The 57,671-nt window shown below is 45.1% G+C and carries 37 protein-coding genes and 1 pseudogene (1 of these 38 running past the window's edge); 27 read left to right on the top strand and 11 right to left on the bottom strand.

Features of this window, described 5'->3' with window-relative positions:
• The 7 genes from ABS362_RS17575 to ABS362_RS17545 all read left to right on the top strand — a co-directional run.
• Positions 1–490, top strand: partial view of a TolC family protein gene (locus tag ABS362_RS17575; protein ID WP_350414128.1) — the final stretch only. Its footprint begins 989 nt before the window's first position; the window shows 490 of its 1,479 coding nt (coding positions 990–1,479); its start codon lies off the left edge, out of view; the stop codon is at positions 488–490.
• A 26-nt stretch (positions 491–516) separates the two neighbouring features.
• The gene (locus ABS362_RS17570; RefSeq protein WP_350414126.1) at positions 517–1,215 is read left to right on the top strand and encodes an ABC transporter ATP-binding protein; all 699 of its coding nucleotides are present in this window, start codon (positions 517–519) and stop codon (positions 1,213–1,215) included.
• Positions 1,216–1,219: 4 nt separating this feature from the next.
• Positions 1,220–2,470 carry an ABC transporter permease gene (locus ABS362_RS17565; protein ID WP_350414124.1) on the top strand — a complete coding sequence of 417 codons (1,251 nt, stop codon included), beginning with the start codon at positions 1,220–1,222 and terminating at the stop codon, positions 2,468–2,470.
• Positions 2,467–3,663, top strand: coding sequence for an ABC transporter permease (locus tag ABS362_RS17560; protein WP_350414123.1), 1,197 nt, complete (start codon positions 2,467–2,469; stop codon positions 3,661–3,663). The genes ABS362_RS17565 and ABS362_RS17560 overlap by 4 nt, the downstream gene beginning before the upstream one ends.
• Positions 3,664–3,882: 219 nt before the next feature.
• Positions 3,883–5,262: a sigma-54-dependent transcriptional regulator gene (locus tag ABS362_RS17555; RefSeq protein ID WP_350414121.1), complete on the top strand. Its 1,380-nt coding sequence runs from the start codon at positions 3,883–3,885 to the stop codon at positions 5,260–5,262.
• Positions 5,246–6,553, top strand: coding sequence for a sensor histidine kinase (locus ABS362_RS17550; RefSeq protein WP_350414120.1), 1,308 nt, complete (start codon positions 5,246–5,248; stop codon positions 6,551–6,553). The genes ABS362_RS17555 and ABS362_RS17550 overlap by 17 nt, the downstream gene beginning before the upstream one ends.
• Positions 6,554–6,955: 402 nt before the next feature.
• Positions 6,956–7,240, top strand: a complete 285-nt coding sequence (locus ABS362_RS17545; RefSeq protein ID WP_350414119.1) for a hypothetical protein — start codon at positions 6,956–6,958, stop codon at positions 7,238–7,240.
• Positions 7,241–7,360: 120 nt separating this feature from the next.
• Here the strand turns inward: ABS362_RS17545 and ABS362_RS17540 are convergent.
• A pseudogene (locus tag ABS362_RS17540) lies at positions 7,361–8,716 on the bottom strand (M24 family metallopeptidase).
• A gap of 141 nt (positions 8,717–8,857) precedes the next feature.
• Complete coding sequence (locus ABS362_RS17535) at positions 8,858–9,859, bottom strand: endonuclease/exonuclease/phosphatase family protein (RefSeq protein ID WP_350414117.1); 1,002 nt, start codon at positions 9,857–9,859, stop codon at positions 8,858–8,860.
• Positions 9,860–10,455: 596 nt separating this feature from the next.
• Between ABS362_RS17535 and ABS362_RS17530 the strand changes: the two genes are divergently transcribed.
• On the top strand, positions 10,456–13,563 hold the full coding sequence (locus ABS362_RS17530) for a PAS domain-containing protein (RefSeq protein WP_350414115.1): 3,108 nt from the start codon (positions 10,456–10,458) through the stop codon (positions 13,561–13,563).
• Positions 13,564–13,712: 149 nt separating this feature from the next.
• Here ABS362_RS17530 and ABS362_RS17525 read toward each other — a convergent pair whose 3' ends face one another.
• Positions 13,713–15,065: a sensor histidine kinase gene (locus ABS362_RS17525; protein WP_350414114.1), complete on the bottom strand. Its 1,353-nt coding sequence runs from the start codon at positions 15,063–15,065 to the stop codon at positions 13,713–13,715.
• Entirely contained in the window at positions 15,055–16,410 is a 1,356-nt protein-coding gene (locus ABS362_RS17520) for a sigma-54-dependent transcriptional regulator (RefSeq protein WP_350414112.1), read from the bottom strand. Before ABS362_RS17520 ends, ABS362_RS17525 begins: the two co-directional genes overlap by 11 nt.
• Before the next feature lie 257 nt (positions 16,411–16,667).
• Between ABS362_RS17520 and ABS362_RS17515 the strand changes: the two genes are divergently transcribed.
• A complete protein-coding gene (locus tag ABS362_RS17515) occupies positions 16,668–19,094 on the top strand; it encodes an ABC transporter permease (protein ID WP_350414110.1) in 2,427 nt (808 codons plus the stop codon).
• Positions 19,095–19,176: 82 nt separating this feature from the next.
• Here the strand turns inward: ABS362_RS17515 and ABS362_RS17510 are convergent, their stop codons facing one another.
• Positions 19,177–20,577, bottom strand: a complete 1,401-nt coding sequence (locus ABS362_RS17510; protein WP_350414109.1) for an MATE family efflux transporter — start codon at positions 20,575–20,577, stop codon at positions 19,177–19,179.
• A 144-nt stretch (positions 20,578–20,721) separates the two neighbouring features.
• Between ABS362_RS17510 and ABS362_RS17505 the strand changes: the two genes are divergently transcribed.
• The 5 genes from ABS362_RS17505 to ABS362_RS17485 all read left to right on the top strand — a co-directional run bounded on the left by ABS362_RS17505 (position 20,722) and on the right by ABS362_RS17485 (position 25,926).
• Complete coding sequence (locus ABS362_RS17505; protein WP_350414108.1) at positions 20,722–21,267, top strand: RNA polymerase sigma factor; 546 nt, start codon at positions 20,722–20,724, stop codon at positions 21,265–21,267.
• Positions 21,264–21,878 carry a cupin domain-containing protein gene (locus ABS362_RS17500; RefSeq protein WP_350414106.1) on the top strand — a complete coding sequence of 205 codons (615 nt, stop codon included), beginning with the start codon at positions 21,264–21,266 and terminating at the stop codon, positions 21,876–21,878. The genes ABS362_RS17505 and ABS362_RS17500 overlap by 4 nt, the downstream gene beginning before the upstream one ends.
• A gap of 481 nt (positions 21,879–22,359) precedes the next feature.
• Positions 22,360–24,675, top strand: coding sequence for a GH92 family glycosyl hydrolase (locus ABS362_RS17495; protein ID WP_350414104.1), 2,316 nt, complete (start codon positions 22,360–22,362; stop codon positions 24,673–24,675).
• A 605-nt stretch (positions 24,676–25,280) separates the two neighbouring features.
• A complete protein-coding gene (locus tag ABS362_RS17490; RefSeq protein WP_350414103.1) occupies positions 25,281–25,508 on the top strand; it encodes a hypothetical protein in 228 nt (75 codons plus the stop codon).
• Positions 25,509–25,515: 7 nt separating this feature from the next.
• The gene (locus ABS362_RS17485) at positions 25,516–25,926 is read left to right on the top strand and encodes a hypothetical protein (RefSeq protein WP_350414101.1); all 411 of its coding nucleotides are present in this window, start codon (positions 25,516–25,518) and stop codon (positions 25,924–25,926) included.
• A gap of 129 nt (positions 25,927–26,055) precedes the next feature.
• On the opposite strand, the gene ABS362_RS17480 is transcribed toward ABS362_RS17485, so the two are convergent.
• Positions 26,056–29,526: a class I SAM-dependent DNA methyltransferase gene (locus tag ABS362_RS17480; protein ID WP_350414099.1), complete on the bottom strand. Its 3,471-nt coding sequence runs from the start codon at positions 29,524–29,526 to the stop codon at positions 26,056–26,058.
• 337 nt (positions 29,527–29,863) lie between these two features.
• On the opposite strand from ABS362_RS17480, the gene ABS362_RS17475 reads away from it, so the two are divergent.
• Positions 29,864–30,997, top strand: a complete 1,134-nt coding sequence (locus ABS362_RS17475) for a M48 family metalloprotease (protein ID WP_350414097.1) — start codon at positions 29,864–29,866, stop codon at positions 30,995–30,997.
• Positions 30,998–31,499: 502 nt separating this feature from the next.
• Here the strand turns inward: ABS362_RS17475 and ABS362_RS17470 are convergent.
• Together ABS362_RS17470 and ABS362_RS17465 are read right to left on the bottom strand one after the other, a co-directional pair.
• Entirely contained in the window at positions 31,500–32,198 is a 699-nt protein-coding gene (locus ABS362_RS17470; protein ID WP_350414095.1) for a DUF305 domain-containing protein, read from the bottom strand.
• 99 nt (positions 32,199–32,297) lie between these two features.
• Entirely contained in the window at positions 32,298–34,397 is a 2,100-nt protein-coding gene (locus ABS362_RS17465; protein WP_350414093.1) for a copper-translocating P-type ATPase, read from the bottom strand.
• 694 nt (positions 34,398–35,091) lie between these two features.
• Between ABS362_RS17465 and ABS362_RS17460 the strand changes: the two genes are divergently transcribed.
• On the top strand, positions 35,092–35,925 hold the full coding sequence (locus ABS362_RS17460) for a formate/nitrite transporter family protein (RefSeq protein WP_350414091.1): 834 nt from the start codon (positions 35,092–35,094) through the stop codon (positions 35,923–35,925).
• Between the two features lie 299 nt (positions 35,926–36,224).
• Here the strand turns inward: ABS362_RS17460 and ABS362_RS17455 are convergent, their stop codons facing one another.
• Positions 36,225–37,232, bottom strand: a complete 1,008-nt coding sequence (locus ABS362_RS17455) for a potassium channel family protein (RefSeq protein WP_350414090.1) — start codon at positions 37,230–37,232, stop codon at positions 36,225–36,227.
• Between the two features lie 466 nt (positions 37,233–37,698).
• Here ABS362_RS17455 and ABS362_RS17450 point away from each other — a divergent pair, with 466 nt between their 5' ends.
• The 4 genes from ABS362_RS17450 (at position 37,699) to ABS362_RS17435 (ending at position 44,175) form a co-directional block, all read left to right on the top strand.
• On the top strand, positions 37,699–38,064 hold the full coding sequence (locus ABS362_RS17450; RefSeq protein ID WP_350414088.1) for a hypothetical protein: 366 nt from the start codon (positions 37,699–37,701) through the stop codon (positions 38,062–38,064).
• Between the two features lie 346 nt (positions 38,065–38,410).
• Positions 38,411–39,499: an efflux RND transporter periplasmic adaptor subunit gene (locus tag ABS362_RS17445; RefSeq protein ID WP_350414086.1), complete on the top strand. Its 1,089-nt coding sequence runs from the start codon at positions 38,411–38,413 to the stop codon at positions 39,497–39,499.
• Positions 39,500–39,527: 28 nt separating this feature from the next.
• Positions 39,528–42,746 carry an efflux RND transporter permease subunit gene (locus tag ABS362_RS17440; protein WP_350414084.1) on the top strand — a complete coding sequence of 1,073 codons (3,219 nt, stop codon included), beginning with the start codon at positions 39,528–39,530 and terminating at the stop codon, positions 42,744–42,746.
• Positions 42,739–44,175 carry a TolC family protein gene (locus ABS362_RS17435; protein ID WP_350414083.1) on the top strand — a complete coding sequence of 479 codons (1,437 nt, stop codon included), beginning with the start codon at positions 42,739–42,741 and terminating at the stop codon, positions 44,173–44,175. The genes ABS362_RS17440 and ABS362_RS17435 overlap by 8 nt, the downstream gene beginning before the upstream one ends.
• 129 nt (positions 44,176–44,304) lie before the next feature.
• Here the strand turns inward: ABS362_RS17435 and ABS362_RS17430 are convergent, their stop codons facing one another.
• Positions 44,305–45,474 (bottom strand): glycosyltransferase family 61 protein, encoded by a 1,170-nt coding sequence (locus ABS362_RS17430; protein WP_350414081.1) that lies wholly within the window; start codon positions 45,472–45,474, stop codon positions 44,305–44,307.
• A 683-nt stretch (positions 45,475–46,157) separates the two neighbouring features.
• A complete protein-coding gene (locus tag ABS362_RS17425) occupies positions 46,158–46,838 on the bottom strand; it encodes a CPBP family glutamic-type intramembrane protease (RefSeq protein ID WP_350414080.1) in 681 nt (226 codons plus the stop codon).
• Between the two features lie 631 nt (positions 46,839–47,469).
• Between ABS362_RS17425 and ABS362_RS17420 the strand changes: the two genes are divergently transcribed.
• From ABS362_RS17420 to ABS362_RS17390, 7 genes are all read left to right on the top strand, one after another.
• Positions 47,470–47,874, top strand: coding sequence for a hypothetical protein (locus tag ABS362_RS17420; RefSeq protein WP_350414079.1), 405 nt, complete (start codon positions 47,470–47,472; stop codon positions 47,872–47,874).
• 58 nt (positions 47,875–47,932) lie between these two features.
• Positions 47,933–48,085: a hypothetical protein gene (locus ABS362_RS17415; protein ID WP_350414077.1), complete on the top strand. Its 153-nt coding sequence runs from the start codon at positions 47,933–47,935 to the stop codon at positions 48,083–48,085.
• A 737-nt stretch (positions 48,086–48,822) separates the two neighbouring features.
• Complete coding sequence (locus ABS362_RS17410; RefSeq protein WP_350414075.1) at positions 48,823–49,746, top strand: ABC transporter ATP-binding protein; 924 nt, start codon at positions 48,823–48,825, stop codon at positions 49,744–49,746.
• Positions 49,743–53,354 (top strand): ABC transporter permease/M1 family aminopeptidase, encoded by a 3,612-nt coding sequence (locus ABS362_RS17405; RefSeq protein WP_350414074.1) that lies wholly within the window; start codon positions 49,743–49,745, stop codon positions 53,352–53,354. The genes ABS362_RS17410 and ABS362_RS17405 overlap by 4 nt, the downstream gene beginning before the upstream one ends.
• Positions 53,355–53,977: 623 nt before the next feature.
• Entirely contained in the window at positions 53,978–54,328 is a 351-nt protein-coding gene (locus tag ABS362_RS17400) for a cyclic nucleotide-binding domain-containing protein (RefSeq protein WP_350414072.1), read from the top strand.
• Positions 54,329–54,583: 255 nt separating this feature from the next.
• Positions 54,584–54,979: a helix-turn-helix domain-containing protein gene (locus ABS362_RS17395; protein ID WP_350414070.1), complete on the top strand. Its 396-nt coding sequence runs from the start codon at positions 54,584–54,586 to the stop codon at positions 54,977–54,979.
• 815 nt (positions 54,980–55,794) lie between these two features.
• On the top strand, positions 55,795–57,671 hold a 1,877-nt coding region (locus tag ABS362_RS17390), incomplete at its 3' end, for a SprB repeat-containing protein (protein ID WP_350414068.1).

Here is a 57,671-nt window from a genome sequence, read left to right as displayed (position 1 = left end):
CGGTTTATCAAACAGTGCCAGTAACTTTACGGATGTTTATACTCGACCTGAGAACCTGCAACGCGCCCGCATAGGTTTTAACATGCCGCTTCTGGATTGGGGCCGTCAGCGCGCTAACTATAAGGTAGCAGACCTGAACCGCCAATTGGTACAGCATACTATAGCACAGGAGGAAGCTACTTTTGAGCAGGCCGTGCAGGCACAGGCAAACCAGTACAACACACTTTTACGCCGATTGGCCACTACGGCGACTGCCGATGAGATTGCCCGCGAACGCTATGAGATAACCAGGAACACTTTCATAGTTGGCCGCATCAGTATCACGGATCTGAACATAGCTTTAGCAGAAAAAGACCAGGCACGCCGGGCTTACATCACATCGCTCAGTCAATTCTGGGTAGCACACTATAGTTTAAGGCAACTCACCTTATTCGATTTTGAAAAGCAGCAACCTATTGTAGCAGTAATAAACACCAGGTATAAGAACTAACCAACAAAAGACATAAATTTAGAACTATGATCACGCTATCAGACATCGAAAAAGTTTACCAGACCAAAGCCATCGAGACAGTGGCTCTGCAGAACGTAAACCTGACAGTGCCTAAAGGGGAATTCCTTTCCATAATGGGGCCATCAGGTTGCGGCAAGTCTACATTGCTGAACATTATGGGCCTGCTGGACTTACCAAGCTCCGGCGTGGTAACTATAGACGGGCAGCCTATTAAAACTTACAAAGACAAAAAGCTGGCACACATCCGGAACGAGAAAATAGGTTTTGTTTTCCAGAGCTATCACCTGGTAAACGATTTGAGCGTGCTGGATAACGTAGAGCTGCCGTTGCTTTATCGCAATGGAGTATCAGGGGCGGAACGTAACAAACGAGCCAAGCTTGCCCTGGAGAAGGTTGGCCTGAGTGCCCGTACACAGCATTATCCGAACCAGCTATCGGGTGGGCAGCGCCAGCGCGTAGCTATTGCCCGCGCCCTTGTTGGTAACCCCGAAATTATACTTGCCGATGAGCCTACTGGTAACCTGGACTCTGTGATGGGCGAGGAAGTGATGAACATATTGCTGAACCTTAACCGCGAAGATGGCACCACCATCGTGATGGTAACCCACGACGAGAATATGGCTATGAAAACTGAGCGATTGGTTCGCTTCTTTGACGGGCAGCAGGTATCAGACTCAAAAGTATACGACTACGCTAAAGTATAAGACCATGCTCAAGAATTATCTTAAAATAGCCTGGAAGGTACTGCAACGACGCAAGTTCTTTACTTTCATCAGCCTTTTCGGTATCAGTTTTACACTGATGGTGCTCATGGTAGCTACTTCTTTTGCCGATTATATACTGGGACCTCACATGCCTGAAGTTAAAACAGATCGCATGCTTTACGTGAACCGATTGAAAGTAACCGGCGAAGGCTATACCATGAATACCAACCCGGGATTTTATTTCCTGGATAAGTATGTGCGCCCGCTTAAAACACCACAGGATATTACCATTTATTCTTCAGAGTTTGCTTACAATGCTTATGTAGATAACCGCAAACTGCCATTGGGTGTGCGCTTTACCGACGCCAGCCTCTGGAACGTGCTTGACTTCGTTTTTACAGAAGGTGGCCCGTTTAACAAAGCAGAAGTGGAAAGTATAGCCCGGGTTGCAGTTATTACCGAAGCCACTCGTGAGAACTATTTCGGGGAAGGTAAAAAAGCAGTTGGCCAATACATTGAAGTAGACAGAACCAAGTATAAAGTGGTAGGTGTGGTTAAAAACATAGCCGCTACCCGGACCAACACTTATGCCGATGTGTGGGTGCCCTATACAAACCTGAAAGAGGATTATCGCAAACCTGAGTTCGGAGGCAGTTTTGAAGCCATACTACTGGCCAGGTCCCCGGAAGACATGGCAGTTGTTAAAGCAGAGTTTTATAATGTTATTAAAGATGTCCCTATTCCGCCTACCAGTAACGGGGTACATTTCAAAAATCTGCAAGTGCATGCCGATACCCTTGTGGAATCGTTTGTGCGTGGAGTTGGGCGCGTAGACGGTGAAGTAAACCTGCTGCTGTTCTCTATGTTCGTTATACTTGGCGTGCTGTTCTTTATGCTGCTGCCAACTATAAACCTGGTTAACATTAACATCAGCCGCATCATGGAGCGCACCTCCGAAATTGGTGTTCGTAAAGCTTTCGGAGCATCTTCATCTACATTGGTTGTACAGTTTCTGGTAGAGAACATCATTCTGACGCTGATCGGTGGCCTGATAGGGTTGGTGGGTGCGCAGGGCGTTCTCATGCTCATAAACGACAGTGGCCTGATACCTTACTCTGACTTGAGTATAAACCCAACTATTTTCGTGTTCAGCCTGCTGATCTGTATTGTATTCGGAATACTGTCGGGTGTGTACCCGGCTTATAAAATGTCTAAACTGCCGGCAGTGGCAGCCCTGAAAGGAGGTATAGTATGATCCGTCATTTATTTAAGCTGATCTGGAACAGAAAGCGTAGCAATTTCCTGATGATCCTGGAAGTGTTCTTTTCATTCCTGGTTTTATTTGGGGTGTGCAGCCTGCTCATCAGTTTTTACATTAACTATAAAAAGCCGGTAGGCATAGCCTACGAAAACATCTGGGTGCTAAACGCACAGGCGCACGATATTCCTGAGCTGGAAAAACGCCAGCGCCTGGAGCAGATGGTGAAACGTCTGGATGCCCTTGATGAAGTAGAATATGTAGCCATAGGCAGCGAAAACGGGCCATATACCCGGAATACGTGGAATTCTGGCCTGCTTTATAACAATAAGGAAGTAATCGCTAACATGGTATATGTGCAGCACGATGCCTTTAAGGATGTGATGGGTCTGGAAATGGTAGAAGGACGCTGGTTTACAGAAAACGATGCAAGCTCCAACCAGGAACCTATCATACTGACACTAGATGCAAAAGAACAGCTTTTCGGTGATGAACCGGCCGTTGGCAAAAAAGTAACCATGGGCCATATGCCTGGCGATCCGATTATTGAAAAGAAAGTTGTTGGTGTGGTGGAAGCCTATAAGCCCGGGGGAGAACTTGAAAGTATGGGCGAGTCTTATTTTTTAAGAACCACCCTCGCCGATACAGCACAGCAATCGCACAGCATGATATACATCAGGGTGAAGCCGGGTACGTCACCAGTTTTTGAGCAAAGGATACTGGACCAGGTATCAGGGGCAGGACCCAGCTGGACACTGAATCTCCAAATGATGCCGGACCTGCGCACCTCTTACCTGAAACAGTCGCTTTCTCCGGTTATTACCCTGCTTATAGTTTGTGGTTTCTTAATACTGAATGTAGCACTAGGCTTGTTTGGCGTGTTGTGGCAAAGCATAAACAAGCGCTATTCCGAAATTGGATTGCGCCGCGCGTTAGGGGCTACGTCAGGTAATGTATATAAACAGTTCCTGGGCGAGATACTGGTTGTGGCAACATTCGGGCTTTTACTTGGGTGCTTTTTTGCGGTACAGTTTCCGTTACTGGGTGTGTTCGATTTTCCGGCTCAGATTTATACTACTGCCATTATTGTGTCAGTGCTGCTGATCTATGCCCTGGTTATACTTTGCGCCATTTACCCAAGCCGTCAGGCAGCCGCCATACACCCGGCTACAGCCCTGCATGAAGAGTAAAATATGGTTATTACCTGGTGTATTCATCCTTTTGCCCCTTTAAAGGGCGACTTTATAAGGTAACATAAAGGACCCTGAATTCTTTACGCATTGCTGATTTCCCCCTTTGGAGGGGGCAGGGGGATGACCAACTGTAACTATAGAACTATAGCCGAAACTATAACTGCTATAACTAATTTTAGAATTCGATATATTTATACTCCCTAACAACTGATTTCCATGATCCTGATTATTGATGACGATGTAGCTGTACGTGCCTCGCTAAGCCTTATGCTGAAACAGAATGGCTTTAAAACGCAGGAAGCAGCCTCTCCGAAAGAAGCGCTTCAATTGGCGGAGCTAAACCCGTTTCAGCTTGTGATCATGGATATGAACTTCTCCATTGAGACGACCGGACACGACGGGCTGGCGCTGTTAAGTGAGTTTAAAAAGCAGTACCCGAAGCTTCCTGTAATTCTAATAACAGGCTGGGGTTCTATTAGCCTGGCTGTGGAAGGCATGCGTTTAGGTGCAGCCGATTTTATTACCAAGCCCTGGAGCAACGAGTACCTGTTGCAGGCAGTGCAAACAGCACTGAGTTTATCAGAACAGAACCATACTTCAGATGAAGCCTTAACCCGCAAAAAGTTGGACCAGCAATATAACTTCGGAAGTATAGTTGGCCAGGATCCGGAACTGCTGAAAATACTTAAAAAGATAGGCCAGATCGCTGCTACAGATGCTTCTGTATTAATAGAAGGACAAAGCGGAACCGGCAAAGAGTTAATTGCTGAAGCTATACATCAAAACAGCCCTCGCAGAAATCAGCCCTTTGTAAAAGTTAACCTGGGTGGCATATCGGCCAGCTTGTTCGAAAGTGAGATGTTCGGTCACAAACGGGGTGCTTTTACCGATGCCAAGGGCGATAGGGTAGGACGATTCGAGATGGCAAACAAAGGCACTATTTTTCTGGATGAGATTGGTGAACTGGACATGAACAGCCAGGTAAAACTATTGCGCGTGCTACAAGACCGAACTTACGAAATACTTGGCGACAGCCGTTCCCGTAAACTCGATATTCGCGTAGTGTGCGCCACCAACCTCAACCTCGAAGAAATGGTAGCCGAAGGTAAATTCCGGGAAGACCTTTTTTACCGCATAAACCTGATCACTGTTAAACTGCCATCTTTGCGCGAACGTGCCGATGATATTCCGTTGCTGGTACAGTACTTCATGGGTAACCTGAAGAAAACATACAATCGGCCAAAGTTAAGTATAAGCAAAAATGCGTTGCAGTGGCTGAAAGATCAAGCTTTGCCGGGCAACATACGCGAGCTCAAAAACCTGGTGGAGCGTACCGTACTGGTAAGTGATAATGATTTACTGGAAGCAGACGATTTTCAGTCGCAGGCACAACGCAGTGCAGCCAAATCTGCTGATAAATCATTGCCAGCTGTTGGCGCCATGACCCTGGACGAAATGGAATCCAACATGATCAAGAAGTCGATGGACCATTACCATAATAACATCAGTAAAGTAGCCCGTGCCCTCGGCCTTAGCCGCGCTGCACTTTACCGCCGCCTCGAGAAGTTTAACATCCCGTATGAGCCTCAGGACTAAGTTTATACTTTTTGCTGTTGTCATCCATTTGTTGCTGGCGATCATGGCGTATTTCCTGCTAAAGGAGAATGTGTACCTTTTCCTGGGGATGGAAGTACTTATAATTGGCTCTATTTTTATTACATCCCAGCTTTATACCACCTTTTTTAAACCTCTCAGCCTAATAAGGGCTGGTATCCAATCCATAAAAGACAAGGACTTTTCTACCAAGTTTATGGGGGTGGGGCAGAAGGAACTGGACGAACTGATAAACGTGTACAACCGCATGATAGACCAGTTGCGGCACGAGCGGGTGGCACAGGCTGAGAAGCATTATTTTTTAGAGAAACTAATTCATGCATCGCCGGCTGGTATACTCTTACTTGGTTTTGATAACCAGGTAGAGCACGTAAATCCTGCTGCCGAACTGTATCTGCAGAAGCCGACAGGGAGCTTGATCGGGAAGCACATAAGCCAGTTGCCGAAAGTATGGGCAGAGCAGCTTACACAACTACAAACCGGAAGCTCCATTACCTTCCGGGTAAACGGTATTCGTACCTATCGCTGCCACCGCGCCCACTTTTTAGACCGCGGGTTTCAGCATTACTTTGTACTGATAGAAGAACTGACCGATGCTATACTTAAGAACGAGCGGCAGGCGTATGAAAAGGTGATCCGGATGATGTCGCATGAAGTGAATAACTCGGCGGGTGCGGTAAATTCTATTCTTGGCTCGCTGCAATATTACGCGCCACAACTTACCCTGGATCACCGCGAAGACTTTGACAATGCCCTGCAAGTGGCTATAGACCGAAATACGAACCTGAGCCGCTTTATGGCCAACTTTGCCAATGTAGTGCGCATTCCGCAGCCGAAGAAAGTAAAGACAGACCTGCACGAAATGTTGCGCAACATGAGTTTGTTAATGCAGCCAGAGTTTCAGCGTCGGAACATAGCCTGTAACCTGCAACTTTCCCCACAGCCACTAACAATACTTTTAGATCAACAGCAGTTGGAGCAGGTACTGCTTAATGTGCTCAAAAATGCGATGGAAGCGATAGGTGAAAACGGTGAGATAACTATAAATACACAACTTTCACCGGCTCAACTAACGATAACTGATACAGGATCAGGCATACCTGAAAGTGTACAGGCTTCGTTGTTCACGCCTTTTTTCAGTACCAAAGAATATGGTCAGGGTATAGGCTTAACTATGGTTAGGGAGATCTTAGTCAATCACGGATTTCCTTTCACGTTAGAGAGCGATCAGGAGATGGGAGTAACCAGGTTTTCCGTTAGTTTTCCAGGTTAATTACTGTTTTGATTGTTTCTTGTAGACCGACCTCCAATTAGTAAATATAAATCTAAAGTATTTCCACCGGAATTTGGCAAATGTAAGAAGGCGTATTAGAACAATTTGAAGAGTAGAAAAATGATATTCAAGCATTCTGATTTACAGTATCTCATGTTTTCTAGGCTAAATATTATCAGAAATCTCTTACTCCATTTAGTTTTATTAGGTGCCTGCATTGTACTTTTTAAGTCGATGACATACTCCAGCAAACTTATGATTACACAGAATATAACTGATTTCTCTCGCTCAATTTTGCTTGTTCAAGAGCAATAGGAATAGATTGGTAATTGTAAATGCCATAAAATTAACCATATAGGTTGCTGTAGACGTAAGTAACTATTGTAACAAAAATATGATGCTATGAAAAAATTTACACGTAAATACTTTTTAGGTTTTTGTATCATGCTGCTTTTTCCGCTACTGGTTAGCTGTTCAGTTATATCCGGAAGCGGCAGAATGTCTGATGACCCGGCTGTTGCAGCGCAGCAACGTGAAGTAGAACAATTAGAACGGGAAGTACAGGAGGCAGAACGCCTGACGGAAGAAGCTAGTCAGCGTGAAAAAGCTGCGAAAAACAGGTTAAAGGCTGCCGAGCATGAACTGAAAGCCCTGCAGGAAAGGGCAAAAAGAAGAAGTGAGTACTAATACTGCTTCCTTCCTTTGATTTAAATTTCTAAAACCGGTTTATTAAAGAAAGCATTTCAAAATAACAAGCAACCATAATCATTAAACAGTAGGCTCCCCTGATAATCATGACGGGTAAGGCTACTGCTTCATATAGGTTGTTTTACGTGGTATAAGCAGCAACTCTTTTTGCCGGCCGTCTATGTAACGGATCCCGTTTGGCGTGAGAACTGCCTGCTCTTCCAGCATCACCCTTATTTCTTTGTTGTTCCACTCCGGCAGGTTTACTTTAGCGTTAAGTTCTATGGCGTAGGCCGTGTTGTGGCGCAGTGGGTAATCGCCTGTGCCGGGAACGCCCTGTTGCATGTCCCACATACCAATGGCGGGACCGGCGCCGTGGCCGTGGTAGCCGATGGGGTGCGAGTAAATGCTTGCCACTATCTTCTCTTTTTTTGCCTGTGCCAGTGCCTCTTGCAGTACCTTGTTTCCGGTTTTGCCTTCTTTAAACTGGGCCGTAAGAATGTCTTGCAGGCGGTTGCCGGTAGCTAAGGCTTTTCGGAGATACTCAGGAGCTTCTGCCTCGCCGGGCTTTAGCACATAAGCCAGTTGCTGCACATCTGTGTTCAGGCCAAGGTAGGTAATGCCCAGGTCTACGTGCAACAGGTCGCCGTGCATTATTACCTCCACGTCGGGACGCTGTGAGAACGAACGCTGCGAATCGCCGGCTCCAGGGTTTGCCCGCTGTATGTCTACTGTCGGGTGGAACCAGGCATCCAGCTTCAGTTCAGCGATGCGCTCACGGTACCACCACATCACATCTTCAGTAGTAGTAACTCCGGGTTGAATCACACTTTCCGAAAATCCTTCGGCTATAATGCTATGCCCGATACGGCTGATCTGCTCGTATATTTCCAATTCACGGCCTGTTCTTGTCTGCAACCAGTCCACGGCCAGTCTCTCGGCCGATACCAATTTGTTTTTCTGCGCAGCAGGCAGGTAGTGCATCAGGCTATCATATTCTGCTTTGGTTAGACCGTCGGCATGGGCATAGGTAGTGGAATAGTTCAGGCCAATCTTTTTCGGGTTGTGCTCTGCTATCAGCTGTACCAGTCGCTTCCACTGGTTTGGCTCCTGTTCCGGTGCCCAGGCGCCTTTCATAAGGTTGCCGATATCGTAACGGGCAACAGCCAGTCTTTCCACGCCTTTACCCGCGCCTTTGTCATGAAACAGCATAATGGTGCGGCGGCGTGCGGCCAGCTAGGTTGCAGGAAGCATGGTTTTGGCTACAGGGTCTTCGTTATACTCCCGCGCCACAATTACCCACATATCAATGCCCTCACGGCGCATCAGGTCGGGGAGGAGTTTTTCCAGGCGCTCGTGCAGCAGGGCATCTTCCAGGGCAGCTCGTTCGCGCAGGGGCAGAATGTTAGGTATCTGTTGGGCAGCGGCATATTCAGAGGCTACAAGCAGCAGCAGAAGGATGATTATCTTGTTCATAAGTATAAATGGGGCGCCTGTAAGGGTGTTGTCTTAACAAAGATAGCAATCTATGGTACTTTTGCCAGCCGGAAAGGAGGTTAGCAATCAGAAGCAGGTATAAACCTATAATCCCTAAAGCCAACCCTTTACTTTGCCTGTTTATTCTGTGAGTGCCAGCTTTACATAGATCGGGAAATGATCTGACCCAAACTTCGGGAGTCTTTGGATGATTACCACCTTAAATTCATTGGAAACATAGATGTGGTCCAATGGCCACCGCATGATGAGAGAGGTGGCATCAAAGGAATTGTAGAGCCCGCGCCCGATGCGTATGTCACCAAGCTTACTTTCGGTGCCAAACAAGCGTGATGTTTTAGACCAGGCAACATCGTTGAAATCGCCTGCCACCACAGTAGGTAGTTGCCTTTGCTGCACCATTTTTCCCACTTTAAGCAGACTAACAGCTTTTTCTCCTATGTTGTCGGGGTACTTGCTGGGCTTTGGCGGCACCGGGTGCATGGCATGTAACACAAAGGAAACGTTGCCGGAAACCTTTACCTGCGTATGTATGGAAGGGACCTCCTTGTGGTTTAAGAATTTAACCTCCGTATCCCGCAACGGCAGTTTAGAGTACAGCGCTATGCCATAGGTGTTATCCATCGGATAAACCACCCTATGCGGATACATCTCCTGTAGAGCGGTGAGTTGTTGTGACCACCACTGGTTTATTTCCATTGCCAGCACAATGTCCGGGTCTGCGTTATGCACCATTTCCAGGAAATCGGCTACCTGCTCATTCTTCATCCATACATTCGCAACCAGCAGGCTAAAGGTCTGGCTGTTTTCGGCTTCAGCGGGCGTCAAGCTCTCTACTGTTTTGCCTGCTAATGTGGTATATGGAAATATAAAATGCGCTTGAAGTGCGATTGAACTGATCATCCCTGCTAGGAACAGGTAGGAGAGTGACTTCCACCGGTTGTTTAATACCGCAAAAATGATGAGCAAGACAATCAGGCTTATGAGCACCTGCACCCTAGGGAAATCCAGAACTTTCAGGTACCAGAACCGCACATTATAGATCAGGGAGAGAAGTGTTACAACTATAAGCAGAGTGCCTAAGCTCAAGGTAAGGTAGAAGGTAATATTCTTTGCGGTTTTCATAGTAGTATGTTGTACAGCAGCAGTTGCAGCTTGGTTATAAAATAGCCTTAAGAGTGCCAAACGATAGCGTAATGGCATGGTACTAAAGTGTAGGAGTTACGGTTTAAGTTCGTGTTGTGTATCCTGGAATGAGCGTTTTACCTGAACAGCAACAGTAGTTACTATACCCGAAGCTGGCCTTTGGCAAATCGTTTCAGGATGAGGCCCGCAGGTTAATGTCGAGCATCCTCTTTGGTAAAGAAACCTGCATTGTGACTGCAGAAAGCTGACTCCGGCATCTCTTGGAAAGAAATGGAAAAGTGACTTCACAAGTATGTTAATTTGAAGATTAGCACTAGCCCTTGGATGCGATAGCCATGTCGATGCAATAAGCAGCAATGATGCTCAAATTTTTTATGTCTAAAATAAGTAATTGATATGTGAAACTGATCTGTGACTAAGTTACGATTGTGTGATAAAAAAACATTCAGTGCAACATACCAACTTCATTGTGCAATTTTCAGAATATAACATTTACTATCATCTTTTCTTATTAAAGATATACCTGCTGTCTTCAAGGTAAATTTGTACATTAGTGTAATCTTTATCCTTATAACATGCTTCACGAAACACCTGATAACAATAACGAGTTGGCACTGGATTTCCAATTACTATTCGGAGCTATGATCGGGAATTTTGTGATTCTAAAACCAAACCCACCGCACTTTACCATTTTAGCTGTAAGCGACGACATGGTGCAGGTCACTGAAATGGAGAGAGAGGAAATAGTGAGCAGAAGCGTATTTGAAGTATTTCCTGGAAATCCTGATACCACTGAATCGATTGGATTTTCTGTTTTGAGAGAATCGCTGAACAAGGTGGTGGAAACGAAAGAGCTGGACGAGATGCCAGTGGTGCGCTACGACCTGATTAAAAAAGATGGTGGTTTTGAAGAGCGCTACTGGCAGGCTAAAAGCAGGCCGGTAATTGATGCAAAAGGTGATGTGCTGTATATTTTGCACAGTACAAACGATGTAACAGATCAGGTAAAAGCAAAAAAACAGGAAGTCAGCTTTAGAGATTTAGAAAAAAAATACAGCCTCTTTATGCAGGCGACAGTAGCTGTCTGTATCGTTTCAGGACCTGAAAATATTGTAGAGCTTGCCAACAAGGAATACCTTTCCCTGCTGAATAAAACTCCTGACATTATAAGTAAACCTATTTTCGAAATTATTCCTGAAGCCAAAGAGCAGGGATTTCCGGAGTTATTAGAACAGGTACGCATCTCTGGCAAAGCTTTCCATGCTACAGAGTACCCGCTAACGCTGGTAACAGATGGAAAGGAAGAAGTTCATTACCACAATTTCACGTATGGACCTTATTATGTAAACACTGGGGACGAACAGGCTAAAGGTGTTTTCTGTGTAAGTTATGATGTAACAGAGCAGGTGCTGTCCCGCAAAAAAGTAGAGGAAAGCGAGCTGCAGGTCCGTACGATAATCGAAAGTTCTCATCACCCGATAGGGGTGTATGTGGGCAAAGAAATGCGTATACAATTTGCCAACCAGGCGCTGAAAGATGGATTGGGAAAAGGGAACGATATAGTTGGCAAACTATACAAAGACGTATTGCCCGAACTAGAAAGCCAGGAAATTTTTGCGTTACTCGATCAGGTATATACCACCGGAATCCCATTCCAGGCGAAGAATCACCCGGTTGATTTGGTAATAGCCGGTAAATTGAAATCTCATTATTTTGATCTAAGCTTTACGCCCTTATATAATACAGCTGGCGAGGTATATGGCGTAGTTAATACCGGGGCCGATGTAACAGAACTATATCTGGCACATCAACATGTAGCAGAAAGCGAAGAACGTTATCGCACTCTTATTGAAGAAGCACCTATAGCCACAGCACTCTATTTAGGCCCGGAATTAAAAATAAGGTATGCCAACGAGATCATGCTCACGTATTGGGGCAAGGACGAAAGTGTAGTGGGCAAAACCCTTCGTGAAGCTTTACCGGAGTTAGAAAATCAGCCATTTCCGGATCTTTTAGAAAAGGTCTACCGAACAGGCGAAGCTTATATTGGCTTGAAAGAGAAAGCTGATCTTCTTATTAATGGGCGTTTACAATCTTTTTATTTTAATTATACTTATAAACCTCTGTTTAATGCCAGCGGTGAAGTATACGGGCTGCATCATACCGCTAGTGATGTGACCGATGAGGTTCTATTCCAGAACAGGTTAAAAGAAAGTGAAGCTCGTTTTAGGAATCTGGTTCGCGAAGCCTCTGTTGGTATAGTTGTGCTGAATGGTGAAGAATTGCGGATTGATGTCGTAAACGATGCCTATGCCCGTTTGCTTGGCAGTACAGTGGATGAGTTAAGTGGTAAAAAACTGTTTAGTCTTTTACCAGATGCGGAAACAGCATTCAAACCCTACCTTGATCAGGTGATGCGTACAGGGAAGCCGCTCTACTTATATGATCAGCCGTATTATGTTACCCCGAGCAACAAGAAAAATGAAGGCTTTCTGAACCTCGTTTATCAGCCTTACAAAGAAACGGATGGCCGCATTACCGGTATTATGGTGCTGTGCCACGATGTGACCGAACAGGTATTAGCAACCCGAAAATTTGAAGAAGGTATTCGGGACCTGCAAAATCTTGCCGATGCCATGCCTCAACTTGTCTGGATTGCAGCACCGGATGGAAGGGTTACCTATTATAATGAACGGGTATCCCACTATTCAGGTGCTACAAAACTTGAAGATGGAAGCTGGAATTGGGAAAGTCTGGTGATGCCTGTAGATGTTGATGAAACCGTTAAAGCCTGGGATAAAGCTGTACGAGAAGGTTCTGTATATGAGATAGAGCACCGCGTTAAAATGACAGATGGAACCTGGCGCTGGCACCTGAGCCGTGCATTTCCACAGCTCGACAGTAATGGCAAGGTACAGAAGTGGTTTGGTACAGCCACCGATGTGCACGAGAACAAGGAACAGCAGGAAGCCTTAAAAGCAAGTAACATCCACCTAAAGCGCGTTAACAACGACATGGATAATTTTATCTATACCGCTTCCCACGACTTAAAAGCTCCTATCTCAAACATAGAAGGGTTGCTGACTATACTTGCCGATGAATACAGTATTACTAACAGCAAAAGTGATGATGCTCAAATGCTGTTCGATATGATGAAGGCTTCAGTGGATCGTTTTAAGAGCACTATAGAGAGCCTGACGGATGTAGCGAAGCTTCAGCAAGAACACAGTACGGAAGTTGATCGGGTAAACTTAACGGATGTGATTAAGGAAGTGACGCTTGATCTTGCTCCTTTGATCAAAACTACTGGTGCAGTTTTAAGTATTGATGTTGCCGACGATACGTTTATCCGCTTTTCGAAAAAGAATTTACGTAGTGTAGTGTATAACCTGCTGTCTAATGCTATTAAATACAAGGCACATAACCTGGCACCACAAATAGACATCAGTTGTAAGCTGATTTCCCATTATTTTATAATTACGGTTGCAGATAATGGGCTAGGGATGGACGAAGTTAGCTTAGGTTCATTATTCACTATGTTCAGGCGTTTCCACGACCATGTGGAGGGCACAGGTGTCGGTTTATATATGGTAAAAAAGATAGTTGAGAATGCAGGAGGTAGTATTGCTGTTGAAAGTAAAGAAAATGTAGGTACTACTTTTAAAGTGACTATACCAGTTTAGTTACCACCATGCTGCATTGAATTAAAAAGGCCTATTAGAGAAATCTGATAGGCCTTTTTAACTATGGCATAGAAATATCGCAACAACTACATATTTTATCAGGTATTTGCTCCATCAACCTATTTCCTTCTCTCAATTTTTGAGAAGATTTACCCGAAACGCAATGAGAATACTGTTCCTTCTCCTAGTTCAGATTGTACCTGCAAAGTACCCCGGTGGAGCAAAATAATCTGCTTACATAAGCTTAGACCAATTCCGCTGCCCTGTTTTTTAGTACTGAAGAAAGGAATGAATATTTTTTCCTGCACCTCTTTCGACATGCCTGTTCCATTATCTATAATCTTGATCACGGTCTTATTTTCAGAATCGGTGTACGCAGTAAGTGTGATCTCCGGCTCAGGTTGATCTTTTACCGCTTCAATGGCATTTACCAGTAAATTAATCAATACCTGGTCAAGTAGATTGGTATCGGCCTGTATTGCGATTTGTGGCTCTTTAAGAACTATAGTTAGCTGGATGTTTTTCTGAACTAACGTTGGTTGCATAAGTTGTTTCAGGTTGCCAAAAAGCTCCTGCACATTCACCGTTTCCAGATTTAGTTTGGTGATCTTGCTAAGATTACGGTAGGTTTCAGCGAAGCGTAAAAGTCCCTGGCTTCTGCGTTTTATAGTTTCTATGCCTACTTCCAGGTCTTCCACATCAGCCGAAGAAATACCTTTTATAGTTGACTCATGTAAACGGTTCTTTAGCGTATCAGCAAGCGAAGAAATGGGCGCTACAGAATTCATGATCTCGTGCGTCATCACGTTTAGCAGCTTTTGCCATGCCTGAGATTCAGTTTCGTCCAGCGCTTCGTTCACATTCTGGAAAGCTACCAGCTTATAGTTGCTGCCTTCATTTTCGAACCCGGTTGCTGATAGCAATACTTTAAAGGATGCTTTCTCCAGATATGTAGTATGGGCAGTTGCGATTTTAGTATGGCCTGGCTGCAATTTCAGAACTTCTTCATACAGATCCTGGTCACGCTTGGCCAGGTAATGTATGGTTTGCATGTGGGGGAGATGCAGCAGTTTTTTCAGGGGGGCATTCATCAGCACGACTTCACCAGTTGCCACATCATAAGACAGAATACCAGTGTTTACCAATGCCATCACCTGTTGCAGGTTCTGAAACTGCGATTCTTTCTCTTTGCTTAGCGCTTTAAAAGTAGAGTTGATTTCGTTAAATCCTTTTCGTAAAACTTCAAGCTCTACTGGTGCCTGTTTCTCGTTAAAATATCTGTTAAAGTCGCGGTAATGTACAGACTCAACAAACTGGTTGAACTCTTCCTGTGCCTTTTTTAAGAAATGTATGAGCTCATAAACCTGGAAAACCAGAAGGGGTAACAGGAAAACAAGGAGTTCTGACAGGCTATTAACTACAACTATAGCCGGAGCGCTCAACGTGAGCAACAGCAGAACGACTCGTAGTATCAGCCGCCCTTCGAAGGTTTTAAATATCATACTTCCCTAATCGACGGTATAGTGCTGTGCGGGTAATACCTAATTCTTTTGCTGCTCTGGTTAGGTTGCCACTATGCTTTTCAAGTACCCGGTTTATAGTTGCTTTCTCCAATACTTCCAGGTTCGATTCCTGTTGTTGGTTTTCAGGAGCCGGAGATTCGAGTGGGGAGAACAGAATATCTTGGGCTTCGAGTACATGGTTGTCGGCCATAATTACCGCCCGCTCGATGGCATATTGTAGTTCGCGCACGTTTCCAGGGTACTGGTAATGCAGCAGCTTATCGGTAGCAGACTTTGAAAGCTCCGGAACTGGCTTCATGTACTTGGCAGCGTAAACACCCACAAAATGATTTGCTAGCAGGATGATATCATTACCACGTTTGCGAAGTGGCGGCACCATAATTTCCACTGTATTGATGCGGTAAACCAGGTCTTTCCGGAAGCGGGCCTCATTTGCAAGTTCCGCTAAGGGTACGTTTGTAGCGCAAAGCAGCCGCACATCAATATCAATTGGTTCGTTAGAGCCGAGTCTTATGATTTGCCTGTTCTGCAAAACACTAAGCAATTTTGCCTGCTGGTGCAGCGAGATGTTTCCGATCTCATCCAGGAAAATAGTACCTCCGTGTGCAGCTTCAAAACGGCCGGCCCGGTCTTCACGGGCGTCTGTAAAAGCACCTTTTTTGTGCCCGAACAACTCACTTTCGAACAGGGATTCCGTCAGGGCTCCAACATCTACTTTAATAAAAGGTTTGTCGGCACGAAGGGAGTTCTCGTGGATGGCTTTTGCAATGAGTTCTTTTCCTGTTCCATTCTCGCCAAGTATCAGGATATTAGCATCTGTTGGCGCAACTTTTCGGATCTTGAGCAGGATGTCCTGCATGGGCTCAGATTCTCCGAGCAGTTCCGGGCCGGAAATGGTTTTGCTTATAGTTAGTGCTGGCTTTTTTGATACATTATTTTTGCTGGCAAGGGCATCCGAAATTATAGTGAGCAGCTTCTCGTTATGCCAGGGTTTTACAACAAAATCAAAAGCACCTTCCTTTAGCGAGCGGATAGCAAGGTCAATGTCGCCGTACGCTGTGATCATGATAACAGCAGTCTGGGGTTTAAGTGCTTTTATCTTCTTCAGCCAATACAACCCTTCGTTTCCGGTATTCAGTGCACTCTTGAAGTTCATATCCAGCAGCACCACATCAAAAGAGTGCTGGGTTAACAGCGAAACAATTTGCTCCGGGTTCTTTTCCGTAACAATTTCCTTTACCTGAGGCCGTAGTAACAAGCGGACTGCTGTTAAAACATCGGTGTCATCATCAACTACAAGTATGGAAGCTTTTGTCAGGTGCATAATTATCTGGCTATAGTTATTAAAGAAACTATAATTATGCCATTAATACAACATGCTGATGCTGAATCAGTTTTGCGGGTTTGGCAAACTATAAGGTGTGCAAAATCGCACACTTAATGCGCGATTTTGCACACATATTCAGTATATGGTTGTGTAATTGATTGATTCACAGCAATATATTGTTTTGGCATTCGGTATGTAAAGCTAAGCAGGAGCATATATGCCAACTCTATAGATAACCTATAACCTGCAAAACTATGTACCGCAATTACTTTATCACAGCCTACCGAAATCTTTTCAGACACAAGGGTTTCACATTCATCAACATAGCTGGGTTAGCACTTGGCTTAACAGCCTGCCTGCTGATCGGTTTGTTTGTGTACGATGAAATGCAGTATGATAAGTTTTTGCCGGAAGGAGATAAGATATATCGTGTCTACAATGATATGTCAGCTAAAGAGGCAGGTTCGGCTATATCCAGCGTGCCGCCCATGTTTGGTACCACCCTGCAAGAGAGTTTTCCGGAAGTAGAAAAAGTAGTGCGCATACTTATGCTGCAGATGGATGCCAAAAACCTGGTTGAAGTCGGTGACAAAGCGATCTACGAGAAAGGACGCACCTTCTCAGATCCTACTTTTTTCGAAGTGTTTCAGCTTCCGTTTAAGTATGGCTCTCCTGAAAAAGCACTGGCTGATAAATCGTCTATCGTTATTTCTGATAAGTTTTCCGAAAGAGTGTTTGGTGACATAGATCCTGTTGGAAAAGAAGTTAAGGTTAATAAGATAAACTTTATCGTTAAAGGTGTTTTTGAGAGTAATCCGAAGTTTCATTTCCCGGTAAACTTTGTACTCCCGATGGATGCGGCAGAGCTGCCTGCTGATCGTATGAAAAGCTGGGGATGGCAGCAATTCTACACCTATGTAAAGCTAAGGGAAGGTGCAGACCCTGCACTGGTACAAGCGAAATTTACAGACATTGTACAAAAGCAGATCGATGATGATACTAACCAGCCGCATAGCGACCAACCTGTTTTACAACCACTGCACCAAGTGTACCTATACTCCTCCAACCTTCAGTTCGACCAGGCCTTTAAAGGAAACATAACCTACGTCAGGGCACTCAGCATCATCGCTGTTTTTATCCTGCTTATTGCGTGTTTTAATTTCGTGAACCTGGCTACTGCAAAGTCTATGCAGCGGGCAAAAGAAGTTGGTGTTAGGAAAGCCATTGGCGCCAGCCGCACGCAGTTAATGTTCCAGTTTCTCGCAGAAACTATAATTCTTACGCTCATCAGTGTCATTTTTGCGGCTGCGCTTACTTCTTTACTGCTGCCTTCCTTAAACCAGTTTACGGGCAAGGAAATGAGCTTTAATGTATTTTCGGATCCTGCTAACCTGTTGCTTTTACTCAGCCTAACTATAGTTGTGGGCATTCTGGCTGGTCTTTATCCTGCCCTGGTGCTATCTGGTTTTAAGCCTGTAAAAGTGCTGAAAGGGGCGGTAGTGGCTGATAGTAAAGTGGGCCGTATTCAGTGGTTGCGTCACGGGCTTATCGTAGTGCAGTTTGCCTTGTCTATTTTCCTGATCATAAGTGCAACTATAGTTTACAAACAGGTAGCGTACCTGCACAACAAAGATCTCGGTTTTAATAAGGAGCAAATCATGTTCTTCCAGATGCGTGGCGATAATATGTTTGCAAATTATAAGACCTTTAAAAATGAACTGGCAAAAGCTCCGGGTATAAAAGATGTATCTATAGGTTATGGTTTCCCGGGAGATGCTACTGCCGGAGACAGGATAATTGTGCCTAAGAACGGAGAGAAAGTTCATCACGGCGCTACTATGCTGATGGTAGATTTCGACTACATCGAAACGCTGGATGTTAAAGTAATTGCAGGAAGGACGTTCTCCGAAAAGTTTGCAACAGATGCCGATAAAGCCTTTATCATAAACGAAACTGCGGTAAAAGATCTGGGGTATGGCTCACCTGAAAAGGCGTTAGGGCAGCCGCTGCTATGGCCGGTTTGGAGCGATACAAATCCTGATTCCTTAAAAGAAGGGAAGATAATCGGTGTTGTGAAAGACTTTCATGTAAAGAGCTTATATGATAAAGTAGAGCCAACTGTGCTTCAGATTTTTCCGGGGGCTAACATAAAAGTTGCTGTTAAACTGGATGAAGCTAATGTTGCCGGTTCAATAGCTAATGTAAAGCAGGTATGGTCTAAGTTCTCCCCTGATTATCCGCTCGAATACATCTTTATGGATGATAACTTCGAGAAGATGTATACCTCTGAAGACAAGCTTAAAACCCTGCTTTGGATATTTACCGGCATCGCCATTTTTGTTGCCTGCCTGGGGTTATTTGGCCTGGCTGCCTATGCTGCCGAACGCAGGAAAAAAGAGATTGGAATACGCAAAGTGTTAGGTGCCGAAAATCATACTATAGTTGCGTTGCTGTCTAAAGAGTTCCTGAAGTTGGTAATTGTGGCCGCACTCATTGCTTTTCCCCTTGCCTGGTACGCGATGAATAAGTGGCTAGAAGACTTTGCCTACCGCATTGATATTTCACTCTGGGTATTTATAGTTGCCGGTCTGGTAGCTGCTGCTGTGGCGTTCTTCACGATCAGTTTCCAGGCTATAAAAGCTGCCCGGGCAAACCCCATACTTAACTTAAGGTTTGATTAAATGATGGGTGAGTTGTTCTGAAAATCCAGGTATGCCGGTATGGCAAAGTTCAGGTGTGAAGCCTATTAAAATTTAAGCTGAACTATAGCCGTGTTCTTTTCCATTTGCCTTGCCTGAAAAACCACCAGCTTACCAGCGCGTGAAAGGAGTGGCAAATAGCTATAGCTATAAAGATCCCAGTCGCTTCCAGTTCGAGTATTAAAGCCAGGAAGTAAGCTAACGGAATCTCGAGCAGCCAGAGTACGCCGATGTTAATGAGCGCCGGTGTTCTGGTATCGCCGGCACCATTAAATGCCTGTATCATGACCATGCCCAAGCCAAAGAACACATACCCAAGCGTGATGATCTTTAGAGCTTCTGAAGCGATACTGATCACTTCAGGATCCTGGGAAAAGAAAGCAGACAGCTTCTCACCGAAAAGCAGGAAGACCAACGTAACTATGGCCATGAAAATCACATTATAACGGGCGGTGAGCCATACAGCTACTTCGGCTCTCCGGGCTTTAAGTGCTCCAAGGTTTTGGCCAACTAATGTGGCTGCTGCAGAACTAAGGCCCCAGGCAGGTAACAGTGTGAAAATGATGATCCGGAAAGCTATCGTATAGCCCGCAAGGGCATTGCTACCGAACTCAGCAATAATGCGGGTCAGGAAGATCCAGCTGGCTGAGTCGATCAGGTACTGCCCTATACCACCCGAAGAAACTTTTAAAATTTTGAGAATCACTGAAAAGCGGATAACAAGGTTCTTGCGCAGTATCTTTAGCGAGTGTTTACCGTTGAGCAAATGGTAAAGCTGGTACGCCACACCCACACTTCTGCCTATAGTTGTAGCCCAGGCAGCACCTTCCAGCCCGAGGCCTGTAAACGAACCCATGCCGAAGATCAGGATAGGATCCAGAACTATATTTACAGAGTTTGCGATCCAGAGCGCGCGCATGGCCAGGTGGGGTAATCCTGCTCCCCGGAAAGCTCCGTTTATCAGGAAAAGCAGGATGATAGGAAAGTTTCCTGCAAAGATGATACGGGCATAATTAACACCAGTGGACACTACTTCCGGGGTTGCACCCATGAGCGTTAGTATTTCAGGGGCAAAGTAAAACGCGACAGCACCCAGCAAAAAGGCTAAGCCGGTACCGGTCACCAGCAACTGGAATGTGATATTGCCTGCCTTATGATAATTCTTTTCGCCATACCGCCGCGATACCATGGCCGTTGCTGCGATACTTATGCCCATTCCCACGGCATAGATCAGCATCAGGATTGACTCTGTCAGGCCTACAGTTGCCAGCGCATCTGCCCCAAGCCTCCCAACAAAGAAAATATCAACCACAGCAAACAGAGACTCCATTAGCATCTCCAGAATCATGGGAATAGCCAGCAACACAATACTTCTCCGGATACCCAGCGTCGTATAGTCCTGCTCTTTACCTTTAATAGCAGCCCAGACCAGTTGGAAGTACTCGCTGGCTTTGTCTGAAAACATAAAATATAGTAGATTTTGTAAATTGTTCACTGCTTTTACGTATTGCTCTATTGCGGGAATATAATTTTTTTATCATTAGGTGCTTCTACCATATATTTTCCTGCTATTTTAATTTTATATCGCCTTGCTTGATAATAAATCAATATGTCGGGAATAGACTTTGAGGGAGAGACTGAACAGAGCCTTGTAGCTGCATTACGTGAGGGCAGACAGGAAATGCTCGGTAAATTATATGATGCCTATGCCCAGGTAATGATGGGTATTATATCCCGGATAGTGCATGATACTGAACTGGCAGAACAGGTGCTACAGGAAACATTTGTAGCTATCTGGTCTCGGATCGGAGTTTATGATGCTTCTAAAGAACGCCTGCTTACCTGGGGGTTGTCCATAGCCCGCGGTATAGCTCTTGAGGCTGTTAAATCGCAACGTTATCCTAATACTTCTGACTCTCTGAATAACCCATCAACACTTTCACAGCAAAATAAAAAAGTGAATTTGCATAACGGGCAGGTAAAAAAACAGGATCTTTGCACACTTGCTCCTAAGGATAGAATGGCGCTGGAATTACTTTACCTCAAAGGCTATACATGCGAAGAGGCTGCAGGTAAATTGGATATGACGGTGGAAGAACTAAAGACAGTTTTAAAAAGAGCTTTCAAACATTTAAAGGCAGAGAGAGCAGCATGAATCCTATTACTGAATTTATAGAGTCTGGCATCCTGGAACTATATGTGATGGGCGCCGCCAGTCCGGAAGATATACGTGCTGTTGAGCAAATGGCTATTGCCCATCCTGAAGTAAAGCAGGAAATAGAGCAGATAAGCCAGGCTATAGAATATTATGCGCAGACCTGTGCCATAAAGCCACGAAGAACTGTTAAGACGCTCGTGATGGCAACTATAGATTACCTGGAGCGGATGAAGCAAGGCGAACTGCCAGAGTCTCCGCCGGTATTAACACCAGCATCTAAGGTCAGTGATTATGATAAATGGCTGGCAAATGAACAGGCTATACTTCCGGAAAATGCCGAAGGAATATATGCCCGGATCATAGGTTATACTCCAACTGCCACCACGGCAATTATATGGGTAAGTGAAGAAACAGAGCAGGAAGTGCACCATGACGAATACGAACGGTTTCTGGTTGTGGAAGGTACCTGTAAAATGCAGGCTGGAGATAATACTTTTATGTTAGGGGCAGGTGATTATTTTGATATTCCGTTGCACACACCACACCAGTTAACAGTTACATCTAAAGTACCCTGCAAAGCTATTTTGCAACGCCTGAGCGTAACCTGAGAATTTCTTAACTATAGGTATAGCCGCCATTTTTTTTGCGTTAGCTCATTTTAAGTAATGTTACTATAGCCAGAAACTAAATATACTTTCTTATTCTATCTCCAATCTCCGGCAGTTACTCCTGTAGGTGCCCTTTAGCTAAAAGTATATCCAGGTTTAAAGGAATAGCTTTAACTAGGTTACAGTTCTCTGTCCTGCTGCATGGCTATTATAACTAACAGCGTAGGGATACGATCTGGATTGCAGACAAAGATCAGAGTTTAATACCATTGCCTCCTGCTACGAACAGTTACAGCTTGGGTACCGCCGTTTAAAACGGCATAGTCCTGCTATTGCCTTTTTTAGGCTAAAATAAGTACACGGTTTACCCATTCCTGTAGTACTACGCTGAATGTAGTCCGGCCTATTATCCAGATCACGAAATATACCTTATCTTTAAATCGTAACCTTAGATCTCATTTCTTATTATACAGATTGATAAATGATGAAGCTCGTCCAGACAATCCTGCTGGTTTTACCCATCCTTACGTTTGCACAATCTAAACCAGCTCCTAACCTGGTTCAATATGTAAACCCCATGATCGGGACTGCTAAAATGGGACATACATACCCGGGGGCAACGGTTCCGTTTGGCATGGTGCAGCTCAGCCCTGACACCGACACGATACCCTATGAAGTAAATGGCAGGTATAACAAAGACGTGTATAAATATTGCGCCGGTTATCAGCACGACGACAAAACTATAGTTGGTTTTAGTCATACCCATTTCAGCGGTACCGGGCACTCAGACCTGGGCGATTTCCTGATCGCACCAACCACGGGCAAACTACTGCTGAACCCCGGCACCGAAGATAAACCGGAATCCGGTTACCGTTCAGCCTTCTCGCATACCAGCGAACAGGCGGAACCGGCCTACTATAAAGTAAAACTCGACGACCACAACATACTGGCAGAACTTACGGCTACCAACCGTGTGGGTATGCACCAGTACACTTTCCCTAAGTCTGATGAAGCCCATATAATTCTTGACCTGATGTCGGGAATTTATAACTACGATGGCAAAACCACCTGGACCTTTGTACGCGTGGAGAATGATACCCTGATCACCGGTTACCGCCAGACGAATGGTTGGGCCCGTACCCGCACGGTATATTTTGCTATGGCCTTCAGTAAGCCCTTTTACCAGTATGGCAACAAAGATTACTCAGAAGCGCAGGTATACAAAGGCTTCTGGCGCAAGTTCGACCAGACCAAAAACTTCCCGGAGTTTGCGGGCAAAAAGCTTCGTGCCTATTTCGACTTCAAAACACAGGAAGGGGAGAAGATAAAGATCAAATTTGCACTCTCGCCGGTGAGTACCGAAGGCGCCCTGGCAAACATGCGCGCCGAGATTCCGCACTGGGACTTTGACCGTGTGAAACGCGAAGGGCAGGCACTCTGGAACAAGGAACTGAACAAGGTAGTGGTAGATGCCGGCAAAGATGACCTGGTGAACTTTTATACGGCTATGTACCATTCCTTTTTAGGGCCAACAACTTATATGGATGTGGATGGCAAGTACAGGGGTCTAGATATGAATGTGCATCAGGCCGATGGCTTCACCAACTATACCAGCTTTTCGCTCTGGGATACCTACCGTGCCCTGCATCCGCTGTTCAGCATTTTGCAGCCTGCCCGCAACAACGATATGGTAAAATCCATGCTGGCGCATTACGACCAGAGTGTACACAGCATGCTGCCGGTCTGGTCGCATCATGCCAACGAGAACTGGTGCATGATCGGGTACCATGCGGTGCCGGTAATTGCTGATATGGTCATGAAAGGGATGGCCAATTTTGATGCAGACCGTGCCCTGGATGCCAGCGTGCAAACGGCCCGCACCCGCTACTACGATGGACTGGAATACTACATGGATATGGGTTACGTGCCCGAAGACAAGAATGGCTCATCAGTATCTAAAACCCTGGAATATGCTTACGATGACTGGTGCATTGCCCAGATGGCGAAAAAGCTGAACAGGCAGGATATTTACGAAGAGTTCAGCAAGCGTGCCCGGAACTATAAGAATGTATATGATGCCAGGACTAGTTACATGCGTCCGAGACTAAGCGATGGTACCTGGAAGAAGGAGTTTGACCCACTTGATACACATGGGCAGGGCTTTATTGAAGGCAACTCCTGGAACTATAGTTTGTATGTGCCACACGATCCGGCTCAGATGATCGCTATGATGGGAGGGAAGGCGCGCTTTGTTCAGCACCTGGATTCACTTTTTACCATGGAGCTGCCGGACAAGTATTTCGAGAATACCGAAGACATTTCCAGGGAAGGAATTATCGGGAACTATGTGCACGGTAACGAGCCAAGCCACCATGTAGCCTACCTTTACAACTGGACAGATCAACCCTGGAAAACGCAGGAGCGCACACGCATGGTATTAAAAGCCATGTATAAACCAACTATAGATGGCCTGGGAGGTAACGATGATTTTGGCCAGATGAGTGCCTGGTATATCTTCAGCGCGTTGGGTTTTTATCCTGTTGCGCCAGGTTCCGAACAATATGCCATTACCAGCCCGGCCATTAAATCGGCAAGTATAAACCTGGAGAATGGCAGGACTTTTATAGTTGATGTAAAGAACCAGAAGGACAGGAATGTGTACATTCAGAAAATGGAGCTGAATGGACAGCCGTTTCACCGCACGTACCTGACGCATTCCGAGATCATGAAGGGTGGCAAGATCACGTTTTATATGGGGAGCAAACCGAACAAGAAACTGATGGCAGTTGCCCCGTAAGCACGAACCAGCAAAGAGTTATAAAACAGGAAAGCATCTTAAACCAGAGGTGTTTTCCTGTTTTATAGGAATATTACAGGTTAATTGTTCAGTAGAACGAAGCGAGCATTTCGGTTAGTTACTTGTTATTGGAAGGCCGGCGACTGATGTGTTAGTAACAACCTTGCCTGATATGTCCTGCCTGATACTTGCTGAAGTAAAGCTGAGCTTTGATATTATTGTAACGCACGTGCACAACTACGATATTAAAAAGCTGCTGTCCGATTCCAGCAAATCTACTATGGAAGTGGAGACCGCACTGGCGACCCAACTCCATCAATTTAAGGGATATTCATTTTTAAGCTGTCATTCATGACTGGCGTAGGGCCCGCTTTAAGTCAGAAACCTATTTTGGATGTATTGAAGAGGCTTTCAGACAGATATCTCACAGCCAGACTGGGACCTCTTGGCTCTCGTATCAGGCAAGTTGAGATGACATTTTGCTTAGGTTAACACAATTGATCAGCAACCTCCCTTGCCGGCAGTAATGGATAATGATATCTCTCATTTTTTAATGTAGCCTAAACGGGGTACTATTGTCTTTAGGTTTAGAGTTACCTTTTCTCATGTTTGACTTAATTAAACTGCTCACCAACCAAACGCGGTCAGAAATGCAGCTGCTGACAGATGACGTTAGCTGCCCTTGTCGCCGTTTTTTAGTAGATGGAGTATATATTTATATTAACGACCACATGCTGCTGAAAGAACTAACCCCCTTTTTGGGAGAAGGTGATGAAATAAATGCGGAAGGAATGGCTAACCTGAAAAAACGTTATATGGCTTCTGATAAATAATCTGCTGTTGATACTTTATAAAGACCATCTCATCCAACTGGATTATGATCCTGCTGAAGACCTTTTAAGGACCAGCCTGCAAACTGTCCGGCCTTACGATGCGGCTGAAGTCCGGAGTACCTTTATCTCTATTATTGCCTGTGTAAAAGATTACAACATTACCCGCCTGCTCCTGGACTTCACGAGCAACACTTACGATCTGTCCGAATCAGAATACAAGACCACTATGGCCCAGCTAACGGTAGGCCTGCTGCAAACCTCCCTTCGGAAAGTGGCCCGCCTGACCACGCCGGATAACACACGTGAATACAAGATCGCTTCTATGTTAGGTAATATTAAGGATGCTGTGCCCGTGCCTGTGCAAGTACAGATGTTTGACAACAGGGATGAAGCTATGCGGTGGCTGCTGCACAAATAAACCTTGCCTTACAGTAAGCTCCCTTAGTTTGCATAATGCCCCGGGAAGAAGCCTTTTTACATGAGTTACAATTCCAGAAGGCTTTCAATTACTATAGCGGATAGGTAATTTTCAGGAAAGCTATGGTTGTTACTTTACATACTGCTCCTGTTCGGTCTTTCTTAATAAGCCTAAGCCATGAAGCGTTTGCAGCAGGCTGTCGATCTGTTGCAGGCGCTGCGGTTGCTGTGGTTTGGCTACAGGCTTGAACTGAACTATAAGGTCTTCGGCGGTGGCTGGGCGCTCGTGTAGTTGCAGGGCGCGTTGCACGGCCTGTGCCTGCTCCGAAAGCGTTTTTGGCCAGGCCAGGGTTTCTTTGGCGGTGGCTTTTATAGTTTTGGCTTTTGCTTCTATGCCCATGTCGGTTTGCTGGGTGCCTTGCGGGTTCTGGTACTCGGGGCGGAGCCAGCGGATGTGGCCGCGTGCTTCTTCGCCGGCGCGTTCCTTATTCAGCGCAACCAGGCGTTCCAGTATTTCTTCTTCGGGCAGGTTGGCGGGCCAACTATAGGCGGCGGCAACAGCGGCATCGAGCTCGGTGTGCAGTTGCAACAGTATACTGACCAGACCTTGTTCGTGGGTTTTCAGTTCTTTGGCATTCAGTGGCTGGCCCGACCGCAGTTTCTCCAGCACGTTATACATGTCTGTTATAGTTAGCGTGGGGTGCTGCGCCTGCCGCTGCTTGCGGTGCGCGTCTAGCTGCTCGGCTATAGTTCGAATCTGCTCCTTCTGCGAGTCGGTGGCGGCAGGGAAGGGGAATTTACCAAAACAGTCGGAGTGATTATAGTTAGAATCATTTCCAACTCCAAGCCAACCTCCTGTTGCCATAGCCCAAGAAACATGAATCGTACTTGTTAAAACCCCTAATTGATAATAATCATCAAGAGCAATCGCTACTATTTTTGCATCAGGTATAAATGAGGAATCAAGGAAGCTGAAAATTCTATGTTTTGCTGTTCTGCAAGTAGCGATATACTTTGTTATACCTTTAGAAGCGCTTCTAAACATAGGAGCATTTTCACCAAAAAGCCACCAGTTTTTACGACGTGTTTCTCTTCTGTTTAAATCTCTCTCAGGCTTAACATATGTGAGCAGGTGATGATATAAAGTAGGCTGTGCTGTTCTAGCTTTTTCTTCATTGAATCCAGTAAAATCTATTACGTACTTCTGCTCAAATCTTTGGACAAGATCTCTTCCTATAGCATAAGGGCGTAATGTTGATGGCAAGTTTTCTAATTCAAAGCCATACTTCTCTACATCAGCTTTAGACAATCTGAACCCTAAACCAAGAGGATTTGCACCTTGACTTGCTAGCTTGCTGTTAGCTTTAAGCATTTCAGTCTGAGCTGTATTTGCACCTACTGTTATATCACTATGAATTCGACCTTCTTTCTCTTGTATTACAATCTTAATTTCTACACCATCTGTTTCATCTTCTTTGACTACACTCTGTAATCTCCCACTAAGTTTACCTTTTTCAGCAACAGTAATAGCAATTCGAACAGCTGCTCCATCTGCGCTATCAACCCATGGGTGATCAGGAAAAGCATATATCAGAGAAAGAGGTGAGTTTGATTCCATAAAAGACTCAATCATCTTTCTATTGAAAGCTTGGGTGATACTATTAGTTGTAATCAGACCAAACCTTTCTGCCTTTCCAGCTTGTACTATATCAGCTGCTTTATGCCACCAGTACATTACGAAGTCCATACTGTCTGGAACTATACCTTTGTAAGCTTCTCTCAACGCTTCGGTATAGCCATCTCCCAAAGCATCGCGCATGCGCTTATTGCCCACAAACGGCGGGTTGCCTACTATAAAATCGGCTTCGGGCCAGGTGGCGGGTTTGGGGTCGAGGTAATCGTAAACTATAGTTCGGGCGGTTTCGTCGGGTACTTCCTGTCCGGTAACCGGGTGCGTTTTGGTGCTGTGGCCGTCCCAGCGGGTAACAGGCTGGTTGTTGGCGTCAAGGCGCGGTTTGCGGTCGGAGTAGCTCAGCACCGCGTCCTGCTGCTTTATGTTGCCATACTCGCGCAATATAGGGTTGCTCAGGCGGGTGGCCGAGCCGTGCGCCCTGAAGTGCCATTGCAGATACCCGATCCAGAGCACCACGTCGGCAATGGCCGCAGCCCGTGGGTTTACTTCCAGGCCCAGCAGCTGCGCCGGCGTTACAGTATAGCCGCCTGTCATGTCGAGCGTTTTCTGCCCCGGGAAATGGTCGAGGTACCCGGTTACTTCACCTTCCAGCCTTTTAAGGTGCTCCAGGGTTACGTACAGAAAGTTGCCGCTTCCGCAGGCCGGGTCCAGCACGCGCACCGAGCACAAACGGCGGTGGAAGTTTTCTATCTCTTTGCGGGCTCCGGCTTCGTCGCCGTTATCTTCGAGTATAGCCGAGGCGGTGCGGGCAGCTTCCCACTCTTCGCGCAGCGGCTCAATTACTGTTGGCATAACCAGGCGCTCTACGTAGGCGCGGGGCGTGTAGTGGGCACCCAACTTGTGGCGCTCGCGCGGCTGCAAAGCCCGCTCCAGCAACGTACCAAAAATGGCTGGCTCCACGTCGGCCCAGTCGGCCTCGGCGGCAAGTATAAGCAGGTCTAATTGGGCTTCGGTAATAGGCAGCGCTTCGGGGTCTTTAAACAAATAGCCGTTAAACTGCGGGATGTTGGTGCGCAGGGCCGCATCAAAACCGCCACGGTCCATACTTTGCCACAGCGCCTGCAACGCGTGCGGGAAGTAGGTGATGTTGTGGCGGTAGTCCTGCAGCAGTTTGGTAAACGACTTTTCGGGCAACAGCTGCACGTCTTCGGCAAACATGGTAAACAAGCAGCGCATCAGGAATCCCGACACCTGCTCCGGGGTATAGCCGGTCTGCTCTAAAGAGGCAGCCAGTTTCGCCAGCCGTTCGGCCAGCGCACGCGTTACCCGTGCTGCACGTCGGCTTGGGTCCAGTTCCAGCGGCTCGGTAAAGAGCAAACGCAGGCGCTCGCGCACTTCAATGCGGTGCAGCTCATCTAAGGTAATTCTATAGTTCTGCGGATCAGGGAAGGGTACATAGGTCTTTCCCTGCCGCGCAAAGTCAGCATACAGATCCAGGCAATAACCCACATCCACAACAGCCAGAAACGGTGGCCAGCCTTCGGTGGTCGGCAAAGAGCGGGCATAGCGCAGCGCCTGTTCCTTGGCCTTTTTCATTTCGCGGTCCCAGGTACGGGTGTCGCGGGTGGCGGTACCAGTTTTGGTTTTTGCCCGTTCCGCGCCCAGCATTTCGGCCTCGGTTATAGTTGCTTTGTCGGCGCCCTGCTTGGCTTCCAGCACAAAACAATCCTTCTTGTAAAGGTCGATAAAGTTGGTGCTCGTCTTGCCCTCCCCGTCATCAAACACCACAGGCCGCTCAAAAGTATAGCTTGCCTCGTGCACCTTGTCGGTGGCCGGCTGCGGCTTCTCCACGCCCAACAGCTCACACAGCTCGGTTAAAAACAGCTGGTAGTTAGCACGTTCCGAAGCACCGGAGGCTTTCCAGCGGGCGATGAAGTTTTCTATAGTTGGGGTAGCGGTAGAGGGCATGTTTGTTTCCGTGTTTGGCTATAGTTTACAAAATGCAGTTTAGGAAAATTTAAGGAGAAAATAAGAATCACACAACCGGAATCATGAATTTTCTATGGGCTGGAGATGCTGGTAACACAGGTTTCGGACTATAGTTTAATGTTCGGACGAAAACTAGTATTATAATTTTAAGAATATCTAATTGATTAAATACAATATAGTAATAACAAAATAGTGCAATTAAAAATAAACTAATTTAAACTTAATCAATATGTTATCGTATCACTTCAATCTATAAATGTAATAATTCAACTATATACCAACGCAAACATTTTTTACCCTCTTACACCTTTCTTTTATGAAAACACCTAAAATTTCTCTATTCTGTATTGCCTTAGGGTTCCTGACTGTATCCTGTGAAAAAGATATGGAAGAGATGGATATTAAATCAAGTTCATCCACTCAAAACTCTGTTACTCTGTCGGGTGCAGTAAAGCTTGACAATACTATAACCCTGAAAAATTCAGCTGAGCTTGCGCTTATAAACGAGAGCCTAAGGGATTATTTGGTAGTGAACAATGCCATTGAGCCTACTACATGTGGGCCTACTGAATTTGTAACCGTGCAGAATAAGTATATCAGCCAACTTGGGCAGGAACTTGTTCCGGCATTTGGTGGAGCTATCGCAAACTATCTGTTTGGCCTTTACATGGATATTAACTTTGTTTCGGCCTATTTAGACCAGACTGAGCCACAGACCTTCGGGGAAAAAGGAGAGTACACCAATTTTATGACCAAGCGAAAGCGAGAACTGGAAAGCTTCTGGAACATGCCGGGTGAGATTAGAGTGAACGGGCAACATAACGCAACGCTAAATGATCGTGATAAAGTAGCTTATATCTTATTTAACTACTTCTCTGGTTTTGCTACTGAAGCAGAAGCATACGAATACGCAGACCTGCTGATAAGCCTTAATGCTGAATTTTCTACTTTGCCTGAATCTCCTTTCTTTTCGGCGGATGGTTTTGCTACGAGTGGTAACCTGATTGTGATTGGGGATGGACTTGTGAAAATTGTAGCAGAGTCGGGTGTTGAGCAAGACATTGTTTGGACTGGGGTACTGGCACACGAATGGGCGCACCAGATACAGTTTGATAACTTTAAAACCTGGTACCCGAATGGTGCCGGCGCAACACCAGCAGAAGCAACCCGACATACAGAACTGGAAGCAGATTTCATGGCAGCCTATTATATGACGCATAAGCGCGGTGCTACCTATAACTGGAAACGTGTAGAGCAGTTCTTTACTCTTTTCTTCCAGATAGGAGATTGCAGCTTTACAAGTTCCGGGCACCATGGTACACCAATGCAACGTATGGCAGCAGCACGCTTAGGTTACGAACTAGCGAATGGGGCACAAGTGCAAGGTCAGATCCTGACCCCACAGCAACTACATGAAATATTCGTAGCTAGCATTGGTCAGATACTGTAGCAAAGGAATACGGAAACTATTATATCAAAAAGCCCCTGCATACCAGTTGCAGGGGCTTTTTGATATGACAGATTCGAGCCATTGTTGGTGTTTTCACCAACAATCCAGGTGCCTAACCCTTTATACTTGCTGGTGAAAACACACAGCAAGGGCGTATACTGAAGCCAGATAAAACACTAAACAGCTTCGTAGTTAAATGCCTGTTGGTGAACGACTATTTTAAGTCCTAAGCCCGAAATTTACCTGACAGACGTTGAGTAAGTAGAAACAAACCTCATGGGGTAAAGCAATAAAGAAAAAGGGAAAAGCGATCAGAATGATTGCTTTCCCCTTTTAGAAGATAACAGGAATGTACTATCAAACCATTTCCATAATTATCTGATAGTTTTAGAAGAGTTTTATGCGCTGTGATTATTTTAGAATTAGTGTATTCCTAACGCCATTTTAATCAAACATACACCCGCTTGTAGACAAATAAATTGCTGGTGTTATTCAGGAGCTGTTACTTATTCTGTTGCTGCCAAACTTCCAGTTCTTTAATTTCCTTGTTTTGCTGGTCTATGGTTTTCTGGGCCAGTTGCTTCATTTCTTGCGTCTTACCTGTTTTCAGATATTCTTTTGCAATTTCGTTGCCCATCAGGTGGTGGTGTATCATCATGGTAGCAAAGTTTTGATCAGTGCTCATGTTGCTCATATCCTGCTGGTGCATCTGCTGCATCATGCGGTTCATGGGGTGCATCATGCGCATAGTCGTGGCTGTGTCTCCTTTGGTTGGCGTGTGTTTACTTGTAAAAGCCTGCAGCTTTTGTATATCTGTCTGGTTCGATTGTTTTATCCTTTGTGCAATTTCCTTTAGCTCACTGTCGGTACCATTCGCAATTTCTTCATCGGCCATTCTAATGCCAGCCTGTTGGTGGTGTATCATCATCAGAGCAAAATCATAGTCCGGGTCGCCTGTCATTTGTGTGCGTACACCGCGCATTTTCTGCATGTTCTGGTGCATGTGGCCCATCATGCCGCCCATTTGCCCGCCGCCCATCATAGTTGTATCCTGCATCATGTCGTCGGTAGCCATATCGGCTGTGTCTTCGGTAGTTGTAGTTTCGTCTGTGGTAGTGCCTTCGTTGCCACATGCTGCTAAAAAGAAAACAATTCCTGCCCATATGGCAAGATGCTGTAAGTTTGTTTTGAACCCTCTCATAATTTGTTGTGGATTAAATAAAGTATAGTGCCTGCTACTGTATACGCTTGTTATTTCAGCATGGTAAAATCCTGTATGACATGCTTTACACGTTTTGACTTACCTGATCTCTCTTCGTAGTAACTGCGCGTTGATGGCCACGATCACGGTGCTTAAGCTCATCAGTGCTGCCCCCACAGCCGGTGATACCATAATACCCTGATTGTAGAGCACGCCTGCTGCCAGCGGCAGCGCGATCACGTTGTAGCCTGTGGCCCAAACCAGGTTCTGAATCATCTTGCGGTAGGTGGCTTTGCCGAAAAGGATAAGCGAAGCGATATCCTGTGGGTTGCTGTTCACTAATATGATGTCGGCGGTTTCGGCGGCTACGTCGGTACCCGAACCAACAGCAATGCCTACATCGGCTTGGGCAAGGGCAGGGGCATCGTTCACACCGTCGCCGGTCATGGCTACAAATTCTCCTTTGGTTTGCAGTTCCTTTACCTTTTCCTGTTTCTGGTGAGGCAGCACGTTGGCCAGGTAACCATCCATTTTCAATTTATCGCTCACGCTTTTGGCTACGCGTTCGTTGTCACCGGTTAGCAGCAGGTTTTTAATACCATTCTCTTTCAACACACGTATCGCCTCTGCCGATTCCTCGCGTATCTGGTCGCGCATGGTAATGTAGCCAACAGGTTTTCCGTCTACTATAGTGTACACCACAGTTTCCACGCCTTCCTCGGCCTCGCTGGCAGGTACGACAATGTTGAACTCTTTTATATAGTTAGGACCCACCACTTTCACCTCGCGGCCTTCTACTATGCCTTCCAAACCCTTACCGGGCAGGTAATTAAATGATGTTGATGCTGGTACGGTTATGCTTTGCTCTTTTGCTCTTCTGAGAATACTTTGTGAAATGAAATGTTCCGAGTTCTGCTCCACACCAGCTGCCAGGCGCAGCATTTCGCGCTCGTCTATAGTTTGATCAAACGTCACGACGGATGCGATTTCGTGTGAGCCCTGGGTAAGCGTTCCGGTTTTGTCGAAGATGATGGTGGTGATCTTGCGGGAATTTTCGAAGGCAGTACGGTTGCGGATAAGAAGGCCGTGATTGGCCGACACAGCCGTAGAAATAGCCACTACCAGCGGTACGGCCAGCCCCAGCGCATGCGGACAGGAAATCACCATAACCGTAACCATACGTTCCAGAGCAAAAGCGAAGTCCTGCCCCAGCAAAAGCCAGACTGCCAGCGTCCCGAAGCCAGCTATCAATGCAATATAGGTAAGCCATTTGGCGGCCCGGTCGGCCAGGCGCTGTGTTTCCGATTTAGTTTTCTGCGCTTCCTGCACCAATTTTATCACTTTGTTCAGGTAGCTGTCTTTTCCTGTAAACTCTACCCGGACCCGAAGTGCCCCATTCCCGTTAATGGAACCCCCAATCACTTTCTCGCCTTTCGTTTTCTTCACCGGTTTGCTTTCGCCGGTCAGCATGCTCTCATTCAGGTGGCTTTCACCGTCTTCCACCACGCCGTCGGCAGGTACTTTTTCACCGGGTTTTACAAGTATCAGGTCGCCCTTCTGAATGTCTTCAATCCGTATCTTAACTGTTTCACCATCCCGTATCAGCATGGCTTCGGCGGGCATCATACTTACCAGCAACTCCAGCGCTTTAGATGCACCCAGCACCGAGCGCATCTCTATCCAATGCCCCAGCAGCATGATAACTATAAGCGTGGCCAGCTCCCAGAAAAAATCCATGCCGGGTAGGCCAAAGACTATAGCCGTACTATACAGGTAAGCCACTGTAATAGCTACTCCGATCAATGTCATCATGCCCGGTGCGCCTTTCTTTACTTCTTCGGCCAGTCCTGTTAAAAATGGCCAGCCGCCATAAAAGTAGATGATAGAGGAAAGTATGAAAGCCGTGTAAATGGCATATGGCACATCCAGTGTAAAGCCTAAAATGTGCTGCACCATCGGACTCAGGATAATAACAGGAATAGATAATACAAGCGACACCCAGAATCGCTTTTTGAAGTCTTCGATCATCATGCGGTGATGATCGTGGCCATGCTCGCCGTGCGGAGGATGGCCGGTAGTGTCACGGTGCATGGCTTGTTCGTGTCCGTGCAGTGTTTTTTCTTCCAGTCGCTCGGTTATCTGATCTTTCTGCTTCTTTGGCTGTTGGTTTGGATTATGCTCGTGGTGCTGATGGTCCATGGTTTGGTCAGTTCATTAACAAAAAATACGCAGACACTGGCTGCGTATTTTTATACTCTTAATGCGGATGTTCCGTTTACAGGTACCTAACCTGAGGCCTTATAACGTCTATATGCACCAGCTGTGCGCTTTAGTTCCCGGCTATAGCAAAGCTACAAAGTGCCTCAAAATATAAGTGCTGCCACCAGCATACTTGCTCTGTTCCGGATGATCTCTTTTTGTGTTTTACAACCTTATGCGCAACGGTGGTTGTGGTATGCAAATTTGCTGCACTTTTAAAAGCAGCCCCTGGCAGTACCGAAAACTGAACTTCACGAACAGGCCCAAGAGAGCTTTCGGATACTAGGGGGAGTATACTTCTTAGGGGCTGCCGAGAAAGGCCCCACCGGAAAGACCGGCAAAGTATACCGGATAGGGTAAACAGCCTGGAACACTCAGTTATTTCTTTCACATGTAAGTATTAAACCTTATTTATATAACGATGGTATAATCCTATTGCGCTGCATTGTGAGTTCCTGTAAAGCCAGAAGCTGATGATAGTTCATCCCTGGTATAAACTCCTATGACTATAATTTGCCACTTCGGGTAATACCGTAGGTAGTATCTGGGAGCCGTAGGAGGGATAGCTTTTAGAGGGCTATTGGTGTATGATGGGCGCGACTAATAAGAAACGTAAAAGCAGGAACATATAGGTATGGCCGGGGAAAAAGAAGACTACGCTCATGAGCAGGCAAAGGAAGCTGGGAACTCACCATCTGCCCAGGCTATACATGATGCCATCTATAAGGAGGCCGAAGAGGAACTGGAGCGCCCTACATCTAATCTATTCTGGTCAGGCCTGGCAGCAGGCTTATCTATGAGTTTATCCCTGATCGTGGAAGGCGTTCTGGAAGCCTACCTGCCGGATGCTGAATGGACGGTGCTGGTATCTAGCTTCGGTTACAGCGTAGGTTTTGTGATCGTTATACTTGGCAAGCAGCAGCTGTTCACGGAGAACACGCTTACACCTATCCTGACGCTCCTGCATCATAAAACGCTGGAAAAGTTTGCGAATGTGATGCGCCTGTGGGGCGTAGTACTGTTTGCCAATCTGCTGGGTAGTTTGCTTGTCGCGCTTGTGGTGGCGCATACATCCGCCTTTGATCCTCATGTGCTGGAAACCTTTGCAAAGCTCGGTCATGAAGCCATGAAACCTGACTTTGGCACGGTGCTGCTGCGTGGAATATTTGCAGGCTGGCTCATTGCGCTAATGGTATGGCTGTTGCCTTACGCAGGCTCTGCTCGGGTATTGATCATTATACTTATAACCTACGTGGTGGCCATCGGGCACTTTAGCCATGTCATCGCAGGCTCTATGGAAACCTTCACTATTGCTGCAATGGGGGAGACTTCCTGGGCAGATGTGCTGCTAAACTATACCTTACCGGCCCTGATCGGGAATATACTTGGCGGAGTGGTGCTGGTAGCGGCAATTAACCATGCACAGATACAATCCGGTGATAAAGAAAAGTCGCATACGCAGGCTTAACTATTCTTTCCAAGCCCCTTTTTCTTACCTCATACTACACTATATTTATCTACCCGGCCGCATACCTTGTTTTAAGTATGTGAAGGTGATTTTCTTTTTTGGTGCCTTGAATCCGGATGTATCAGAAAATAGCAAAGATGATGAATAGAGTGATCTGTAAAATCAACCAGAGCCGATGCAGACCGAAAATCATTGTTCTTGTGCCACATGTTCTACATCTTTTGGCTTTACAGTCATTTTATTCTTTTGCTTTTTGGGTGCAACTGTTAGGTAATAAGTTAATTGTGTTTATAGTATAGCTAATACGACGGGTCGTATACTTGTTTCCATGTCCAGCCATCTTTTTCCAGTAGCGCAGTCAGCAGTTGGCGATGTTCATGTAGCTCCTGCTCAAACATTCGTTTTACCTGCTCCGTTTCTTTTACTGGTATGCCTGCCTGATGTACTTTTGCAAGGTCTGGTGTAGGTGCCTTATTATAGGCTTTGGCATTTTTAAGAAAGCTCTCCTCCATCGTTTCCTTGTACGTTTTCAGCGTAGTGTAAAGCATCTCCATCTTTAGCTCATCTTTTGCACCGGCAAGCTTCAGAAGGTGATAGGCTTCATCAAGCAGTACGATGGCTGGTGCAATGGCCAGCTTCACCTGATTATTGTGGAAATAATGGATTACAGGATAGGAGTGGTGGTTCATGGTATGCTGCATCAGCATCTGGCAAAGGTCCGATACATTGTCGAAAAAGGAGGAAAAGTCTTTCCCGTTCCAGCTGTTTATCAGGATCTGCTGCGGTGTTTTGCCCATGCCGCTGATGTATAAACTTAGCTTGCTCTGCAGCCCAACCGCGGAGAGTACAGGTACAAAATAAGTGATGGAAGCGGTAATGAAGGCCAGTCCAGAGAAGGCTGCCAGGCTGGTGACGATGCGCCAGGTATCGGTGGTAGCTATATAATCCCCCACACCCAGTGTAGAGAGCGTGAAGCCGGCATAATACAGTTTTTCCAGCGAAGTTGCGGTGGCCAGCGTGCTGCTGTTCACAATAGAGCCTTTGTCAGAAAGCAGCATCAGAAACAACCCGTTCCAAAGGCCGATGATCCAGACCAGGAGTATGGTAATCAGCACAGCAGGGCCCGCATAACTCAGCAGTCCTGACTTGCCGTTTTTTCCTGATGCAACGAAGAACAGCTTCCAGACACCTTTGGAGATTGTATTGGTTATCTTTCCGCCGCCGTTGGAGGAGAAGGTTGTCTTGATCAGATCCATCAAAGTCAGTATGAAGAGCAGTATTCCCAGAATCAGGTAGAGGTAGTTCATAAAACCAATGTTGTCTCTGTCTGCTAAACGGGAGAGGAAAAAAGGAGTTGAGCTAGCTGTTAAGAGATCGTATGTTTATAGTGCTGATGTTAATTATTTCTGGGACGAATATCCGGTTTCTATGAACGTAGGTTTATCAATACTTATGACTCATCATTTTAACTAAGAACTTGTTTAGGGTTTATAGTTTCTGCAGTAGAAAACGAGCCATTGTTGGTGTTTTTACCAACAATCCAGGTGCCTGGCTCTTTACACTTGCTGGTGAAAATACACAGCAAGGGCGTATATTGAAGCCAGATAAAAAACTAAACAGCTTCTAATTTAAAAACAGAGAACTGTGATGCATCTTTCTGATTTGAATAACCACCAGAAAGGAGGGGATAAATGGTTGAGCAAAATAAATAAATACCATTTTGGTGTATCTTTTAAATTAACCACCTAATTTTGTGGTGGTAAAGATATAACTGTGAAGCGACTTCTCTTTTTTCTGCTTATGTTTATTACCTGCTTTAATCTGGCAGGTGGATATGCTATTGCAGCATCTGTTATATCGCAAACCGGCACTGATGGCTTGCTGGCACTTCCTAATAGCCCACATCAGCATTATTTAAAAAAGTCAACTGTAGATCTGCAGGTAGTTCAGGTAAATAAAGATGATTCTGAAAACGATGAAACGCTTTTTCCTGATCTTAGCCACCTCCTAAACTATAGCCTCTATAGTTATATCCCGGATTTTAAGTTACTTAACAAGCATTTTTTGCTTCATTATGGTATATCCATAAAGGATAAGGAGCGTGCTGCTTATATCCTGTATCAAAATTTCAGACTATAGTTTCCTCTTTTCAGTTGCTTTTACTTCTGTAGGCTGCATCAAGGCCTTTCGCAACTATAATTTCCCGCTTTTTTAAGCACCAAATTCAATTAATCATTTTCCGGGTTCGGGTAAGCTGCAGTTTCTACTGTTGTGGCACCTGTAAGTCAGCGGTAATGCAGCCTATGGGATAACTGTTGGCAATTACAGCTATTGCTGCCCTGACAGTACTTTCAGGCTAATACTGTTCCGTTTCCCGCCCCCGGAAAAATTATACTTACAGGCTATTCCCTTTTTAAGCAATGTGTATTGCCTGTTTTATAGCTATCCAAAGATCATTAATCAATCTCAATTAAATTTATTTCCCATGAAGAGAATTCTCATGCTTATGGGCGTGTGTGCCCTGGTGTGTCAAACGAGTTGTACACCAACAAACGGAGAAGAGAAAAAAGAGCACGAAACCACGTTTCTGGTAAGCAGTCCGATGAAAATGGACACTACCATTACAAAGGATTACGTGAGCCTGGTACATTCTATACGCCACATAGAACTAAGAGCACAGGAGAAAGGCTACCTGCAAAAGATATTTGTAGACGAAGGCCAGTTTGTGAAAAAAGGTCAGCTGTTATTCCAGATCATGCCCAATTTGTACCAGGCCGAACTAGAGAAAGCACAGGCTGAGGCAAATTTTGCAAAGATAGAATACCAGAACACCAAATCGTTGGCTGACAGAAACATAGTAGCTCCGAATGAACTGGCGATGGCCAAAGTAAAATTAGACAAGGCCAAAGCTGACGTTTCTCTTGCAAATGTTCACCTGCAGTTCACACAGATCAGGGCTCCTTTTGATGGTATCATAGACCGTTTCCATGTGAGGTTAGGTAGCCTGGTAGATGAAGGAGAACTACTGACCGAACTGGCCGACAACAGCAAAATGTGGGTTTACTACAACGTGCCGGAAGCCGAATACCTGGATTACCAGACCAATGAGAAGAAGGGTGATGAGGTAAAAGTAAACCTGTTGATGGCCAATAATCAGTTGTTCAAATATCAGGGCGTTGTAGAAACGATAGAAGCCAATTTCAATCATGAGACAGGTAATATTGCTTTCAGGGCTACATTCCCTAACCCGGATGGGTTGTTACGACATGGTGAAACGGGCAATGTCCGTATGGGTATTCCGCTTAAAAACACACTGCTTATTCCTCAGAAGGCCACTTTTGAAGTACTGGAAAAGAAGTACGTGTATGTAGTGGATAAAAACAACACGATCAAGTCAAGAGAAATAACTATAGCTGCCGAATTACCACACATTTACGCTGTGCAAAGTGGCCTGGCTGAGAACGACAAGATCCTGCTGGAAGGCCTGCGACTGGTGCGCGAAAACGAAAAGATCCATTCCAGGTTTGTTGCCCCCGGCAAAGTTTTGTCTCAGTTAGAATTGTATGCGGAGTAATTCAATATCCCACCAAAGGTAAAAAGACATGTTCAGTAAATTCATACACAGACCTGTATTTGCTATTGTAATATCGGTCGTGATCATTTTTATAGGTGGCCTGGCTATCAAAAAGCTACCTATATCCCAGTTCCCGGACATCGCACCCACTACGGTAAACATCTTTATTGCTTATCCGGGTGCCAGTGCCGATGTACTTGTTAACTCTACCCTCATTACCCTGGAGCAAGCCATAAACGGTGTGGAAGGTATGCGCTATATCGCATCGGATGCCACCAGTGCCGGCGAAGCTACCCTGCGCATTATTTTTGAACCGGGTACCGACCCCAACGATGCTGTTGTAAGGGTAAAAACCAGGGTAGACCAGGTAATGCCGCTTCTGCCCGAACTGGTGCAACGCGAAGGTGTTGTAATTACGCCTGTGCAGCCTAGTATGCTGATGTACGTCAACCTGTATTCCAAGGAAAAGAGTATTGACGAGAAGTTCCTGTTCAACTACGCCACCGTTAAAATGATCCCGGAAATACAAAGGATCAAAGGTGTTGCCAGGGCGCAGATTTTGGGTAGCCGCAGATATGCCATGCGTGTCTGGCTTAACCCGGATCGTATGCGTGCCTATAGTATCTCTGTAGAAGAGGTAATGGAGGCTTTAGCCGAACAAAGTATCATTGGCCGCCCTGGCAGGTTGGGTCAAAGCTCCGGTATAGCTGCTCAGTCGCTGGAATATGTGCTTACCTACAAAGGCCGTTATAACAAACCTGTTGAATATGAAGGGATCATTATTCGGGCCAATGCCGAAGGAGAGAGCATACGCCTGAAAGATATAGCCACGGTAGAGCTGGGTAGTGAATTCTTTGATATCTATTCTAACCTGAATGGCCAACCCTCTGCAGCTATAGTTTTAAAGCAGAACTATGGCAGTAATGCCAGCGATGTAATTGCCGATGTAAAAGCCCAGTTGGAAATCATGAAACAATCTTTCCCGCCGGGTGTGGACTATAAGATAAGCTATGACGTGTCGCAGTTCCTGGATGCATCTATAGACCAGGTGCTTCATACTTTAAGAGATGCGTTTATACTTGTTGCCCTGGTGGTGTTCATTTTCCTCGGCGACTGGCGTTCTACACTTATCCCAATCCTGGCAGTGCCGGTTTCGCTGGTAGGGGCCTTCTTTGTGATCCAGCTCTTTGGTCTTTCCATCAACCTGATCACGTTGTTCGCGCTTGTACTGGCCATCGGTATTGTGGTGGATAATGCTATAGTTGTGGTGGAGGCGGTACATGCCAAAATGGAGGAAACCAATCTTTCTCCTTATAAAGCAACTATAGAGGTATTGCGCGAGATAGGTGGTGCCATCATCGCAATCACGCTGGTAATGACGGCGGTGTTCATCCCGCTACTGTTCATGTCGGGTCCGGTTGGTATTTTCTATAAGCAGTTCTCTATTACCATGGCCAGTTCAATTGTTATTTCAGCTGTAATTGCGCTAACGCTTACACCTGTGCTGTGTGCCATGCTGCTGAAGAATAATCATGGTAAGCCAAAGAAGAAAAATCCATTAACGAAAGCGCTTGACGGTTTTAACAGTGGCTTTGAGAAGCTTACCGGCAAATACGTAGGCTTGCTACGAACTATAGTTAGCAGGAGATGGCTAACCTGGGGTATACTTCTGGCCTTTGGTGTTGGTATATTCTTCGAAAATAAAATGCTGCCGGCAGGATTTATTCCAAACGAAGACCAGGGTACCATCTATGCTATAGTTCAGACTCCTCCGGGCTCAACACTGGAAACAACAAACCAGGTATCACAGAAACTGCAGAAGATATGTGAAGAAATTGAAGGTGTAGAATCGGTGTCGTCACTGGCTGGTTACGAGATCATGACGGAAGGACGTGGCTCCAATGCGGGTACCTGTCTGATTAACCTGAAGCCATGGTCTGACAGAGAGCATACCGTGAAAGAGATCATGGAAGAACTGGAAGAGAAATCGAAAGGGCTTGGCGCCGTAGTAGAGTTCTTCGAGCCACCAGCAATCCCAGGCTTCGGTTCATCCGGCGGGTTCTCTATGCGCCTGCTGGATAAAAACTCTGACACTGACTACCACGAGTTTGATAAGGTAAACAAGGAGTTCATGGATAACCTGGCGAAAAGGAAAGAGCTTACCGGCTTATTTACCTTCTTCGCGGCCAACTACCCGCAGTATGAACTGGAGATCGATAACAATCTGGCCATGCAAAAAGGGGTATCTATTGGTAAAGCCATGGAGAACCTGAACATCCTGATAGGCAGTACATATGAGCAGGGGTTTATCAAGTTCAACCAGTTCTTTAAAGTTTACGTGCAGTCCGATCCTAAATTCAGAAGGCTACCATCTGATGTTCTGAATCTTTCTGTTAAAAATGAAGCGGGAGAAATGGTGCCTTATTCGGCATTTATGAAACTGAAGAAGACACAGGGGCCTAACGAGGTGATGCGTTTTAATCTGTACAATTCAGCAGCCATCCAGGGGCTTCCGGCTAAAGGTTACACTACAGCAGATGCCATACAGGCCATACAGGAAGTAGCTGCTACAACACTGCCTAAAGGGTATGATATAGCTTTTGAAGGTCTTTCTTATGACGAGTCTATACGTGGGAATGAGTCGCTGTATGTATTTATAGTTGTACTCCTGTTTGTATACTTCGTGTTGGCAGCCCAGTACGAGAGCTTTATCATTCCTTTTGCGGTGGTTTTGTCGCTGCCGGTCGGGATATTTGGTTCCTTTTTGCTGCTGAAACTGATGGGGCTGGAGAACAACATTTATGCGCAGGTAGGTATGATTATGCTGGTGGGTCTGTTAGGTAAGAATGCCGTTCTGATCGTGGAATTTGCCGTGCAGAAACGCTTGCAGGGGGCCACTATAATCGAAGCAGCTATAGAAGGCGCACGGGTGCGTTTCCGTCCAATCCTGATGACCTCGTTTGCCTTTGTCGCCGGCCTTATTCCGCTGATCGTGGCTACCGGAGCAGGAGCCATTGGTAACCGCACTATTGGTGCATCTGCCCTTGGTGGTATGTTGTTCGGAACCATTTTCGGCGTCGTTATCATCCCGGGCTTGTATTACATATTTGCTAAAATGGCAGACGGTCGTCACCTGATCAGGGATGAACATGAAACGCCTTTAACGGAAGGGTATGTGTATGCGAATGAGCGTATTGACCACATGGAAGAAGAAGTTTTGGCTGAAGAAATTGAAAATCATGTATAAGAAAAAAATAATAAAATGGGCGGGTGTAGCTTTTGTTTCCATATCCTTTACAGCCTGTAGCCTGCCAACTATAGTTCAGAGATCGGTTAATACGGCAGTACCTACGCATTATAACAATGCGCAGGATACTACCAACACGGCAAAACTTAGGTGGCAGGACTACTTTACGGATTCAAACCTGATAGCGCTAGTAGACACTGCGCTGCAGCATAACCAGGAACTGAACATTATTTTACAGGAGATCCAGATCGCTCAAAGTGAAGTTAGAGCCAGGAAGGGAGAATATTTACCGTCTGTTGGTCTAAAAGCCGGAGCTGGTCTTGATAAGGTTGCCCGGTACACGAATATAGGTGCTATGGAAGCTACCACCAATATAGAAGGGGATAGGGAAATGCCGGAACCACTGCCTGATTTCCTGGTAGGTGCTTATGCCAAATGGGAGGTAGATGTGTGGCACAAGCTGCGCAATGCCAAAAAAGCCGCTGCATTCCGTTATTTGTCATCAGTGGAAGGGAAGAATTTTATGGTTACCAACCTGGTTGCCGAAATAGCTAATTCTTATTACGAACTACTGGCGCTTGATAACCAACTGGATATCGTTAAACAGAACATAGCGATACAGACCGATGCCCTGGAAATAGTAAAGGCTCAGAAAGAAGCTACCCGTGTTAACGAACTGGCAGTTCGCAGGTTTGAAGCCCAGGTGCTCAGTACTAAAAGCCTGCAGTATAATATACAGCAACGGATAACGGAAACGGAGAACCGGATCAACTTCCTTGTTGGCAGATACCCGCAACCTATCAAAAGGAATTCTCAGGCTTTTAATGATCTGATGCCAGGGAAAATTCAGGCTGGCGTACCGGCACAACTGTTAGAGAACCGTCCGGATATTAAGCAGGCTGAACTGGAACTGGAAGCCGCCAAACTGGATGTACAGGTAGCCAAAGCCAATTTTTATCCATCTTTAGGTATAACTGCTGGGGTAGGTATACAGGCATTTGATCCGTCCTTTTTACTGAAAACACCAGAATCATTACTTTACTCGCTGGCAGGAGATCTTACTGCGCCGTTGATCAACAGGAATGCGATAAAAGCAACGTATTATGGTGCAAACGCAAAGCAGTTACAAGCCGTGTACAGCTACGAACGTACTGTTTTAAATGCTTACATAGAGGTTACTAATCAGCTATCCAACATCAGTAACCTGGAGAAAAGCTACAACCTGAAAGCACGGCAGGTACAGGCCCTAACGCAATCGGTGGGTATCTCAAATGAATTATTTAAATCAGCCAGGGCAGACTATATGGAGGTGCTGTTAACCCAACGGGAAGCGCTGGAATCAAGGTTTGAACTTATTGAAACCAAGATGCAGCAACTGAATGCCCAGGTTGCCATGTACCAGGCGTTAGGTGGCGGATGGAACTTATAAGTAGGTAAACAGTCCGTTCACCGGCAAATGATTCAAAATTAAAAGAAGCCATTTTACAAGATGTGAAATGGCTTCTTGTTTTACATTATCAGCAGTAATGCTGTTTTATGTTAGTAGCAGTTTAAATAATTATACTTTTGATTCTACATCGGCATCTATCATTTGTTCGAGTAGTTGTTCTACTTTTTCTGTTTCCACAACCAGGTGATCAAGCTGGCCCTGTTTGGCATTTGTTGCTTTCTTACCCTGTGCTTTGCAGATAATGTACTCATAGTCCAGGTTTAGTTTTGTTGCAATATCAAAGAAAGGTTCGATTACAAATCCCTCGTTAAAGATCTCTACCAGCTTTGTGCCCGGCTGGCAGAAAAGCATGCTGATCATACCAGCTCCGGTGGGGGAGAGTACAAATTTAGCCTTCGAGAAAAGTTTGATCTTATCTGAAATGGATAGCTTACTGGACAATATCGTGTTAAAGCCATACTGCCCTAGTACCTGTTGAAGTTCATCTTCGTTGAGGATATTTCTGATGGAGGAGTCGCGCCGGCTGATAAACAGGAACGGACCTTCGGAGCCTACTGACTGCTTTTGATTCTCTTCTGCTACCGGCAAAAAAACCTTTCGTGTATAATCTATCAACCACTTTGGCACCAGTGAATGATTGCCTCTTGGGGCTGTGGAAGCGATTAAACGGTCTGCAGTAATATGCGGATAATCTTCACCGGTAATTATTTTCTCTTTAGGAATACCAAGTAGCGCTAATGTTTCTGTCTGATAACTATAGCGTGTACTCGGAACAAGGAACCAGTCAACCTGGTCGTAAAGCCCACCTTTCTGTAACAGGTGCAGCCTCGGTAGGACATCCAAAAACCAATGCCCTATGTTATTGATACCAGCGCCTCCGGAAAGCATGGTAAACACAGAGCCTTTAAAATGTACCGGCACAGAAAACATTCTTTGTTTGAAAATGGGATTATTTTCCTGTGCAGTTACTTTGCCTTTGTGCAGGCTAAGCGATACATTATCAACTACTTTATTGTCTCTGGTGATAATGGCAATGCTGCTTTCATTATCTGTGTGTAGCCGACCCTGGGGTATCTCCGCCACAATATAATCTGTAACTACTCGCCGCTCAGGTTTCCAGTACTCAGAGCATGCCTGGTACAACTCCTCTGATATATCCAGTGTCGTAACATGTTTAGGATAAATAGTGTGCACAAAAACATCGTTCTTGACAGATTCGGCTATAGAGTTTAAAGGAAGTAGCAACAGCACACCCGTAGGACGTAAATAAGTGCGCAATGGGATGGTTTTCTGAGTAACTTTTTTGAGGCGTTTTATTATTTTAAAAAGAAGTAGACTTAGTTGCATAGAGGGAAATTAGGTGAGAAACTATAACTTAAGTCTTAAACGTCTTATATAAAGAGAAGTTAATAAGCTTATCGACTTTATGTTTTCAGAAAATCGGTAATTATCTCACAATCATGGAATAAAACAAGCGTTCGATCCAGAAAACAACTGCAAGCGATGATGTTTCCCGAAGGGGATATATTTTGACCGTGAAATGGAAGGTTATCGAACCCAGAGAGTGAACGTCTTTTCGCCTTTCTAGCCAGATACAGGGATTAGTGACTGAAAAAGAAAAAGGGAAAAGCGATCTGAATGATTGCTTTTCCCTTTTAGTAGACCAAAGGATGGAATTATCGAACCTTTTCCACAGGGATTTAGTGGATCTTGCGTCCATGATACTAACCTAAATAATCAATACTTCTTTTGCCTGTTATGCGGCAGTGGTATCTATTATGTCCGGTCTATACTCTTTCAGAATAAAAGATTCCTAATAGACAATGAGCAGTATTTTATCGTGATTTTACAAATTTGCTATGGGTTTATTTAAGGTAGGCAATGGTTTAGTTAGGAACAAATTTTAAACTGGCGGTTGGCGAGGAGGCATATTAGTGAATGTCCTATTCCCTATTTTTTTGTTAGTCCTTGCGTTTCCAGCTTAACACTATAGTTGCAATTATAAATAACCGCAATAAAGTAAAGATCATCTCACCTGTTGGTTCTAGGTTGGTCGGATAAGCCATGTTGGCCAGTAAGTGAAGTATGATAGCGCCAAGAATACTGCGGTTAGTATTATTGTATACCCATGAAAAGATGAAGCAAAGTGCAATCAGCTGAAAAGACCAGGACCAGAACTGATAACCAAAGCCTTTAGCGTACTGCGAGGTGCCGTCGATAAAGAATAGTGGGAGGTGCCAAAGGATCCAAAAAAAGCCTAGTATCAGGTTGCCAACGATACGGCCATACTTTCCCTGTAACGGGTCCAGTACATAGCCACGCCAGCCAAACTCTTCGGAAACAGGCCCAGCCATTATCATTACAAAAGCAAACATAAGAATTGTTGATGCAGAGTTGAGGCCGTTAAATAAACTGGCTACCGGTGGTTGTTCACCTCCGAAAAGAGAATAAATAGAATAACCGACTATATAAATGGCGGGCATTATAAGCAGGATAACAAGAAACCATACCCAGCTAATCCGCTTTAGGCTAACTACACGGTTCCAAAAGTCTTGCTTTTCGGCTAGGCTGCCATAGCGGTGCACCAGGAAAATAGCCGCTAAAGTTGGTCCGAAAGATCCCAGAATAAGCAATGGAAGCATTAAATCCCCGGGTATTGGCAAGGCTAGCATAGCACCCCATACAAGCCATGAGAAAATGAAGCTTAAAGCGAAAAAAACCAAGATTCTGGATAATCCGGTATGTGGTATCGCTGGTTTTTCCATTGTTAAAGAGTTCATGTAATTAATTGTAAGGTAAAATAAAGTACAATATAGTTAATTATGAATATTTAATCACCCTGACTTTAAACTAACTCTGATACGTAGTGCCAACCTGTTATAGCTTACAATGAGGTATTGTTAAGAAACTGACAGTTATACAGGTTTCCTGTGACTGAATAAAGTTGTTACTGAGTTTCCTTGACTGAAGAAGATCGTTTCCTTTACCTGCCTGCCATCTTTATACTAAGAATTCTATATATTTAATTTTAATGATGTATGTTAGCTTTAAATTTACAGTCCCATAAATTGGCAACTAAAAACAAGAATCAATCCCAAATTCAAATGAATATTTTCATATTCTCCTCCTTGCTATTCAAACATGAACTCTTTAACACACCTACCAGATCCAGGCAGCAAACAAGCGAAAGCACGCTGTAGCTATTACATACATAGTGCAGATAAGTATATGTTGTCGTATGTCCACTAGTTGGCGTGCATGTGAAAGTATAGAATGGGAAAAATGAACTCCTTAATATTATATGAAACTGACAAACTCCTTTTACTTCATGAATGGGAAATGGCTTTTCTAATAGATAAAAGAAGCGATTCTGTTCTGTTGCAAGAAGAGTATGTTGGAGACCCCACAAGCGGATTAATCGATGAAGGTAATAAATGGGCTGTTGTTGCTGGAGACCATCTAACAATTTGGATTGAAGGGAAAAAACTGAATGTAGATGAACTGACTGAGATACATTCCATAAGACTAAAAAATGCTGATACTATAGAAGTTTTGATTGACCCATGGAGTGCAAAATCATCTGTATGGAAATTGAATGTAAAGACTCTTGAAAAATCTAAAATTAGAGACTTCTTTGAGTATATAGACAAACCTTACACTGAAGAAGTAAATTGGTAAAAACACGAGACTTTGGCGTGCATAGGTAATTAATAGAATTCGAACTGAAAGTATAATAATGTCAAAAAGTTATCATGTAACCCGAAACGATTTAAAAGTGCTCTCAAAAAGAGAACTTGACGAAATGGCTGATGACAAGGACTCTTTACTTAATGAATATGCTGAAAGAGTAGCGTTAAGCGAGAAGTCAAGAAAAAACGAAAGGGAGTAAAAGGTAAGAACAACGATACGCCAACAAAACCTATAAGTTAGCTACGCCACCTTATAGCAAAGCCGTTAGGCAGTAAATATTATAAATGGTGTCCGAAATTAAATAAAAAAGCCTATTAGAGCACTCTAATAGGCTTTTTAGTAGACCAACTGATGGATTTATCGAATTATTTCCACAGGGATTTGGCTGATTTTGAACCTTGCATCAATTTAAAGAAGGAGTGACTTTCTATGCTCGGCCGTCATCTCAATAAACCCTGTATTTCCGCTTTAGACATTTCAAACAGATGTTGACATTACAATGGAGCGAGCCCAACACTCTGCTTATCCTGTTTTGCTTCTTGTAAGGACACTAATTATGTTTAGATGCTAAATTTATAGGTAAAGAAAAAGGGGTATATTAAAAGCAGGCGTGGGGGACTTCCTTTGCTGCTGTTTTTGTTTTCAGGGATTGTGATCCTGGTTATAAAAGCCTAGCCAAATTAAGGAATATGTCTCTGTTGCCGCTGATGAATTAAGACATAGCAAAAATGAAGGGGATGAACTATCGGCAGACCCGATGAGAAGAAACAAATAAGGCTGATCAGCTTAATTTAAGACCTTGGGTGCTGTAGAGTTGATGTTTCATGCTTAGTCACATCTTTTGATGCTTTCATCACATTTTTTTGGAGCTAGCTTCTAATATTTCTACTCTTGCTCATGATATATCTATCGTCGCACATCTAAACAAAAGCAGGAATGGAAGCACTGGCAGCATTATCCATAGAGAATATCTCCAAGACCTACGCCAATGGGGTGAAGGCCCTGGAAAACGTTTCACTGCAAATACCGGCAGGGATGTATGGCCTGCTGGGGCCAAACGGTGCAGGCAAATCGACACTCATGCGCATTCTAGCCACGCTCCAGGAGCCGGATGAAGGCAGTGTAAAGCTTGGTGAAATTGATGTGCTGAACGAGCAGGAAAAGGTGCGCGAGACACTAGGTTACCTACCCCAGGAGTTTGGCGTTTACCCTAAAGCAAGGGCCGAAGACCTGCTGATTCACTTTGCCATTTTAAAGGGCATTACGAGTAGCAAAGCACGCAAGGAAGTCACAGAAGCGTTGCTACGGCAGACGAATCTCTGGGATGTGCGCAGACAGAAGCTGGGTGGTTTCTCAGGTGGCATGCGGCAACGCTTTGGTGTGGCGGTGGCGCTACTGGGCAACCCAAAGCTGATGATCGTGGATGAACCCACGGCGGGGCTGGACCCGGCTGAGCGGGTACGTTTCCTAAATCTTCTGAGCGAGCTAGGAGAGAACAGTGTAGTGATTCTCTCCACCCACATTGTAGAGGACGTCTCGGAGCTATGCACCAACATGGCCATCATCAACAAAGGAAAAATACTGCTGGAAGCGGAACCATTAAAGGCCATAGAAGAATTACAAGGGCGAATCTGGCGCAAGATAGTGGAGAAGAATATGCTCTCTCTGGTGGAGTACGAGCACAGTGTGATCTCTACCAAACTAATGAGCGGCCGCACGGTGGTGCACATCTACAGCGAGGAAGACCCCTGCAATGGCTTTGAGCCGGTGCAGCCAGACCTGGAGGATGTTTACTTCAGTACCATGGCAGGTCATTATAATGCTGACCAGCGATCACAAATTCAGGAGGTGGTTTCATGAAGCTACTAGAGATATTTCGCTACGAACTTGTCAGCCGCCTGCGCAGCCCCTCCACCTGGATCTACTTTGCTGCACTGCTAGGACTCTCCATTCTGATGGTAGAAGGGTTGATGGTGCAAGAGGCGAAAGGAAGTGGTAACACAGGCAATAATTTCCATGTAAATGCTCCATTTCTTATTGCCTTTACCATGGTCTTCTTCAGTATGATAGGCATGGCTGTTACAGCGGGACTCTTTAGCGACGCCGCCGTACGGGATTTCCAGTCGCGGTTGCATCCACTGTTTTTTACTGCCCCCATTCGCAAATCCGATTACCTGGGCGGGCGCTTCCTGGGTGCCCTAGTTGTAAATATCCTGCTGATAGCAATTATGCCGGTTGGCCTTATACTTGGCCTGCAGTTACAGGACCTGGAACCTGAACTGCTTGGAGCATTCCGACTGGAAGCGTTTTTGCTACCCTTTTTTACTATTGTGTTACCTAACCTGTTTATCACAGCAGCCATTTTAACTACCCTTGCCATGCTAAGCCGTCGGGCATTGGCGAGCTATGTAGGTGGCCTAATTCTTTTTCTGGGTAGCTTAATTACGGCAGAGGAGTTAGTGGAGCAGACGGCTTTTAGGGAAGTAGCAGCATTATTTGAACCTTTTGGCTTTCTGGCGGTGCGCGAAACTATTACCTACTGGACACCCTTCGAGCGGAATACCCAGCTTATAGAACTGAGTGGTCTGCTGTTATGGAACCGGCTGATCTGGATGGCTGGTGCGACAGGTATGCTCGTTTTCCTTTATGTACGCTTCCGGTTTGGGCATGAAGCTGGTCGTGAACGCAAGCGCTACAAAATAATCCCTGAAGTACAGGATAGTGTTGCTGTCCGACCAGCCCCGATAGCTGTGCCACGTGGTGTGCAGGCAGTGACGTATGGTACACGCGTCAGACAGGTAGTTGCTGTTGTGGGACGCTCATTCAGTGAGATCTTCAAAAGCCGCGTTTTGCTCTTGATCACGATAGCCAGTCTTTTATTATTGTTTATTAATGGCTGGGATGCGTGGGTCGTTTTTGATACTCCTACATGGCCGGTAACGCATGTGGTTGCCCGTGATGTTCTTGGTCAGTTGCCCCCTCTGATTTACCTCCTCACAGCCATCTTTGCAGGTGAGTTGATCTGGAGGGATCGAGAAGTAGGCATGAGCGAGATCAGTGATGCGATGCCGGTGCCGAACTGGATTTCCTTTATTGGAAAGTTCCTGGCGCTTGTGCTGGCACTTGTAGCATTGCAGGCTGTGCTGATGGCGGGTGGCATTCTGCTGCAGGCAATTCAGGGCTACTATAACTTTGAGCTGGGGCTTTACTTGCAGATACTTTTTGGCATTCAACTGGTTGACTATATTTTGTGGGCCATACTGGCCATGTTCGTGCACGTGCTGGTAGATCAGAAATATGTGGGCCACTTGGTATTCGTGCTCTACTATGTGCTCTTCAGCTTTGGGAGGTGGTTGTTCGAGATAGAGCACAATATGGTACTTTATCCTGCTGCACCTGGCTGGACCTACTCCGATATGAGCGGCTTCAATCCATTTCTGGCGCCTTACCTGTGGTTCAAGCTTTATTGGGTAGGATGGGCCTTAGTCATTGGCGTAGGGATCAGCCTTTTCTGGCGACGCGGACGTGAAGGCGGATTTTTGCACAGGTTACAGGAAACCAGAAAACGCTTTAATAGGCCTACAGGTGTTATGGCAGCAGTGGCCGGAGTATTTCTTCTTGCAGCAGGTGGATTTGTTTTTTATAACACCAATGTGCTGCATGATTACCAGACGTATGATGCACGTGTCGCACAGTTAGCAGCGTATGAGCGGCTCTACAAGCGATATGAAGGTGCTCCTCAGCCACGTGTTGCCGGTACCAGCTATCATATAGAAATCTACCCGGATAAACCATCTATTGGGTTACGCGGCAATTATTTGCTACAAAACAAGTCAGCTGTAGCTATTGATACACTTCATCTGATGATTGATCCGGATATTGAAGTACATCAAATGGAGTTTGACCAGGTAGCAGAGCGGATGCTTGAAGATAAAGTACACGGCTACCACATATTTGTGCTGGAAAAGGCTCTTGTGCCGGGAGATTCACTACAATTGTCTTTTGCGCTGAACTTTGAGACCAACGGGTTTACAAACAACGGTGTAAAACCAGCACTGGTCAACAATGGTACTTTGCTAGATCAACGAAGACTGCCCATTTTAGGCTACCAGCCGGATAAAGAGTTAAAGAGTGATGAACTGCGCGAAGAGCAGGGCCTCGCTCCCCGTCAGTCTACTCCTTCCGTTTATGACGAAGCGGCACGGCTTATTCCCCCGCAGTACGGGGAGTGGAGTCATTCTGAGACAGTGATAGGCACGGCTATGGAACAGGTTGCTATTGCTCCCGGTTCGCTGCGGCGTACATGGACGGAGAACGGTCGCCGCTATTTTCATTACAAAACAGATGTGCCTGTTAAAAATGTGAATGTTTTCTTTTCCGCCGATTATGAAGTGCTGGAGGATAAATGGAAGGATGTACAGGTGCAGATCTTCCACAACCCTGGCCACCAGTTCAACCTGAAGAGTATGATCCGAGGCGTTAAAGCATCTTTAGACTATTATACAAAGCACTTCGGGCCTTACCGCTATTCTCAGTTGCGGATCGTTGAATTCCCGCGTCACGAAGGAGGCTATGCCCGCGCTTTTCCGGGCACAGTGGCATACTCAGAAGGAATAGGATTTCTTGCCAGGGTAAAAGATGGTATAGATTATCCATTTGTTGTCACAGCGCATGAGGTAGCACATCAGTGGTGGGGTGGGCAGTTTGCGGCGGCTGAGGTGCAGGGGAAGCGTGTGCTGCATGAAACGCTGGCACATTACAGCGCCCTGATGGTGATGGAAAAAGCGTACGGACCAGAAAAAGTTCGTCAGTTCCTGGGCCAGTTCCAGCACCGTTACCTGGTAGGCCGTCAGAACCGGGGGCATCTAGAAGTGCCGCTCCTGTTGTCGGGCGACCAGGATTATATCCACTACGACAAAGGCGCGGTGGTGATGTATACCCTGCGCGATTATATTGGCGAGGAGCAGATCAATCGTGCGCTTCGTCGCTTTTTAGAGAAGCATAGCTTCAGCAATGCGCCTTATCCTACCACGCTGGATCTACTGAGCGAGCTTCGGGCTGTAACATCTAACTCCTTGCAATACCTGCTAACCGATCTGTTTGAAGATATTACGATCTGGGACATACGCGCACACAAAGTACAGACAAGGCTTACGGGGACAAGCAGCTATCAGGTGACACTGGAAGTAGAAGGGATCAAGATGAAGGCCGATAGTATTGGCCGTGCAAGGCCGGTTCCGATGAATGACCTGGTTGAAATTGGTGTCTTTGCGGAAGCCGGGGAAGGGGAGGAACTGGGTAAACCACTTTACCTGCAGAAGCACCGGGTTAAGAGTGGCAAACAGCACATTACAGTAACAGTACCGAAACAACCTGCAAGCGCCGGAATTGATCCGTACTACAAGCTTATTGAGTGGACGCGGGAAGACAATGTTGTGGCTGTTGATGCTGCGAATAGCCAGTTTTAATAGGGCGAAGTTAAGATTTAACTAAAGCCTGAATTCGATTTCATACAGTGTAGCTTAGACAGCTAGTATCATAAATCTACGTTGGTAGTAAATGTGTAGTAAAATTATCTTATACCTTATCATTACCTTAAAAGTTGAAGAATGGGAAACCAAAAAGGAGTGTAGAACTCTGGGATTAACAACGATGTAAATCTTTTTGTTACTTTTCTGTTACTCTGAAAACAAAAAACCCGCTTATTTAATGAAATAAGCGGGTTTTTAAGCTTTAATCTCTAGTTCAACGGATACAATTATCGGACTATTTCCATGGAGATTTGGGTGCTATAGAAGCTTTTGGTTTTTTCTAGATTCATCAAATCATAAATAAAGCTTATTAAACATAGTCCTCTTTAGTCAAACCTACTTTACAGTTTGCTTCGTGAGTTAGTATGAAGTATAGGCTAAACATAAATTAGTATTAACAAGGGGGATTAATCTGTAAATAGTAATTCCTTAATACTATTAAAATATTAACATCTATTATTTATTATTTATTATTTATCTAACATTTACCTGAAGTGGATGGAAACAACATTTAATTTATCTTTACGAGATTACTCTAATGTCCTAACCTGGGTCATAAAATGCGGGAAAATCATTTACAATTCATAAAAGTAAATCCGGAAGATAGAGCCTATATTCTTGGCTTACTTACCACGCTGCATCCTGTTAGCAATGACCTCCAGGAAGAATTTTACAAGCATGCAATTGCCATTCAGTTAGAAGAAGGCCAGCACCTGCTTTGTTTAGGAGGGAAGTGCAATTGTATGTATTTTATAACTGAAGGTGCGCTAATGGCTTACTCCGTTCACAAACCAAAACAGATAACCACGTACATTTCAGTAGAAAATGAATTCATAAGCTCTTTGTCTGGACTATATGGCGAACAGCCCTCTCGGGAAGCTATAGTTGCAGTAGAGCCAACACTGGTCTAGAAGTACATACAGATATACTACAAGGCTGATATTAGCGCTTTTTTGATCTCAATTATATTATCCGGCAGGTATACGAAAACTACTACCGCGACACTCAGGAGCGTACCCATGTAGTGCGTGTTGGAAACGCAACAGAGCGCTACCATTACTTTTTAAGATCTAACCCGGATTTATAGACCGCCTCCCGCTGGACTGTATTGCCTCTTTCCTGGACATGAAACCGAAACACTGCTGCGTATTAAAAAGCAGGACAAAATGAATGTGCAAGCCCAAGATGATGAAAGCCTGCTGGTACAGGCAGCGAAATTTATACAGAATACGGCATGCTTTAAAGAGAAAACGATAATGGTACATAGCCTGGCTGCACGTCTTGGAATTCCTGCTTACAAACTCTCCCTGGCATTAAACACCATCGCCAAAACAAGCTTCAACGATTTTATCAATCAGTACCGGATCGCTTACCTGAAAACCCAATTAGAGAAAGAAGAATTTTTGCAGAGCTATACCATGGAAGCTCTTGCTTTACAGGCAAGCTTTGCATCCCGCAGTGGATTTTACAAGGCATTTAAAAAATGGAGGGCATCAGCCCCAAAGAGTACCTTGCTGCTTCAAAAGCTATACTTTAAATACATTATCTGGTATCTAGACTGAACAGGAGGGTGCGCATAGCATAAATTTTACAGTATCATATCGTACTTATCTGAGTAATTGATCAGCCTACCTAGCTTAAGCATTGTGCGATGTATACCATATTGAGTAAGCAGGGTGCAATTTAAAAGTAGTTTTGTGAAGATAATTTGTCTCCGTTTTCAATACAGGACAAATTTGTGCAACTCTTTAAAAGAAGCTCACAATCGTAACTTGTAACTTGCGCAAAGTTTTAGATGCTCGCTTTATAAGATTTCCTTAAAGTATTTAGCCTTTGCAGATGCCGAACTATAGTTTAGTATTTGCACCGCAGCTAACATTCTGTAATACATCTCATTAGGATTTTAATTCTTGAGGTTTTTAAAGTGTTAGAACTATAACACTTCCCGCTTATTTGCTACCAGTACACTACCGAAAACAATGAAATTAAGACTGCCTCAGCTTATAGTTGAAGCTTCCTTTTGTTTTATACCAAATTTCAATTTATAGCCAAACCTTTACACCCTATTTATGAAACGATTTGCTGCCCTCTCTGCGGAGTGGGTCTGTGCGCGAGCTGTTACCACATTACAGCCTACATATAAAAAACTGCTATCCTTTGCAGTAATGCGCAACTCATTTGCAAGTATAGTTTATATCGTCTTAAGAAAGGGCAAACTGCAACTTCTTCCTTCTAATAAGTAATCAACAACCAACCTTTTTATATGAAACAATTTTACATGCAGTTATCCGTATGGTGGGGGACCTCCCAAACCGATAGGATAGCAAAATTTAAAGGACTCGCTCTGGTCTTTTTCCTGTTATGTACTGCACATACTATGCAAGCACAGCAGGTTTATAACTTTGAGTATACTGGCTCTATAGTTAACTGGACTGTACCTGCTGGTGTAACTTACATCTCCATTGAAGCTTCTGGGGCGCAAGGGGGAAATAATGGAGGTAAAGGAGCCAAAATGAAAGGTAATTTTACTGTTACTCCTGGTGAAACTCTCAAGATATTAGTTGGGGAAAAAGGTGGCGATATGGTCATTAATAACCAAGGTTCAGGTGGTGGAGGTGGTGGTAGCTTCATCACTAATGCTACCAATATTCCTCTCATTGTTGCAGGCGGTGGTGGTGGTTTTGCTCAGGACCCAAGCAGGCAACTTATTTCTCCCATTGATGCTAATGGGAATATAACAGAGAATGGTAATGATGGAAATAGTAAAGAATCATATATAGGCGGTTCTTATTCTTATTATCATGGACTTGGCGGCATAAACGGTAATGGAGCTACAGCGAATAGTGATGGGGGAAATGCACATGCTGGTAATGGGGGCGGTTTTTATACAAATGGAGCAAATGGTTTCGCCGGAACTGGAGGTACTTCTTTTATAAATGGAGGTACAAAAGTAATTAAACAAAACTATGCCGACGGAGCTTTTGGCGGTGGCGCAACTGGTGGTTACTGGGGGGCTGGCGGCGGCGGCGGCTACTCAGGTGGTGGCGGATCATATCACGCCCCATCGAATGGTGGAGGAGGCGGCTCTTATAATATAGGTACCGATCAAGTTAATATTGCAGGCGCTAACACAGGTAATGGCATTGTCGTTATCACTTCTTTATTCTCAGCAACTCTATCCGAAACCAATTCCATAGCTTGTGCTGGTGATGCAACTGGCGAACTGTCCGCAACAGTTTCAGGAGGAACGGCTCCTTATACTTATAGCTGGTCTCCAGCAGGTGGTACAGCTGCAGTTGCTAGTAATTTAACAGTCGGTACTTACATAGTAACAGTTACGGACGCTGTGGGTAATACGACAACAGCTACCAAAGAAATCAAAGCTAACGATACTGAAGCACCTGTAATTGTAAAATCAGGTACAAAGGTACTATCAATTCCAGCTGGTGAAAATAGAGATGGAAGTATATATACCCATTACTTTACCGATCCGCTTCCGGCCGGCACTGTAGTTACAGGTGTAACTTTAGAATATTCTGGCAGAGACCAAGGTTGGGGTGGTACAGGTGCCTGGGCCAGAATGGTAGTTTCTGATACACAGATTGGTTCGAACCAGTTCTTTGGTTACAGCCAGAACTTCAGGATTGAATACAAAGGTGATATACCAGGTTATGTATATGGTGGTAATAACCACATGAAGATGTTTTACAACTCAGGTTGGGGCTGGGTTGGATACTTTCAAGGTGGTACCATGACAATTCATTATGAGACCTTGGCAGATGTTAAAGGTGAATGTACTGCTACAGTAACTACTGTGCCAGTAGCTAATGATAATTGTGCTGGTGCTGTTACAGGTACAACTACAGATCCGCTAACTTACTCAACGCAAGGCACACACGTTATTACCTGGAAGTTTGATGATGGGAATGGTAATGTTTCAACGGCTTCTCAGAACGTGATAATTCAGGATATTAATGCACCAACTGCTTTAGCGAAGAACATAACTGTTCAGCTGGATGCAACTGGTGCGGCAACTATCACACCTGCAATGGTTGATAATGGTTCTTCTGATGCTTGCAGTGATGTTACGTTATCGCTATCTAAAACTGCGTTTGATTGCAGCAACGTAGGAGCCAACACGGTAACTTTAACCGTAACCGACAAGAATGGTAACAAAGCAACTGTTGATGCAACGGTAACAGTAGCTGATAATATAGCACCGGTAGCGCTTGCCAAGAACATCACCGTTCAGCT

Source organism: Pontibacter populi, assembly GCF_040278685.1.
Lineage (GTDB): Bacteria > Bacteroidota > Bacteroidia > Cytophagales > Hymenobacteraceae > Pontibacter > Pontibacter populi.
This window is presented reverse-complemented; position numbering and strand designations above follow the sequence as displayed.

Bases quoted from the DNA above. Each gene is read 5' to 3' on its own strand.
- ABS362_RS17570 (WP_350414126.1), top strand. From the start codon at position 517: ATGATCACGCTATCAGACATCGAAAAAGTTTACCAGACCAAAGCCATC.
- ABS362_RS17565 (WP_350414124.1), top strand. From the start codon at position 1,220: ATGCTCAAGAATTATCTTAAAATAGCCTGGAAGGTACTGCAACGACGC.
- ABS362_RS17560 (WP_350414123.1), top strand. From the start codon at position 2,467: ATGATCCGTCATTTATTTAAGCTGATCTGGAACAGAAAGCGTAGCAAT.
- ABS362_RS17555 (WP_350414121.1), top strand. From the start codon at position 3,883: ATGATCCTGATTATTGATGACGATGTAGCTGTACGTGCCTCGCTAAGC.
- ABS362_RS17550 (WP_350414120.1), top strand. From the start codon at position 5,246: ATGAGCCTCAGGACTAAGTTTATACTTTTTGCTGTTGTCATCCATTTG.
- ABS362_RS17545 (WP_350414119.1), top strand. From the start codon at position 6,956: ATGAAAAAATTTACACGTAAATACTTTTTAGGTTTTTGTATCATGCTG.
- ABS362_RS17535 (WP_350414117.1), bottom strand. From the start codon at position 9,859: ATGAAAACCGCAAAGAATATTACCTTCTACCTTACCTTGAGCTTAGGC.
- ABS362_RS17530 (WP_350414115.1), top strand. From the start codon at position 10,456: ATGCTTCACGAAACACCTGATAACAATAACGAGTTGGCACTGGATTTC.
- ABS362_RS17525 (WP_350414114.1), bottom strand. From the start codon at position 15,065: ATGATATTTAAAACCTTCGAAGGGCGGCTGATACTACGAGTCGTTCTG.
- ABS362_RS17520 (WP_350414112.1), bottom strand. From the start codon at position 16,410: ATGCACCTGACAAAAGCTTCCATACTTGTAGTTGATGATGACACCGAT.
- ABS362_RS17515 (WP_350414110.1), top strand. From the start codon at position 16,668: ATGTACCGCAATTACTTTATCACAGCCTACCGAAATCTTTTCAGACAC.
- ABS362_RS17510 (WP_350414109.1), bottom strand. From the start codon at position 20,577: ATGTTTTCAGACAAAGCCAGCGAGTACTTCCAACTGGTCTGGGCTGCT.
- ABS362_RS17505 (WP_350414108.1), top strand. From the start codon at position 20,722: ATGTCGGGAATAGACTTTGAGGGAGAGACTGAACAGAGCCTTGTAGCT.
- ABS362_RS17500 (WP_350414106.1), top strand. From the start codon at position 21,264: ATGAATCCTATTACTGAATTTATAGAGTCTGGCATCCTGGAACTATAT.
- ABS362_RS17495 (WP_350414104.1), top strand. From the start codon at position 22,360: ATGATGAAGCTCGTCCAGACAATCCTGCTGGTTTTACCCATCCTTACG.
- ABS362_RS17490 (WP_350414103.1), top strand. From the start codon at position 25,281: ATGTTTGACTTAATTAAACTGCTCACCAACCAAACGCGGTCAGAAATG.
- ABS362_RS17480 (WP_350414099.1), bottom strand. From the start codon at position 29,526: ATGCCCTCTACCGCTACCCCAACTATAGAAAACTTCATCGCCCGCTGG.
- ABS362_RS17475 (WP_350414097.1), top strand. From the start codon at position 29,864: ATGAAAACACCTAAAATTTCTCTATTCTGTATTGCCTTAGGGTTCCTG.
- ABS362_RS17470 (WP_350414095.1), bottom strand. From the start codon at position 32,198: ATGAGAGGGTTCAAAACAAACTTACAGCATCTTGCCATATGGGCAGGA.
- ABS362_RS17465 (WP_350414093.1), bottom strand. From the start codon at position 34,397: ATGGACCATCAGCACCACGAGCATAATCCAAACCAACAGCCAAAGAAG.
- ABS362_RS17460 (WP_350414091.1), top strand. From the start codon at position 35,092: ATGGCCGGGGAAAAAGAAGACTACGCTCATGAGCAGGCAAAGGAAGCT.
- ABS362_RS17455 (WP_350414090.1), bottom strand. From the start codon at position 37,232: ATGAACTACCTCTACCTGATTCTGGGAATACTGCTCTTCATACTGACT.
- ABS362_RS17445 (WP_350414086.1), top strand. From the start codon at position 38,411: ATGAAGAGAATTCTCATGCTTATGGGCGTGTGTGCCCTGGTGTGTCAA.
- ABS362_RS17440 (WP_350414084.1), top strand. From the start codon at position 39,528: ATGTTCAGTAAATTCATACACAGACCTGTATTTGCTATTGTAATATCG.
- ABS362_RS17435 (WP_350414083.1), top strand. From the start codon at position 42,739: ATGTATAAGAAAAAAATAATAAAATGGGCGGGTGTAGCTTTTGTTTCC.
- ABS362_RS17425 (WP_350414080.1), bottom strand. From the start codon at position 46,838: ATGCTTCCATTGCTTATTCTGGGATCTTTCGGACCAACTTTAGCGGCT.
- ABS362_RS17420 (WP_350414079.1), top strand. From the start codon at position 47,470: ATGGGAAAAATGAACTCCTTAATATTATATGAAACTGACAAACTCCTT.
- ABS362_RS17415 (WP_350414077.1), top strand. From the start codon at position 47,933: ATGTCAAAAAGTTATCATGTAACCCGAAACGATTTAAAAGTGCTCTCA.
- ABS362_RS17410 (WP_350414075.1), top strand. From the start codon at position 48,823: ATGGAAGCACTGGCAGCATTATCCATAGAGAATATCTCCAAGACCTAC.
- ABS362_RS17405 (WP_350414074.1), top strand. From the start codon at position 49,743: ATGAAGCTACTAGAGATATTTCGCTACGAACTTGTCAGCCGCCTGCGC.
- ABS362_RS17400 (WP_350414072.1), top strand. From the start codon at position 53,978: ATGCGGGAAAATCATTTACAATTCATAAAAGTAAATCCGGAAGATAGA.
- ABS362_RS17395 (WP_350414070.1), top strand. From the start codon at position 54,584: ATGAATGTGCAAGCCCAAGATGATGAAAGCCTGCTGGTACAGGCAGCG.